Genomic DNA, 55,729 nt, shown 5'->3' on the forward strand with positions numbered 1-55,729 from the left:
GCGACCGTATTAGCCCGCGCCTTGAACGCAAGGGGCATCAAGACTGTTCTTGTTGGTACGGGTCAGACGGGTTTGATGCAGGGCGCAAAATATGGTGTGGCAATGGATGCCGTGCCGCCGCAGTTTTGTTGCGGCGAGCTTGAAGGCGCGATCGTTGACGCTTCCGAGGCGGAACAACCCGATGTCATATTGATCGAAGGCCAAGGGGCGTTGAGTCATCCGGCCTTCTGCACATCCGCCTTTATCCTTCGGGGCAGCCAGCCGGACGCCGTCATCCTTCAGCACGCTCCAAAGCGTGCACATCGCTGTGATTTTCACAATATGCCAATGCCCAAGCCTGCAAGTGAAATTGCCCTTATCGAAGCGTTTGCTGACACAAAAGTCATCGGCGTCACACTCAATCACGAGAGGATGTCTGAGGCCGAGATTACCGACACTATCGCCGCACAGTCACAAATACTCGGGTTACCCGTAACGGATGTACTCAGCCGGCCGGCATCGCATTTGCTTGCAATGGTTGTCGCCGCCTATCCTGTTTTACATCAATCCGCACCTGTGGCTGCGATATGAACACCCCTCGCATTGAGGTGCATATGAGCAAGATACGCCACAATGCGAAGACTATGGTCGGGCGCCTCAAGACACGCGGCATCAGCGTCACCGGTGTGACCAAAGCAGTGTGCGGGCATCCAACCATCGCTCAGGCCATGCTGGACGGTGGCGCTGTGGGACTTGCAGAAGCTCGTCTTAGTAACGTGCGGAAGCTACGCAATGCGGGCATGACATGCCCGATCACCTTGATCCGTACACCAACGCTGAGCCAGGTCGATCAGGTCGTCCAGTACTGTGAGGCAAGCTACAACACAGAGATCCTCGTGATTACCGCTCTGGCCGCCGCCGCGATCCGGAAAGACTGCATTCACGGCATTATCCTGATGGTTGAGATGGGCGATCTGCGCGAAGGGATCATGCCAGAAGACCTCGCCTCAATTGCACAGCAAGTGGTGGAAATGCCCGGTGTCGCATTGAAGGGCATCGGAGCAAACTTCGCATGTCTGAGCGGAATTGCCCCAAATGCTGCAGACATGGACGCCTTGTCCGTCCTGGCGAATGACACTGAGGGGCAGTGTGGTCCCTTCCTTCGGACGGTGTCTGGCGGTAACTCGGCCAACCTTCCTTGGGCCTTCGGTGGACATCCAGCTGGTCGCATCAACGATCTAAGGCTGGGGGAAGCAGTACTTCTGGGCGTTGATCCGGTTTCCGGAGATCAGATAGGTGGGATGTATACGGATGCCTTTACGCTTGTCGCCGAAGTCATTGAAACGGGGTCCAAACCTGCAACTCACCCTCAGAGCATCTGCGACCCGGTATTCAAAAGACTTCACCTTGTCCCAAAAAGTGGACAGAGCACACAATTAGTTCTCGCCATTGGCCAGCAAGATACGGATGTTTTCGGGCTTTCTATGCCGCCTCGAAACAGGCTCATCGGTGCAACAAGCGATCATCTTGTTATCGGCACGTCCCATTCGACACAGAGCGTGGGATCGGAAATGAGGTTCCAAATGAACTATAGCGCGTTGATGAAAGCTATGTCTGCTCCTGACGTTCAGACAAAGCTGCTCCATCGCAATCCTTCACAAAACGCGCGTGTCTCTCAAGGACCAGGCAATCACCTGGCATCGATTTGAAATACTCAATTGATAAATGCTCCATTGAAAACGGTAAGGAGAATGACCATTGGCTAAGCGGACAAAAACAGCCCTTTTCAAAGCACAAATCCCCAACGCGGAAACACCGATGGACAAAACATCTCGGGTCGTTAGGGAGATGGTCAACGAAGAAGCAGAGCAAAGACAGATCAAAAATGCCCGGCTCCGCAAAACTCGGCTCGAAAGGGATGCGCCGACACCATCTGAAGCCTGTCCGCCGAAGCCCGTCAAAAAGCGGTGACTGGATCGTTGGCCCTCCTCTCCGCGCGACTTGATTGAGCGAAACACAAACAAAGTGGCTAGCGAGCACTGTTTATCTCATGCATCAATAGCGCCCGTACTCGTTTCAAGGATATTGCCATGACACTCTCAGATGAGAGCTCAGAAAAAGTTCACTACATCTGCCAAACATATGTGGAACGGAAGCCAGGACGCGGAGGGCAAGGAAGCTTGAAAATTGGCAAGCAATTTGAATACTCCACGGCAGCGGAAGCACAAAACAGAGCAGAAAGAGAAGCGCAATCCGACGATTGCGCTGGCGCCGATGCCTACATGGTCAGTGAGGATCCGAACAGTGGCGAAGTCGGATCACCAAGTTTCCTCATTCGGCTTGGCAGTGTCCCGGAATTTGATGAGTTTTAGATATCTAACTGGCTTCAGTTTAACTCTCTAATTGCACCGCGGTTGCGGTACTAGCTCGACCAAGAACTTATTTTTTTGCCAGCAGAATAGACTGTATTGGGCGTGGATTTTGTCACGAAACAGGGCCATTACACCAAGAAAGCGGTCGTTGGAACAAACGCAGAGAATGCTCACTTCGTCCTGCGTACTGTGAGTTCGACCTACTTGCGGTATTGCGCTCGCAGCGAATGTCCGGAAAGCGGGCTGCGGCCGCAGCATCCAAGCTGTGGGCTAGATGTCTCCTTTGGGCCGCACGTGACTAAAACTCGCAGGTCTTTGTCACTCCACTTCGGATGATAGTAAATGCTCTTTGATCCGCTGGTAGCCATAGCCGATATGGGTGCGCTGGATAAACCCAATCGCGGCCACATCGCCAAGTTTCAGTGCTGTGTTGATTTCCTCAAGCTCCACAACCAATGCCAATGCCACGTCAGGGCCCACCAGGTTGCCAACCCTGTACCAGGTGCTGGCGGCCTGATGGTAGGTTTGCCGCCAGAACGATTGCAATGTGCTGTTTCCGATAAGGTTGGCGATCAGTTCGTGTAGACGGTGGTTGATTTCAACATATCGTTTGGATTCGAAGGACACGCATAATGCTCGGGCTTCCTCCAACAAACCTTTTCCAGTTTCGCGGTCGGCGAGTGTGATTGCGCGCGGTGACTTAGTGCCGATCAACGAGGCCAATTCCAGGCGCATGTCGTAGACATACCTTATCTGGGCCGCGGTCAGCGCGACAACCACGGTGCCCACACCATTACGTGTTTCAACCAGTCCCAGATAGCTGATCCGGCCGATCGCATCGCGAACCGGTGTGCGGCTGACCCCGAATTCGGCGGCCAGTTCAGATTCTTTCAGCTGATCGCCAGGCTGATAGTCCAGAAAACAGATACGCTTCAAAAGCTCAGTCTGAATGGACTCGACTGTGTTTTTTGGGCTCGTCTCGACGATTTGCGCAATGCGGCTCATGACTGTCTCCTCAACTCTATCTGCATACACCATTGGTGAAATGTGTACAATATGTGTGGATTTTGTTTAAATGACTCCTATGCTGCATATAGCTAATGCGTTTGCTAAGCACACCGACTCACCATCGCAGGAAGTTTTCCATGCTTGACGAAGCCCGAACCCGCACCCTTTCACTTCAAGCCCGCATGCGGGACATGGGCATTCAGCGCGCCGTCTTTACCGACGAAAGCTCAATCGCCTATCTCGCCGGGTTTTGGGGCTATCTGGGCATCGAATTCGGCCGCCCGACCATGCTGGTGGTAGGCGCCGAAGAGGCCCCCGTCGTGATCACGCCGCTGATGGAAAGCGAAATGGTGGCGGCCATGACCTGGGTCGAGGATGTGCGTACCTGGGAGGACATAGGCCAACGCAACTGGGGTCGCGCCCTGGTCGGTGCTTTGGGTGACGAGCCAGATGAGATCTGGGTCGAACGCGGCAGCATTCCTGCCATCGCGCGCAACCATCTGGACGAAACCTATCCGGATGTGCCGATCAAGGACATCTCGCCGGTTTTGGGCGCAATGCGGGTGATCAAATCCCCGTTTGAAATTCAGGTGATGAAAGAGGCCGGCCAGATTGCCAACGCGATGATGACCGCCGCTCATGGCAGCCTGCGCGAAGGTGCAAGGGAATACGAAAGCGCGCTGGCGGTGATTGATGCGGGCTCCCGCCGTGCTGCGACTTTTTTGACCGACAAGGGGTGGGAACGGTTTGTCTCGCCGATGATTCACAACCTACAAATTCTGCAAAGTGGGAAAGACACTTCTATGGTGCATCGCCGCGCCTCGGTGAGAGAGTATCAGCGCAGCGATCCTGTCTATTTCTGCTTTTGCAACATGGCGCAGTTCAAGCAATACAAGCTGGGGTTCGACCGGATGTTCCACATTGGTGAGGTGACCGATGAGGCCGCCCGCGTTCAGCAGGCCGCCATTGATGCCCAACAAGCAGCCATCGCCGCCATCCGCCCGGGCATTGAGGCACAGGAGGTGGCGGCGGCGGCCAATGAGATCTACGCGGCACGCGGATACGAAACCGGCTATCGCACTGGACGGTCCATTGGCGTTGCCTATCTGGAGGCGCCAGAGCTGAAAACCGGCGACACCACGATCCTGCAACCGGGCATGACCTTTGCGGTGGACGGTGGCATCTCTATCGACGGCGTCACGGCAGGGCGCATTGGCAACTCGGTCGTGGTGACGGAAACGGGATTTGATTACATCACCGACTATCCCCGCACCTTGCTGGTCACGGAAAACTAGCGATGGGCCGCACGTTCCGCCTTGCCGTGGGGCAATCTCCGGCCGAATTGCCAACGACGCGGGACCGGCTGGACTGGCTGGCCGAAACGCTGCCCACAGTTGCAACGCATCGTGCTGACCTCTTGGTGCTGCCGGAGCTTTTTGCCACTGGCTACAACATCGGTGATCAGATCGCGGAACGGGCCGAACCCGCAGATGGCCCCATCGCACAGGCAATCTTGGGATTGGCCAGTGCCCATGGCCTCGCTATTCATTATGGCTTTCCCGAGGTCGACGGGAACGCAATCTTTAACACCGCGCAGTGTTTTGGGCCGGATGGCACGCGATTGGGCATTCATCGCAAACTGTCCATCCCGCCGGGTTTCGAGCGCAAGTATTTCACACCGGGCGACGGATATACGCTCTTCACCTACCGCGATGTACGGATCGCCACGCTGATCTGCTATGACGCCGAATTTCCCGAGACAGCGCGGCATGTGTCGTCGATCGGGGCAGAGTTGATCCTGGTCCCCACGGCGCTCGGGGAGCAATGGGATTGGGTCGCGCAGCGGATGATACCTACGCGCGCCTACGAGAACGGTGTTTACCTCGCCTATGCCAACAGTGCAGGGGCCGAAAACGGCTTGTCGTTTCTGGGGCAAAGTTTCATCGCAACCCCGGATGGACAAGAACTTGAACGGGCCGGAGCAGAGACCGAGATTCTATATGGAACATTGGAGTTAGACAAAGTGTCGGCCGCTCAATCTCGGCTCCCGTACCTCAGGGACCGGGAGGTGCTCAAACTCGATAATCTTTAACTTGTATCAAACTGCGGATATTCCTACGCCGCAGCCGTTAGATTCCTTTAAATGCTGAGCGTGTCATCCAAGGTCTGCTTTGGCGAAGCTGCGACGCGGCACCCATAGCCACGATGAACGTCTCCTTTGGGCAGCAGATTAACGTCATTCGATTTATGACCGTGTATTTACGCAGAGTTTGCCTGTTCGAAATTTTGCGGATTATGGTCGTCGAAGGGTGATTTTTCTTTTGAATTGCCAAGTGTCCGGTACTCAATAGGCGATTGTCCGTAGACCCGTTGGAATGCACGATAGAAGTTGGAACGTGCCAAGAACCCTGATTGAGCAGCAATGTTGGCAACGCTTTCATCAGTTTCTGTAAGCAACCGGGCTGCATGAGCCAAACGAAACTCGTTCACGTACTGCGACATGTTGGTTCCCTGAGTTTTGTTGACAGCAGACGACACAGAGCGGGCCGGAAGGCTCAGGCGCTTGGCAAGTCGTTGGACGGTTATGTTGGGGTCCAGAAAAAGCTGTTGCTCATCCATCAATGTTCGCAGTCGCTCTACGACTTCCGCATCTTCAGTATTGGCTACAGGCGCTGCGTTTGTCACCGCGTTGGCTTTGGAGAACATCAATGGGAGCGTGATTGACGTCGCAAGAAGAAGAAAGATCAACGGAACAGTTCCGTAAGAAATCAACATTGAGGCATTGGCGCCCTTGTTGACTGCAAAGTCGATTGCGATCGCGCTATCCAAAACCAGTACAAAGACGAGAAATCCAATGCCGCGTAAAAGCCAGTTGGAAAGGGTCTGTGTGACATCGACCCGCGCTTGACTCAGTGCGTCGGGCCCCTTCCGCCAAAGTAAGAAAAGAGAGACGCAATAATACGAATAGCTGGCACTGATTACCCAATCCAGACTTCTCAAGTCACTGGCAAAGAGCAGATACAACCCGATCAAAATGAAAGGCGCACTTAGGTGCATCATGACGATCTTGGCGACGTCGTGTCTTTCGACAGCCAACGATGCAAAGCTCAGATACAGGAGCGGCCCGAGGAACAAGGGCAACGTGCGTTGCAGCGGGATCAACTCTTCAACTCCGTAGCCAAATCGCAGACCGACCAACAGGGATGAGAAGGCGCCCAACCCAAAGAAGGCCGAGAACAACATGTTGGCCAGACGAAAGCCCAGATCCAACCGCCAGGCCAGCATGGTCAGCACACCGCAAAGCAATGCTGTAGCCAGCGGCAAGGGAAAACTGATCAACCCGGGGCTGTCCATTTGTCCTCTTTCTATCGAGACATGTCCTCAATCAGGATCAAGGACAGGTATAGGCAGTGCAAAGCATTGTTTCAAATAAACCTACGGCTCAGCTTTGACGCATCTTGAACGATGATTGGAGCTTTCGATGAGACAAACTTCTTACCTTCTTGCTGGAGTCTTAGCTATGTGCGCAGCCACGGCATTTGCCCAGCCGTACCGGTCTGCAATGACAGAACTCAGTATCGCCGACGTCGAGGGAAAGCGCGATCTGTCCGGATTCATTTGGTATCCAACAGATGCCACTGGGCCAGAAACATACGACTTCGAAAGCGAAGTGTGGGTGGGGACGAAAGTTGTGAAGGATGCTGCGCCAGCGACGAGCCGGTTCCCACTTGTTGTCGTATCTCATGGTATGTTTGGTAACGCTTATAATCAGGCGTGGCTTGCCGGGGCCCTAGCGCAACGTGGTTACATTGTGGCCGCCATCAGCCATCCTGGTACGTCAACTTGGTCTCGCGACCCCGATCTGACCCGGCAACTATGGGAGCGGCCAAGGGACATTTCCCGTGTTATAGACCATGTGACTGGTGCATCTGATTTTTCGCAATATGTCGATTCAGACAGGATCTATATGGCTGGACACTCACTGGGTGGGTTCACGGCCGTTGCCTTGGCCGGCGCAAGGTACGACGCAACCGGGTTAAGTCAGTTTTGCGACACTCAGCCAGACGAACTGGCTTGTGGCATCCTTTCGGGTTGGAAAATCGCGCAAACACCTGAAGATCGCGTTCAGATGGAGGCCGATCTGTCCGACCGCCGGATTAAGGCATTTGCTGTTTTTGACCTTGGCGGAACTCAGAGCTTTTCCGGCACCAGCCTTCGTCAAATTGATCGACCCATGCTTGTCTTTGGGGCACCAATTATGAATTCGGGTCTGACGCTCGACATTGAATCCCGCGCGCTGATTGCCGCCCTACCAGAGAGCAATTCGCGCTATATCGAGCCGAAGACGTTATCGCATTTCGATTTCCTGGGTCGCTGCAAGCCCGGAGGCTATGAGCTTCTGGCAAAAGAAGAACCGGGAGACGAGATCATCTGCGCGGATGGAGGCACAGCGCGTGCTGACAAGCATGAGATGATCATCGACGCTGTTACGGATTTCTTCTCGAATTCCTGACGCGACCGGAGGCGGAGTGGTATGGCAACACAGGCCTTCCGCTTTCGCCATCACCTGCTGTCATGATCGCACTAACCAGTTTATGCGACACCACCTTCGACGACTTGTTCGGGATATCGTTCCGCCCAATCTGACAAAAACTCGGATACCGCGTCCTGGCTAGCCAGTTCTATGGCACGGTGCGGGAGAGCGACGCCTTCCCGCAGTGCCAGACTCAGACACCGAGTATAGTCGCGGTCTAATCGTTGCGGGCAGTTCTCCGATCCATGAATAATTGTCGATAGAAGTGTTCCCCCATAGCCGTTCACATGTGTCAGGTCTGGCTTTAACGACAGAAGGTACTCCATGACGTCTGGCAAGCCCTCCCATCCGGCAACCTGTACCGGCGTCAATCCTTCGGTATCTGGACGGTCATATTCAACTCCTAAGGCGACCAGCCGTCGAACGTGATCCAGTTTGCCCGGGATATGCAAGATCATTCGGATGATATTGCGGTAGGCATCAGGTATGCTGTCTGGATCCAACTTGCCCCGCGGCTGAACGCCATCCGCAACAGCGGCTAATAGTGTTTCGATCTCACTCAAAGCAGTATCTGCGCCGCGCTCTTCGAGCATCCTCGCCAAACTGGCATTTCCGAACACTCGCGCATGAGCATAGGGCGTTGTGTTCTCGAATGGGCGGTTCAGCTCGGCGCCGTTTTCAAGCAGCAGCTCCACCATTTCTGACGAGGACATCCTGCGCGCGGCTTGGTGCAGGGCAGGGACGACCCATGGTGCTTCGCCGCCAACATGCGTCCCGTCAAATTCATCTACTTTAGCCCCATGGTCGAGAAGCATCTGAACAGCTGCTGTGTCATGGAAGTCCATCGCGCGCAGCAATGCGTTTGTCCCCTTCGGGTCGGCACCATGATCCAGTAGCAGTTGCAATCCCTTATGATGGCCGAGCTCGGTTGAATGATAAAGGCTCTCACCGTCGTTCGGATTTGCACCGTTCTCCAGCAGCCATTGCCCAAGAACCATATTGTCCGAATGGCCTATGGCGAAGTAGAGCGGTGATAGCTTGTAGTCATTGCCATAATAAACCGGTGCACCGAGATCAATGTAAGCACCAGCTTCCAAAAGCGAGTTTGCGATATCAAGCATGTCTTGGGACAGCTCAGGTGCGTGATGAATCCACTTGGATCGGGCAAGGATCGTCAATGGAGGCGCCAGATCGCCAATGAGCTGCGTCGCCAGTTCTGGCGCTTTGTCCAGAAACTCCATCACGTCCAACTTGCGATAAAGGGCCAGACAAAGTCCGAAATCTCCGTCTGCCAGATCTGAGGCGTCAGCCAGCAGTTGACTTACTGCGGTGAAGTGACCCTGAGCGAGGGCCAGTTTCAGGCGCTGCCGCTTCGCGGCTTTGTCCATGCCAAGCAAATCGACCGCGAACTTTAGTGCAGGCCAAGACGGAAAACTGTTTTCGCGCGCAATTACGTGCAAATAGTCCGAGTGCCTTAGAGCTTTTGCCTCCGGTCGAGGTGGATAGTTTGCGATGCGTTGACGGGCACGCAATTCGCCTGCTTCATAGGCTTTGCGAAGTGCTTTGGCATCGCGGCGCAATTGGTCCAGGGATTTTGTCATCGGTGTCCTCACTTTTGGCTCGATGGTCCGCTTGATCCGAGCATGAGACATACCGAAATAAGGCTGTCGAATTGTTGATAGAGATGCCGGTGACGGCTTTCCGCGAACCTGGAGGCTTTCCCTAAAAGCAGTCTCAACATAACCATTTGCAGCAACACCCGCAAGATCGGCTTGAGTGGATGACACTGGAGCGAATGACTGCAAAACGAAAGCGGCGGAGTACCGAATGACTAGACCGGCGATACCGGCTCTGGGCCGTTCCCAAATTGCCAAGCGTTAGGTTGCTTGGCGCGGGGTTGCACCGCCTCTGATGGCCGCGAAGACCCCAGTTTTTCCGATGCCTCACCAAGAACGAATGACTCCGAAGTGCAAAAAACCGAACTTGATCGACATGAGTTCGGCAATCATTATCTGTTGCACAGGTTCAAAGGCACTCAATCGCCAACGCATCAATTCTCTTGATGCGCGAAAATGGTGGGTTGTTCGCGATACAGTTGGGAAAGGATACAAGGTGTCGATGGCGACTGTCGATGATTTGCGCAACGAACTCACTGGCTATGACGGACGAGACCCATCAGTCCTTTCAGAGATCGCCGCTCGACATGAGGACCAGCCATGGTTTCTTTCGAGTTTGGCTGATCTTGTGCCGGATGAGGAAGCAGTCGTGTCTGAAGGGGCGACTTGGATCATCAAGGCCATGGTGGAGAAAGGTCACGACTTCCTGCCACAGGACGTAGAGCGACTGGTTGTTGGGCTTGACGAGGTGACAGCCTGGCAAGCGCAGCTGCACATTTGTCAATCCTTGGTCCACATGTCAGTACCGCAAAAGGTCGAGCCTATTTTGAAGCAATGGTTGAACTCCTTGCTAGACGCGCCGCGCCCCTTCGTCCGCGCTTGGGCCGTCGATGCCATGTGTCGACTGTGCGACAAGCACTCGGACAGGTGGACTCTGCTTGAACTGATGTCGGAGGATAAAGCTGCGTCAGTCCGGTCGCGTGTTCGGAACCTGATGACAGAGTTCGGCGAACGGTAACCCTGCGCTGCCTTTTTCTGATCCGATGAAGATTTTCGCTGTTTATGTGTCTGGAGAGTCTGGAGCCCGTGGCGAGTCCGCCCGCGCGCGAAACACTCGGATAACGGTAGCGCAGACCGCCATTGTAGACATTGCCGCCAACCATAGGGTGAGATCCGGCGTCTGGACCACGATGCTTCGAAGCGATAGACCGATAGCCCAAGGCAAAGCAAAAACGATTGCGAACACCATCGCAATGTCGGCGGCAGCACTTCGAAGTGGATGGCGCGCTGGGTCCCGTCCAATCGCAATGCGCACAAAGGTGGCTGTCTGGTGGATTAACACAAGGCCCAGCCCGCTCCAGAACAATATCAGCCAGGTCCGATAGCCAGACTTCGGTAATCCGAGAGGCCCGCCGGCCAAGTGAAGGGCAATATCGTTGGCAAGCCTATGGCTGGTTGGTTGGATCGGCAATGGTAACGCCGAGGACGCATTTGTCAGCACCACCACAGCCGCGTCATGCTCGGGAAGAAGGATCATCTTTCCCCGAAAGCCGGGTAGGACGCCACCATGCTGGACCGACCGGATGCCTGCCAAATCTACATTTCGCCATCCCAACCCGTAAGTAAAACCATCGCCCTGGGCGGTCCCGTTATGCATCTCCGCAAGACCTGCAGCGCTGAGGATTGTCTCCTGTTCCCACACTCTTTCGCCCAGCTGAAACTGAAGAAACCTCGCCATTTCCGCGACGCTTACTGTTATACCCGCCGTGGCCAAACGCCCGGGTTCGGAAGGACGATCATCAGGCCTGGGCCAGACGAACCAGTATTGGTGGCCCGCGGATCGGCATTCGTCGTTTCGCGCTCGACTTTGTTCGATGCCGAGCGGGGCGAATACCTGATCCGCCAGAAGTATGTCGAATGGTGTGCCAGTGACCGTCTCCAACATGCGTGCTGCGAGAAGGTAATTGGCGCTCGAGTACGCATGGCGCTCTGTGGATGGGCCATTCAGTTCCACATCCGCAAGACTCTCGACATACCGTGCGAGCGATGCATCCGGCTGCAAGACGGGCGTTCGGGTCGGCACACCACTCGTGTGTGTCAGTAACTGGCGCAGAGTGATGTCGTGCCAGACGCCACCACTCATGTCTGACAGTTCCGACAGTGTTGCGCCGACAGAACTATCGAGCGATAAGCGTCCCGTCTCGATCAGACGCATCGCAACCAACGCAGTGAATGCCTTGCTCATCGAACCGATCACAAAGCACGTGTCTTCGTAAACGGGCCGACCACGGCCATCTTCACCAAAACCCTGCAAGAACAGAACTTGCGACCGCCGGACAATGGCGATGGCAGCGCCCGGTACGCGATCACGTTCAAGCGTTCGAAGGACATGTTCTTCGATGGCATCTAGGTCGGGATCAAGAGCCTGAGCAAATGCGGACACGCTAGAGAGCACGAAAAGCAGAATTGTTGTCAGGCGTGCGATGTTTGCTTTGAGAAATACACCCGTAAAGACATTGAGGAAACGCGAGAACAATCGAACACCCTGCCTGGAAGTACGCAGACAAGTTAGCAACAAAGGCGGTTCATCGGCCAGTGGCAATCCTTTCGCCGAATAGACATCAGGACATTTTCGATCCATGCGCACGTTGTCCGCACAGGTGGGTTCGAGCGACTGTAAGTTTTGCACGCGCGGCGAATGCCGGCAATGCGGGGCTGCGACCGCAGCATCTGCGACATGGGTCGAGTGACCGGTCTGGGCCGTCCTCGTAATCAGCTATTGGCAGGGCAGGGGGCTTTGCTGCAACGGCACCGAGGTCAGCAGCGAGCCCAAAGTCACCAATGCTGCGTGGCGCACTAACGTCCGTTGTTGGAGAAGTGAACCTGGGGTTTTGACTTACAACCCTGTTTTTGGATTCCTCACCTTCTCCTGTCCGGGTAGTTCGCAACGATCGAACATGCTCAAACAGTCATCAGTGTAAAGTTCAAGCTATAAGGACCTGTGCGCGTGCCCATGGTCCAAGCACGCAACTTACCGTTTCTGGCAACTTGGAAGGGCGGCTGTAGTCGACAATGGCGCATCCTTTACCATCTTCACTGATAACGGTTAGGAGTGAATGCGAACGTGGGATATCATTGTGTCTTGGGAGGGTACTTTTTTGTTGCCAGCTAGTCCCAAATCGCAACACTATTTCGGAGTTCTCGCCTCACTATTTCGCGCCTTTTTTGTGACTGATTGGGAGAGACTGGATTTTGAATAGCTTCGGATGCATTAACCACTTGGTAAATATCAGAAATTTGCCAGTCGCCTCTTCCGTATTGACCGATGTAGCGAGTTGGAGTGATGTAACAAGACTAGCAAGTCTAACGGATTTGGACTTTCTAGGACTGCCCGTCATTGCTGCCATTCGTCCAATGTCGCAATCATTAAGCGTAGCATCCGGAAAAGGTGCGACTCTGGCCGAAGCGTTAACGTCTGCGATTATGGAAGCCTATGAGCATGCAGCCGCGGAAAACGTTCAACCGCCGGTTCGTATGGCAGATGCACAAGAAGCAATGAGAAACGCGGGATTTGCCGATCCAACCATTTTACCGGCAGATCGAAGAACACCTCTTCGGGCTGTCGATTCGCCAATAAGATGGGTTGAGTTCGAACAGCTAATCAGCGGCGGACCCATTTGGGTTCCCTATGACTTGGTTCACTTGCGCCTGACTTGTGAAGAGATGTCTCGAAATGATGGATTTCTAGTTTCCACAAACGGGTTGGCTGCAGGTGAAAACTATCAAGACGCTGTTCTTCATGGGCTATGCGAAGTAATTGAGCGCGATGCGATTGCCTTTGCTATGGATGACAAAGGCGCCCTGCGGCTAGACCGAATTGCACCGCTAGACTCTACAGAATGCTCAAGAGTTGATCCAAGCATTGAAAACCTGATTGCCAAGGTTTCTTCACGAGGGTGCTCAGTTCTGTTGAATGACCTGACACACGAGATTGGCGTTCCAGTAATACATTGCCGACTTTGCGAAAATTCGGATACGAGCGCTTTTGTCCGACCGTGCGATGGGGTCGGGTGCGCGCCGACCCCAATTGTCGCGCTTCGTCGGGCGATTTTTGAAGCAGCCCAAGCCCGTGCAACCCTGATATCTGGCGCACGAGATGATGTTCTGAAACGAAACTACCATATCACCTATGGACGTGCTTTGGAGCGCACAAAAGCTCGTAGTTGGTCGGACCTATCTCAAGGTCCGAGAAACAAAGCAGTCGCGTTGGAGTGGGTGTTGGATCGGTTGTACAGCTCTGGTTTCCCTGATGCAGCGGCGTTTAGACTCGATCAACGAGAAGGCGCTGTTGCCGTAAGAGTAGTAGTTCCCGGCCTTGAAGGTCTCCCAATGTCCTCTGGGTATGTTCGTGGTAAGCGTGTGCGCAGCGAACGAGACACAAGCGTGACACCTTTATCTCTGCCCAGAGGGGCGCGGATGGATCGAAGGAACACTTCCAGCTCAAAAAGACCCGTAGTTTTCTTTGGTCCGACATTGCCACAAGATAGAGCTCGCCGCATTATTGACGCAGACTTTCATCCGCCCGCGGCAATTGGGAATCTGTATCGCGCAGCAAGAAAAAACCATCCGCTATCCTATTGATAGATGGAACATTTCTCAATAACCCGACTGTTTGGCACAAAGAAATTCTTTGGACTTTTTCGGAGGGAGTTCCCGTTTTTGGCGCTGCGAGTCTCGGCGCACTCAGAGCCGCGGAGTTGTCGGCTCATGGAATGATCGGTGTGGGCAAAGTCTTTCAGGATTGTAACAGTTCCGTTCTGCGTGCTGATGATCTAGTTGCCGTACAGTTCTCACCTAAAGAGTTAGGATTTTTGCCTTTGAGCGAAGCTGCCGTTGATATTGCGGCGACTTTGGAGCGAGCGCTGTCGGAAGGGATCATCGGTCACAGCGTATTGAACTCGATTTGGAAGCTTGTTGAAGCGACGCATTTCCCTCAGAGAAAATGGGCGTCGTTGTTGCAGAACATGGAGCAACCCTGTCAGGGGGACGAAGCGTCACAAGAGGAAATGATCGTTCATTTGGAACGTTTGAAGGCGTGGTTGCCCGATGGAAGAGTGTCGATCAAAGCTAAAGACGCAAAAATCGCGCTGAGGCTACTAAATGCGCTCGATGGAGAAATGATTGTGTTGGATGGCGTTGCCTATCGCCTCGACGGGGATGGCAATGCTTCGGTCGCAAGCAACAAGGCTCTGACACCTTATGCTGCCGTCATCAATTTCGAACCAGCGGTTATTCGATCTTTGGACACAGAAACACAAAAGGATGCTCTTGAGGCCCAGCTTGATGCTTTGGCGGAGGCAAGAAATTTGTTCTATGCCGTTCGTTTTACCGGCAACATTAAACACATAAAGTACAGAAACGTTCTACGGCAGGAGAAGCCATACAAACCTCTGCTGGAGGTCGTAAAAACGCAGGCTGAGTTTGAGCTGAACACCGCCGAGGGGACAATTCTGGGTTTTCGGTGCCCAGATTATGCCGTCGGGATTGTCGTCCCGGGCTACCACCTACACTTTTTTTCCGCCGACCTGAGCAAAGGAGGGCACGTCCTGAACTATACTCTGAACAGCGGCCGAATTGAAATTGATCATACGTCTTCTCTGCATATTGAACTTCCAGAAACCCGATCATTTTCAGACGCCAATCTGTCTGCGGGCGCTTCGGCAGACAGCATCCTAAAAGCAGAGAGTAATGATACTTAGACACTTCCATGCAAGATGGTTAAATGCACTCGTCTCCTAAGTCCGTTGCAATTGCCGTCTTATAATGCTGACTTTATCGGACAGACGCGTGCAACCAGTGCGTGCCGATCCGAAAGGGCAGCCTATGGTCGATTCCGGTCCTGAAAATTTACAGTACGTGACAAACCCACTCCTGAACAAAGGTACTGCCTTTTCTCTACACGAACGAGAAAAGCTTGGATTGCTGGGTCTTCTTTCGCCACACATCGAAACGCTCGAAACCCAGATAGACCGTGTCTATGCCGCCTTTGCGCGTGAAGAGACACCGCTGGATAAGCATGTCTATCTGCGTGGCCTGCAGGATGATAACGAAGTTTTATTTTACGCCCTTTTGGTTCGACATCTAACCGAGATGATGCCGATAATTTACACACCGGTTGTGGGTGACGCCTGCAAAAGGTTCAGTGAGATATACGATCACCCGCGCGGTTTGATCATTTCTTATCCCGAGCGAGACCAGATCGATGACATTCTTGAGAATACCATCCTGCCCTCTGTCGAGGCCATAGTTGTCACCGATGGAGAGCGGATTTTGGGTTTGGGCGATCAAGGCGCGGGCGGAATGGGAATTCCGATCGGAAAGCTCTCGCTTTATACCGCTGCGGGCGGAATAAGCCCGTCTGTAACGCTCCCGGTGGTACTGGATGTTGGCACCAACAATCAGGAACGGCTGGAAGATCCCCTCTATATCGGCTGGCGGAATGAACGCGTCAGCGGGGATGAATACTTTGAATTTGTCGATCTTTTTGTACAGGCGGTTAAGCGCAAGTGGCCGGATGTATTGCTCCAATTCGAGGATTTTGCTCAGCAACATGCGGCACCCTTGCTTGCGCAGTATCGCGATCAGCTCTGTACATTCAATGACGACATTCAAGGCACGGCGGCAGTAACAGCGGGCACCTTGCTGGCCGCCTCTAATGTCACGGGCATTCCGTTAAAAGACGCATCCATCGCCTTTCTTGGAGCGGGATCTGCCGGGGTGGGTATCGCCGAACAATTGGTGCAACTCATGGTTCGCCAAGGGTTGTCCGAGACCGATGCGCGCGAGCGCATCTACATGGTGGACCGGAACGGATTGCTAACCGATGCGATGACGGACCTTCTGCCGTTCCAAATGCAAATTGTCCAACCCTTCACTAAAGTGAGGAGCTGGTCCGATGGTGAAATTTCACTGCTGGATGTGATTAATCGCGCCAAACCCAACATTTTGGTTGGTGTCAGTGGTCAGGCGGGCTTGTTCTCGGAAGAGATCATTCGTGCGATGGCGGCTCACACAGATCATCCAGTTGTGTTGCCGCTTTCGAACCCTACATCGCGAATTGAGGCCGTGCCCGCAGATATTATCCATTGGTCAGATGGTCACGCAATGGTTGCCACCGGAAGCCCGTTTGATCCTGTTGTCTACAACGGTCAGACCCACCATGTCGCGCAATGCAACAACTCTTACATATTCCCCGGTATGGGGCTGGGCGTGCTGGCGGCGCGCGCGCGCCGCGTCACTGACGGAATGTTCATGGCCGCCGCCGAGGCGCTGGCCACATTGTCACCGGCGAAGTCCGATCGCACAGCCAGCTTGCTGCCTGATGTGGCGAACATTCGCGAAGTCAGCAAAGCTATCGCATTTGCCGTTGGTCAACAGGCACAGCTGGACGGGGTTGCGCCGAAATCCACAGGCGATGATTTGAAAGCGGCGATAAATGCGAAGTTTTGGACCCCGCACTATGAGGAGATCGCCTGAAACTGACCCGGGTTAGAGTGACCAGGAGGCTTCTCCTTTTGCATTCAGAACCCATGGAGCCTGTTGTGAGGAATGAGAGACGGGATCCGAGCGTGGTTCTGATTAAGACGGTTTCGCCGCCTCACGTATGAGCGGTTTTTGCATCGCAGCACATAGGGCACCTACCAGCAGAACCGCAGAAGCCACGACGAGGCTATCTCCGATTTCTCCGGTTATGTCCCCGATGACACCGGCACCGATCGGCCCTAATGCCTGTGAGATGGCGAATATCACGGTAAAAAAGCTTATGGTTGCACCCCAGTCCGGTTGTTCCACATTCTGGCGGACAAAGCTGGTTACAGCAGTAGGCGGCATAAACACCGAAAGTCCGAACACGAGTGCCGATAAAATCAATCCATATCCGGATGGAACCAAGATCGGCAGGGCTGAACCTAGTGCAACTCCGCTTAAAATCAGCGCTAATGGCATTCCGGATGAAAAGCGAGCCAGCACCCCGCGCCAAACAAAAGGAGACGCCATAATACTGAACCCAAGAACCATCCACGTTGCGGTGGTCAACAGGACACTGGAATGCTGCTCCTTCATCCAGACAGAGATAAATGTGACGTAGACAATGTAACCCAACCCGAACAGCGCATACCCACCGAGTTGGCCAAGCATTCTGCGCACCGGTGGGATGGAAGGAAGCGCGGCGTCGTGCTCGGTTTCGTTCAATTCTGTGGAAGCCCAAACCGAAAATGGGCAAATGACCAGGGCTGCCAATCCGACCCCGATCCAGGCCCAGTCCCAATATTGTGGTCCGAATGCGTCAAGCATAGTCGGAAGGGTTGCGCCGCATAACGCGATACCAAACCCACCGCCACCGCCAAAGTATAAGGCGATGGCCAGCGCATTCTTTCGGGCGTGGCTTTGGAACAGCGATGCTGCCAGTACGCCGCCGGACACAAAGGAAAGAGCGCCAAACAATCCCACCAAAGTACGACAGGCAGTTTGAAACACGAGGCTCTCATCAAACCCGGTCGCCAATAGGCACAGCGCGGTCGCCACAGTTCCGCTTGCAAACAACCGCGACGGAGAAAAATGCCGGATCAGTAAAAGCGTTAGAATCGAACCCACTATGTAGCCAATCGAATTGGCCGTATTGAGCCATCCGGATTGAGTGAGACTCCAGCCAAGGCTACTTTTCATTGATGGCAGAATTAGGCCGTATGCAAAGCGACCAAAAGCGTTGGATATGCTGACGCCAAGCGCGAGGCCAAGCAATATGAGCCACGGGTTGGTAGGTCTTGCGGCTGCCATGAACATCCTTCCAGGTTGAACCACACCGTGCCTCAAGGCACCTGACCGTGCAATCCCAACTGTTCGGGCGCGGATACTTTCCGTAGGGCTTGCGCAGCTTAAGACTGCCTATTTACAATAAGTTGCGGTTCGGCTTCCAATGTCTCTTTCTGCGCTGAAGGGTTGATTTGAGCGCCTCAACGACCGCGCGAGCCGGGATCAATCCGATGTGACATAACATACGGCGACAGCTTTGAGATCGTAGCAGACGTACACAGTTGGGCTGAAGGAATGAGATCCTCAGTTCCATTGCTCGTCGTCGCCGCTTCTAACCTCAGGGCAGCATTTCGTATCTGCGACCTGATCGTCAGCGGTATCACAGTACATGCGCGGCACCGCTTTCTTTCGCTGCCATCCGCTTCAACGCCATCCGGTCCAGTTTGCCTCCCATGGTCAACGGCAACGCATTAACTACCCGAACCACATCCGGCGCCTTGTATCCGATCTGTTTCCGCGCGAAGTCGATGACATCTCCTGGTCGCACCGGCTTCGCCCCTTCGACCAAGCTCACAAATCCCCATACATCCTCCCCATGCATCTCATCTCGCACCCCAACCACGACTGCCGCCGCAATGGCGGGGTGCGCTGTCAGTACATCTTCCACCTCCGCCGGGCTGATGTTCGAGCCGTCATGCACGATGATCTGTTTTTGCCGCCCCCGGAACCAGAAATAGCCATCCTCATCCCGTCGCATCAAATCGCCTGTATCGAGCCAGCCATCCCGAAACGCTGCAGCTGTAGCACCTGGGTCGTCCCAATACCCCGTCATCATAGTCGGGCTCTTGACCCAGTGCCGGCCGTCCACTCCCACGGGCACCTCTACCCCGGCCTCATCACGAAGCGCCGAGACATAGCCTGGATTGTTCAATCCAATCGAACCGGCTTTCTCAACTCCTCCATGGGTGTTCGAATGTGACGTCCCCATTTCCGTCATCCCATAAAACGCCCCGATCGGCACACCTGCCAGCGCACCAAACGCCTCGACCAGTGTCTGCGAGGGTTTGTCGCCACCTGCCATCATCGTTCTTAGTGACCCAAAGTCTTCGCGCACTGCCCCATGCCCCGTTACCAATGCCGCCAATGGCGCGGGCAATATCTGCGCCACTGTCGGCTTTGATTGTCGCAGGAGCCCCAGGAGCTCGTCGGGCGAAAACTGCCGCACTACGTTCGTTCTGGCACCGGCCCAAAGCCCTGCAAACGTCAGCCGCAACCCGGCAGTATGGGAAATCCACGACGCAGGAAGCACCACATCTCCGGGTCGCAACCCCAACCCCTGAGCGTTGCTTGCCACCATAGCTCCCATACTGGCATGGCTATGCGTCACGCCCTTCGGCTTGCCCGTGGTCCCGGAAGTAAAAAATATAAACGCCGGGGCGTCCGGCCCAATCGTCGGCAGTGTCCCCTCAGCCTCACCGTCCATCAGGTCCTTTAAGGTGAGCGCCCCGTCCACTTCGCCTGCATAGGATATCAACCCCAAAGGCAGTCGCCCTATTCCTGGCACTGCGGCCACATCCTTGGCGCGTTCGCCATGCACCAACAGCGCCGCCGGTGTTGCCAACCGCAGCGCATGGTCGATATCCACGGCCGTGTAGCGATAGTTGAGCGGCATCGCCACCAGACCGGCCCGCATGCAGGCCAGATAATGGATCACCAGCGCCGCCCGGTTCGGCATAATCGAAGCTATTCGGTCCCCCGGATTCAACCCCAGGCTAAGATATTGAAGCGCCAGCCGCGTACAGGCGGTATCCAGCTCCTGCCAGGTCAAAGCCCCGTCCAACGCGTAAAGCGCAATCGCCTTGGGATCCGCCGCCAGACCTCGGCGAAACAGGTTGGTCAAATCCGCGGATGCCGCCAGTGGCGGTCCGATTACCGGCATGCTCTGCTCCTCAATAAAACTATTTCTGAGTCTACATCACGCCGCCCAGACCCTAAATCCTTTCTTCGTACCAGCTGTCTCGCAGGGATAGAATCTAGGTAAACGAAAACGCGTGCCCAAGAGCTTTTCGTCTTCAAAAATGTGTTACACAATTTCCAATTGCGGGCTCGATCAGTTCTTGGCCAAGCGGCTTTTTTAATCGATGTCGCCACATTGAATAGATGGGTTGCAAGAAATTCGCGGATTAGCGGAGCAAAATCGCTAACGAGGATCATCCGACGCCAGAATCTTTGCGTAAGGCGAGCCCCTCAGAAATCAAGCGACAGCTCTTCAAAGCGGTTAATGATAATACCGAAGCAGTGTTGGGCGAGCGGAGCGAAGAACAAATTTTTGGGCTCTGCGTTTTCAAATCATGGCATCGCTTAATGTGCGCAAACTGAACGGCAGCACCGCATTTTCAGTCAATTAATGCGCGTTCGATTGGTGCGTTGTGCATTTGACCGCGTGATGCGCCAGATGCCGCGCGGTTGCCAAGTTGGTTTCATTGCATGAAGCACCGTGGATTTTTATCTGAAAGAGAGATCCCTGCGGGACCATCTTTGATGGTTCTCTGTTATACCAGAAGCAGTCGACCGAAAAATTGGGAGAATGCGATGAAGAGACGGAAGTTTCTTGGCTCAGCGTCTGCTGTTGGCCTCTCTTTGGCATTACCTGTAAAAGCGGCAGGTATGGTGGACTATTCGACTACGGGTGCACAGGTCATCAGAGGCTCTGCTGCCGAGGATGGCTATACGTTTCCTGCGGAATGGGTTCCGCACGAAAGAACCCTGATGAAGTTTCCAAGGGCTGAAAGCTGGTCCCGACGCAAGCTACTTCCGGCGCGACAGGAATGGGCCAACGTGGCAAATACAGTGGCGGAATTTGAACCTGTCACAATGGCTGTTCAACCGCAGGACCGAGCTGTCGCAAAGTCCATGCTCAGCAGTCAAATCGAGTTGATTGAGATGCCATTGAACGATGCATGGTCTCGCGATAGCGGTCCGATGATTGTGCAAAACAAGAACGGCGATCGTCGAATCGCCGGTTTTACCTTCAATGGATGGGGCGAGAAATTTCCTCCGTACAAGGACGATCAAATGGCAAAGGGGCGCTTTGCGGCCCACTTGGGTATGCCAATGTATCAAAGCGATCTGGTTCTTGAAGGCGGAGCGGTTGCATTCGATGGCCAAGGCACCATCCTGACTACAGAGGAATGCCTGCTCCACCCCAACAGGAACCCCAACTGGTCCAAAGCCCGGGTCGAAGCAGAACTGAAGGCACAATTGGGCGCAACCAAAGTGATCTGGTTGCCGAAAGGGTTAACGCCGGATCCGATCACCGACGGGCATGTAGATGGCATCGCGGCTTTCGCCAGGCCTGGCGTTGTACTCTTGCACACTACCGATAATGTTTTTGATCCGAACAAGGCTATTACGGCGGCCGCTAAGAGCATTCTGGAGAACACGACGGATGCACAGGGTCGCCGGTTGGAGATCATTGAAATACCACTGACCAGTGCCAAAGTCGTTCATATGAATTTTTACATCTGCAACGGTGCTGTCGTGGTCCCCGTATCTGGCAAAGCATCTGAAGATGAAGGCCCGCTGAGTGTCATTCAGGACGCATTCCCAAGGCACAAGGTACTTGGCGCGTCAGGCCGAATAATAGCCAGCGGAGGTGGTGGCGTACATTGCATCACCCAACAGGTGCCCGCCATCTGACCGGCGGCAAGAACTGGCAATCAGGAGTCTTTTTGCGCCGATAGAAGCGGGACAGCGGTGCAGCATCAATAGGCACTTCTGGGCTGTGGCCCTGAGCCAGCACAGGTAATGTCGTCGACACCTGCCGCGTGCACGATGCTCCGCCTCCGAAGTCGATAATATCCGATTTTCCGGATGCTATGTTGACCTTGTATGATCCCACGCCGGGATTTTATGTCAAACGGACAATACCAAGCCGCGGGTTTTGTTCAGGTTCCTGGTTAAACCCCACGCGCGTGAGATAAGCTCCCGTCTCGCACAGCGCAGTTCAACATTTGCGACAGAATCCGTTCCACTATCATCCGTTCATGTTTCACCCTAACCTCGCATCCAAAACTCTACAAAAAGTCCAAACATTTACTGAGAGTAACCATGAACGCACTTATTGCACTTGACTACATCAACGACATGGTAACCGAGACCGGAAAGGCCGCAAGCGCCTATCCCGAAGTTGCGCGCCGAGGCGTCATCAAAAAACTCAACGCAAGTACGGCAATTGCTCGGAATAAGGGTTGGCAAGTCCATTTCATCAATATTGCGATTGATTAACACTGCTTCCCGCAGAGAGCCAACTAAGCACAATGCTGGGTGAAGCCGGGGCTTGCCAGTTTGGATTGCCGGGTGTTGAGCTTGCGTCCGAGGTTGCCCGTCTGAAAGACGACATTCTGCTTCGTCGCTATCGTCTCTCGGCTTTTTAGTCAGCACTTCCGAATTACCTGACGCCTGGTGAAACGCTGTAGGTTTGTGGCGTTTCGACGAGCTTATGTGTGTCGTCGACGGTCAGAGAAGCGTTTGAAAGCAACTATCCTGTCAAGATCATTGAGGATGCTTGTGCCGCCGAGTTGCAGTCTGTCCATGAGGCAGAGGTTGGGGTTCTGGGTATGTTGGCCGAGCTCGTCACCTCGGATAGTTTGTGAGCATCTACTGCCTGCACGTTTGTTACTTCTGCACCAACAGTTACAGGCTGAATCCATTGCGCAATCAAAGGTAGCATAAAACAATTTCGATACCGGTGAATTGCTTGCTTTGCCGGCAAGCGTGAGTTCGTTTTGGCTCCGGCTTTGCATACTTGCCGAATGGCGGGTTTGGTTAAACTGCACCGCAGCACGCAGGGTTGCAGCCAATGTCCAGATTGGGCCGTCCATGCGGGGAGGGGCGTAGCCCACAAATCGGCGGCCGCAATGCCTCCGAGATCTGCAATGAGCCCAAATCGACACCGGCAATGCAGTACCAGACATTTGCAAAATGGCCGTTCTAACAGTTCACTCTTATTGGATAACTGCTTCTGGCCGAGAAGGCTTCTTTGGTTCGGTTGAGGCCTGCTTTCCCTATTGGAGTTTCACCAAAACCGTAATTTTAACCTGTGCCTTGAAGTTGGCTGAAAGCGAGAATCTCGACTTGGGCGCGCAACAAGCTACTTGATGTGGCGCTTGCAAAAGGAATGTGGTTTGAGCCAGCGCAAGGTTGGTCTTATTCCAACATAGGCTACATGTTTGTAGTCGAGCTAATCGAAGCGACGCTGGAGAAGCCGCTTCGTGAGGTTATTGCCGATATGGTGTGCAAGCCGTTGGGCCTGAACAGTATTGAGCTTGCAGAAACATGCGGGCAATTTCGGAGGGTACATTGAGAGGCCGCGACTGACTACGACCCAAAGTGGGTCTACCATGGGTGTTTGATCGGAAACGCGCCAGATGCCGCGCGGTTGCTGCACGCGCTTATGACTGGTCATCTGTTGCAGCCAGCGACCATGCGCCAAATATTAGATGCAAAAATCCTTGGCGGCGCTATTTCCAACCGTCCATGGACAGAATGTGGATATGCTCTTGGCCTGATGTCTGGTGCTGTGAAAAGTGTGGGTAAGGCGGTAGGGCATGCTGGTGGTGGACCGTTTAGCGTAAACGCAATCTATCATTTTCCAGACGTTAGTGATCCAATCACTGTGGCCTCGTTTGCAGATGGGACCACTGAGGGTGTTGCAGAGTTTGCAGCGGAGAGGCTAGCCGAAGTTCGATGACTGCTTCGGTCCGCAGAATGTTAGTCGACCACTTCCAGATTTTGCGCTCGCGGCGAAAGTCCGGTTTGACGGGCGCGCGACGGCATTTGCGCTGTCCGTTTAACGGCAGCAACGGGCCGCCTTATGTCAGTTTTTGCGGGGAAGGGGGCTTTGCTGCAACGGCACCGAGGTCAGCATCGAGACCAATGTTCTTGACGCTGCGACATACGCCAATGTCCGACGGCTTACCAACTGAAGAGCGGGGCGGCGCCTCGTCGTACACCACAACCAATCCGACCCCTCCCATTTTCGGAGAGGTAGATTTAGGAGTTGCACAGATGGACATAGCGCGATTTTCCGAACGTCTCATGGGCATGAAGGACGAGGTTTGGCTGCGACATGCAAACCCTTGGTCCGTTTGGGCCCGCGTGTTGACACCTCTGCCGCTTCTGGCGTTGGCAATCTGGAGCAGAGCATGGATTGGATATGCGAACCTTATGATTCAAGACCGGGTTCATTAACCGTCCGCTTCGGTGGGCCTTGCAGCCGTTGCCCCGAGCGTGTGATGCGGTTAGGCTCGCCTTCATGAAACATGTCCCCAAAGAAACTACGGATGACGCCCTTATTCAGGAGTTCCTGGATAAAGGTGGCAAAGTCAGCGTCGGCAAGACCAAACCCGCACCTGCGGAGCTGGGTCTGAGCAAGAATGTCTGGAACGCTAAACTGACCAAGGAAGAGAAAGCCGCGCGCGACAAGAAGTGATCGTGCGAGGCCAGTCGGGCAAGCGGGAAGACACCAAGAAAGCAGATGTGACCCTGAGAGTGGGGAGCACACATCGACGTGTCCGGCGGTCTCAGGTTGACCCGTTTTGGGAGCGACAAAGGCCCCAGCGCTAGCAGGGGCCTTACTTTGTGAGGATTGGTACCAAGCTGTTTTTGGCACGCTGATCGTGTTTAGTAGAGGTCGCCGTCCGAAGCCTGCAGGATGTTGACCACGCCTTCGTCGATCATCTCATGAAGAACGCTGAGCCGGTCAAAGTCTTCAGGGCTGTTGTAGTTCTGCACATGAACCATGACGATTCCTTTGACGCCGCTGTCATCTTGTAACTTCTTCATGTCGCTTGGGAACATGTGGTAGGCGCCGATGACCTTCACTTTCTCTTCCTCGGAGTCACCGCCCCAAGGTGCGTACTTGATATTCTTGCGGGTAATGCCCTCGATAAATAGCAAGTCAGCATCTTTGGCTGCATTCACCAGGCCTTCCGAGTAGTGCCCGTCGCCGCCAAAGACGAGAACACGGCCGTCGGGTTTGGTCGTAAACCTGTAGGCATGGGTGTTCTCTAAAAACCCATGCGCTGTCGGGAAGGCCTCGACCAGAACATTGTCATCTTCGAAAATCTTACGTCCGTTGACGTCAACATGTGGCCAGACCGGCACCCCAACTGCGGTTGCGCCGTCGAATTTCTGCACTGTCGACCCTTGTGCCATTTCGTTGCGGTCAATGCGCCATGCGTCGTTGATGCTGGCCATCATCTCGTCGACACCGGCGGGGCCGTAAACTTTCTTGTCGACGACGACCAGGTTCGACCCGAATTTGAACGGATTCAAAATGAAAGACGGCAATCCAACGGTATGATCCTCGTGCAGGTGGGTCAGGAACATGTACTTGATGTTCGGGACGTTCATGATCGTTGCCAGATCCATTGCGTCCTGAGACTGAACCGATTTACCCAGTGCGCGCCACCAACCTTCTCCAGCGTCAATGAAATAGGGATAGTCGTTTACGATTACCGCCAGAGCCGGGCCATAACGATAGGGGTTGGGATTCGGGTCGCCGCTTCCCATGACCAGAACTTTGGATGGCTTGTCGGTAGGCGAACGATCTAGTGGCCCTCGGTTCTCAAATATTGGCCAGTTTCCGGGCGAACTGAAGGCTGTCTTCATATTCTTCATTTGCGTGAAGGGCACGTTGAGATGGTTCTGCTCTGTTGTTGCAGCACCGGCCGCAAGATTTTCTTCCCAGGTTTGCGCAGTTGCAGTTGCGGCAATGACGCAAGCTGTCGCGAGCGTTGCTGATAAAAGCTTCTTAGGCATCGTACATCCCCCTTGAGGTCAAAAAATCCTATCCATTCGAATATGTATATTAGATACCTTTTGGTATGCTCCATACTTAATGGTCTGTAAAGTACTTTTTGGTATGTACGCCTTGACGGAACGCAATTTTGGCTTAAAAACAGGGCATGCGCGACGCTGAAAAATCCCTGCCTCTTCCTAGATATGACCGTGAAAGATGGTTAGAAACAGCCCTTAATGTCCTTGCGACAGAGGGGGGTGCACGGCTGCGAATCGACTCTCTCGTCAAAAACCTGGGAGTTACGAAGGGCAGCTTTTACCACCACTTCAAAAACCGTGATGAGTTTGTTCGGGCGCTGATCGACTACTGGTCCAAGGAGTTTACGGAGTCGGTCATCAACGATGTCAATACGTCCGAGGCTTCAGCGTCAGAGCGCCTGTTGTCGTTAACGCAATATGTAGAGTCAGAAGGACTTGATCAATTTGATATTGCTTTCCGATCTTGGGCGGCTCAGGACGCCGTCGTGGCCGAAGCCCTGAAAGAAGTCGATCGCAGGCGATATGAGTTTGTGAAGGGGGTTTTTGAGGCTATTGGATTTGAGGGTGCCGAACTAGAAATGCGGGTCAGGTTGTTTCTAGTATTTGTCAGCGCGCGCCGGTCTGTGTACACGCCACAAAGCGCGTACGATTCAGCAAGCGAAACACTCCTGAGGCATGAGTTTCTCACTCAAAAACGCTAATTGTTATGCGAACCAACAATAGGTTCTAAAAGCGCTCCTTCGATCAGGGAAAAAAGGGTAGTGAGGCACATATATAATGTTCTTGATTTCTATAGACACCCACCCCCAACACTGCTAAATGCACCCAATCTTGCGGCCTCGGATTCGTTCCGGGGCCTATGATATTTGAAACCGGGGACCTTCGGGGCCCTATACCTTTGGCACCTACGGGGGCCTATCACATAGCGGGGAACACCCCGCACTTGCTAAACGGAAGACAGAAAGCATGGCACTCAAGTCGTACAAGCCGACGACGCCGGGCCAGCGCGGGCTGGTGCTGATCGACCGTTCGGAGCTTTGGAAAGGACGTCCGGTCAAGTCTCTCACTGAGGGTTTGACCAAATCGGGCGGCCGGAACAACACCGGACGGATCACTTCACGCCGCCGCGGCGGTGGCGCAAAGCGTCTCTACCGGATCGTTGACTTCAAACGGAATAAATTTGATGTCGCGGCAACCGTTGAACGGATCGAATATGACCCGAACCGGACCGCATTCATCGCACTGGTAAAATACGAAGACGGCGAGCAGGCATACATCCTGGCTCCGCAGCGTCTGGCTGTTGGTGACAAAGTCGTGGCATCCGCCAAGGCTGACATCAAGCCGGGCAACGCAATGCCGTTCTCGGGCATGCCAATTGGTACCATCGTCCACAACATCGAGATGAAGCCTGGTAAAGGTGGTCAAATCGCACGTGCGGCCGGTACTTACGCTCAGTTCGTTGGCCGCGATGGCGGCTACGCTCAGATCCGTCTGAGCTCGGGCGAGCTGCGCATGGTCCGTCAGGAATGCATGGCCACCGTTGGTGCCGTGTCGAACCCCGACAACTCCAACCAGAACCTCGGTAAAGCCGGTCGTATGCGCCACAAGGGCGTGCGTCCGTCGGTTCGTGGTGTCGCTATGAACCCGATCGATCACCCGCACGGTGGTGGTGAAGGTCGTACTTCGGGTGGCCGTACACCGGTTACGCCTTGGGGTAAGGACACCAAGGGTAAGCGTACCCGCAACAAAAACAAAGCGTCCCAGAAGCTGATCATCCGCTCGCGGCACGCCAAGAAGAAGGGACGTTAATCTATGTCTCGCTCTGTTTGGAAGGGTCCTTTCGTCGATGCTTATGTGCTTAAAAAAGCCGAAGCAGCGCGCGAGTCGGGCCGCAACGAAGTTATCAAGATCTGGTCGCGTCGTTCCACCATTCTGCCCCAGTTTGTGGGGCTGACCTTTGGTGTGTACAACGGCCAGAAGCATATCCCCGTCAACGTCTCGGAAGACATGATCGGTCAGAAGTTCGGTGAGTATTCGCCAACTCGGACCTATTACGGTCATGCCGCAGACAAAAAAGCGAAGCGGAAGTAAGTCATGGGCAAGGAAAAGAACCCCCGCCGCGTGGCCGAAAACGAAGCAATGGCGAAAACCCGCATGCTCCGTACCAGCCCGCAGAAACTGAACCTGGTTGCGCAGATGATCCGCGGCAAGAAAGTTGAGAAGGCTCTGACCGACTTGACGTTCTCGAACAAGCGTATCGCGCAGGACGTCAAGAAGTGCCTGCAATCCGCAATCGCCAACGCCGAGAACAACCACAACCTGGACGTTGACGAGCTGATCGTCGCCGAAGCCTGGGTTGGTAAGAACCTGATCATGAAACGCGGTCGCCCGCGGGCCCGTGGTCGGTTCGGCAAGATTCTGAAGCCGTTCTCGGAGATCACCATCAAGGTGCGTCAAGTTGAGGAGCAAGCCTAATGGGACATAAAGTCAATCCGATCGGCATGCGCCTGCAGGTGAACCGCACCTGGGACAGCCGCTGGTACGCAGATACCAAGGACTACGGTGATCTTCTGTTGGAAGATCTGAAGATCCGTGAGTTCATCAACAAAGAGTGCAAGCAAGCCGGCATCGCCCGTGTGATCATCGAACGTCCGCACAAAAAGTGCCGCGTTACGATCCACACTGCACGTCCGGGCGTTATCATCGGCAAGAAAGGCGCGGACATCGAAGTTCTGCGCAAGAAAATCGCCCTGATGACAGACAGCGAACTGCACCTGAACATCGTCGAAGTGCGCAAGCCCGAGCTTGACGCGCAGCTGGTTGCCGAGTCCATCGCTCAGCAGCTGGAGCGCCGGGTTTCGTTCCGTCGCGCGATGAAGCGTTCGGTTCAGAACGCCATGCGTATGGGCTCTCTGGGTATCCGGGTGAACGTCGCTGGCCGTCTGGGCGGCGCTGAAATCGCACGGACCGAGTGGTACCGCGAAGGCCGTGTGCCTTTGCACACGCTGCGCGCCGACATCGATTACGCACAAGCCGAAGCGATGACCCCCTATGGGATCATCGGGATCAAGGTCTGGATCTTCAAAGGTGAGATCATGGAGCACGATCCGCAGGCACGTGACCGTAAAGCACAGGAACTCCAGGACGGCCCTGCACCTCGTGGTGCTGGTGGCGGTCGTCGCTAAGGAGGGAAAGATATGCTTCAACCAAAGCGTACTAAATTCCGCAAGATGCACAAAGGCCGGATCAAGGGTGAAGCCAAAGGCGGCTCTGATCTGAACTTTGGCACCTATGGTCTGAAAGCTCTTGAGCCTGAGCGTGTAACTGCACGCCAGATCGAGGCTGCACGTCGTGCCATGACGCGTCACATGAAGCGTCAGGGCCGTGTCTGGATCCGCATCTTCCCCGACACTCCGGTCACTGCAAAGCCGATCGAAGTTCGTATGGGTAAAGGTAAAGGTTCGGTCGACCGCTGGGCATGCAAGGTCAAGCCTGGCCGCGTGATGTTCGAGATCGACGGCGTCAATGACGACATCGCACGTGAGGCCCTGCGCCTGGCTGCGATGAAGCTGCCGATCAAGACCCGCGTCGTGGTTCGCGAAGACTGGTAAGCGATTGGGGGCGACCCCGACCGTGACAAGATTGACCCCCGTCGGGAAACCGGCGGGGGTTTTTTCTTTTGATTATGAGAACCAGCCTTTTACCTTGCCCCAGACGGATTTTTCTTCCGGGACTTCGACGGCATTTCCGGCCACGACGTCGCTACCACTTATTTCTGGAAGCGGTTCACTTTCAAAATGCGCCTCATCTGGTTGCACAGCGGCTTTTTGAACTGTCTCTGCGGTTATCTCGGTAAAGCCAGACATTTTCGCCAGCGTTTCCGGGCCGGCCATGCCATCTGCATCCAGGCTGTTTTCCTGTTGAAATTCCGCTACGGCCGCGGCTGTGCCAGGGCCGAAGACCCCGTCGGCACCGATGCCAAGACCTTCCTGCAGTTTCTTGACCGCTGCCCCGCGCGACCCCTGTCGTAACAAAACCAATTCATGTAGCCCCAACGCTGAAAACGTGTCGGGGCCTGCAATACCGTCCACACCCAACCCTGCGGATTGTTGGAAATCCCGAACCGCTTGTTCAGTCCCGGGGCCGAATATGCCATCCGCACCAATTCCCAGCTTTTCCTGCAAGCGTTTTACCGGTGCGCCTGTTAGGCCCTTTTTCAAAATCGACAAAGCTTCCCTCCTACCAGTCCTGCAGGCACTCTCGCCTGCAAAACAAAGCTAGCAGTTTGCAGTTGGCTCAACGAAGGGGAATAATCACGGGATATTGACCTGCTCTCGCATCTGACAATGGGCTGCTGTATGACAGCCACATGCCACAGATTGAATCACTCTTCGTGACCCGCCTCTATCGCGCCGCCTTGTCCGAATTCGATCCCAAGATCGACCCGGAAGAGTTGGAAAGCTCCTGTCTTGTTATCGCCGAGGATGATGAGGCCGGGCAAGATTGGTGTGAGGAGAACGGCTATCCCGGATACACCAGCTATGCCTCTTTGACTGATCTGCCCTGGCGGTTCCCGATCTTTGCTGATCTGGTGAAAGTGCTGGACAGCCACGTCGCGGCTTTTGCCAAAGACCTGGAGTTTGATCTGGGTGAGGGCGAGCTGAAGCTGGAAGACATCTGGATCAACATCCTGCCAGAGGGTGGGATGCACTCCAGCCACCTGCACCCGCACAGCGTGATCTCGGGCACGACCTATGTGGCAATGCCCCAAGGAGCCAGTGCGCTAAAGCTGGAAGACCCGCGATCCGGTCGGATGATGGCCGCACCGACGCGCCTCAAGACCGGGCGGCGGGAGTTGCAGCCGTTCATCTATTTGAAACCTGACGTTGCGGACGTGTTGCTTTGGGAAAGTTGGTTGCGCCATGAAGTGCCCATGAACATGTCTGAGGACGAACGGATTAGTGTCAGCTTCAACTACAGCTGGGGCTAAATCGCGGTCCTTCCAGCGCTGAATGCGCTACAACATTACATGACCTGAACGGAGGGTTTCATGACCAAAACGGCACTCGTCACCGGCGCATCGTCAGGGATCGGACGCGAATTTGCACGCTATCACGCTGCACAAGGCGGTGACGTCATCATCACTGCCCGTCGTGCCGAGGCTCTTGAAGAGCTAAAATCTGAATTGGAATCCAAACATGGCGTTACCGTGACGGTCATCGCTCTGGATTTGGGGGCCGAAGGCGGGGCGGCAAAACTGTATGACGCCGTCAAGGCCGCCGGAGTTAAGGTCGATTACCTGATCAACAACGCTGGGTTCGGCGGTCGCGGCGCGTTTCTGGATCGGGACCTGTCTGAAGATCTCGATATGATCCGGTTGAACGTCGAAGCGTTGGTTTCGCTCTGCCATATGTTCGGCAAGGACATGGTTGCAGCAGGGGGCGGCAAAATCCTCAATGTCAGTTCGACTGCCTCATATATGCCCGGTCCGTTGCAGGCGACCTATTTTGCCACCAAGGCCTATGTCTCGAACTTCAGCCAGGCGCTGGCCGAAGAACTGCGTGGCACAGGCGTGACCGTTACGGCGCTTGAGCCCGGATATGTTCCGACAGAGTTTGCCGCGCGGGCCGATCTGGACGGCACGAAACTGGCCTCGCAGAAAGGCATGACGCCAGCGGGCGTCGCCAAGATCGGTTATGACGCGATGATGGCGGGCAAGCTGAACGTCATCAATGAAAAATCTCTGGCCTTTACCTTGAACTGGGTCCTGCCTTTCCTGCCGCATCGCATGCGCCTGAACATGGTTCGGAAAATGCAAGAAAAGGACGCTTGATCCGCCGCCCACGCGGACGACAATCGAGGGACTCGAATCAGTGCACCTTAGTCGAGACCAAGACGAGGTGTCGCTTGCCCTTGGAAAACCATCTGGGCGAAAAAACGCCGACGAAGAGGGTAGCCGAAGGCGGCATCCTCTTTGTTTTCAGGCAATAAGGGTTGGATCAGGCATCGCTGTATGCAACCCTTTTTCACATCGTTTGCCAAAAGGTCTTGATATTTAGTCCATCTTAGACGATGTCAGGGGCGCTAACGTTTTTCTTTTTCGACCACTGTCTCCCGATTCTCGGCGTTCAGTCTTTCGATCCAGACGACTACGCCGCGCTGCCGCAATTCCGCGGGCAGCATTTTAAAGGAGATTACGGATATGGCTAATGGCACCGTAAAATGGTTCAACGCAACTAAAGGTTTTGGCTTCATCGCACCTGAGACCGGTGGCAAAGATGTGTTTGTACACATTTCTGCTGTTGAGCGCTCGGGTCTGACCGGCCTGGCCGACGACCAGAAAGTGACATTCGACATCGAGCCCGGCCGTGACGGTCGTGAGTCCGCTGTGAACATCGCGCTGGCGTAAGTCTTTCAGACTTTGACAGTTTAAGACGCGGTCCTGTGCAAACAGGGCCGCGTTTTTTTGCGCCCTACTTTGCAGACACGCGTGCGCGGAATTTTGGAAAACCGATGCAATTTCCATTGACCGACCCCGATTTGTACGCTCCGTTTTTGAACTTGAGATCAAACTTCATCACGCTGCCCGAAGAACAGCTTCCCTGTTTGGAAATTGTTGCGTCGAACTGAATTCGATCATCTGTCACTTTTCGAATGGCGATGCCTTCCGGTGTAATCCCATGACCGGGAAGAACCTGCGGAGTATCGTTGGCAATGGCGACATCCATTTTCCAGGGCCGGCTGGAATTAATGGTCAGCGTCCACTTCCCATCAGGTGCGGCCGAAGCAAGCGTTGCGGTTACCAGTGTGGCGAACGTGAAAACAGATAGCTTAGATAACTTCATGAAATCCCTCGTTACTCAAGTTGCAAACAATAATAGCCCTCGACACTAAGGGGCCGATGGTTGCGAGATCAAAAGGAATGCGGATTGGGCGTGCATCTTAGTAGTGGGCAAGGTATCTGGATGCCGACAAAACGACGTTGAATGGTCGTCTGGGTTAAGGCAGTTGTTCGAATACTGAATAAGCCTCTAACTTTCCCTTGCCACCCACCAGCTAACCCCCTATAGAGCGGCATCTTGCGTGTCCCCCGGCCGAGTCGGGGGATTCGTATGTCTATCATTCATCCACCAGGTCAAAGGTGACCCTGACACGGGGCCTTCTGGTGTTTTGAGCAAAGGAAAAAGGCGATGAACGCCCAAGAACTGCGTGACAAGACCCCGGACCAGCTCCGCGAGGAACTGGCCAACCTGAAGAAAGAAAGCTTTAACCTGCGCTTTCAACAGGCAACCGGTCAGCTGGAAAGCACCGCCGGCATCAAAGCGGCCCGCCGCAACGCTGCCCGCGTCAAAACCATTCTGAACGAAAAGGCCGCTTCCGCGGCATCCGAGGAGTAATCAGATGCCCAAGCGTATCCTGTCCGGCACCGTAACCAGCGACGCAAACGAGCAGACCGTAACCGTTTCGGTTGAACGCCGCTTCAAGCACCCGCTGCTGCACAAAACCGTTCGTAAGTCCAAAAAATACCGGGCTCATGACGAAAAGAACGCCTTCAAGGTCGGCGACACAGTCCGCATCATCGAATGCGCGCCGAAATCGAAGACGAAACGTTGGGAAGTTCTGGAAGCGTAAGCCTCCGGGATTTTCCATTAGTCGAAACCCTGGGGGATCTAACCAGACCAGCCCCCACAGGTCGGGAGAAACCACATGATCCAGATGCAGACCAATCTGGATGTCGCTGACAACTCCGGCGCACGCCGAGTTCAGTGCATCAAGGTCCTGGGTGGTTCCAAGCGTAAATACGCCTCCGTTGGCGACATCATTGTCGTCTCGGTGAAGGAAGCCATCCCACGCGGCCGCGTAAAGAAAGGTGACGTCCGTAAGGCCGTCGTCGTACGCACCGCAAAAGAAGTCCGTCGCGAAGATGGCACCGCGATCCGTTTTGATCGCAACGCCGCCGTCATCCTTGGCAACAACAACGAACCCGTAGGTACACGTATCTTTGGCCCCGTTGTTCGTGAACTGCGTGGCAAGAACTTCATGAAAATCATCTCGCTTGCTCCGGAGGTGCTGTAACCATGGCTGCTAAACTCCGCAAAGGCGACAAGGTCGTCGTGCTGGCCGGCAAGGACAAGGGCAAAGAGGGGACTATTACCTCGGTCAACCCATCTGCCGGTAAAGCAGTTGTTGATGGCGTGAACATCGCGATCCGTGCCACTCGCCAGACTCAGAACTCGCAAGGTGGTCGCCTGCCTCAGGCAAACCCGATCGAGTTGTCAAACCTGGCTCTGCTGGACAAGAATGGCAAAGCAACCCGCGTTGGCTTCCGCATGGAAGGTGACAAGAAGGTGCGTTTCGCCAAGACCACGGGGGACGTGATCGATGCTTGATACCGCAAACTATACCCCGCGTCTGAAAGCTCAGTACGCTGAAACCATCCGTGCCGCTCTGAAAGAAGAGTTTGGCTATAAGAACGACATGCAGCTGCCCAAGCTGGAAAAAATCGTTCTGAACATCGGTTGTGGTGCAGAAGCTGTTCGTGATTCCAAAAAGGCCAAAGCGGCTGTTGCGGATCTGACAGCGATTGCTGGCCAACAGGCCGTTGCGACGCTGGCGAAAAAGTCGATCGCGGGCTTCCGCGTCCGGGAAGAGATGCCGCTGGGTTCGAAAGTGACCCTGCGCGGTGACCGGATGTACGAATTCCTGGATCGCCTGATCACCATCGCGATGCCGCGTATTCGTGACTTCCGCGGTGTAAAGCCGTCTTTCGATGGTCGTGGCAACTTTGCCATGGGCATGAAAGAGCACATCGTGTTCCCGGAAATCGACTTCGACAAAGTCGACGAGGTCTGGGGCATGGATATCGTAATCACCACCACAGCGAAAACCGACGCTGAAGGCAAGGCACTGTTGAAAGCGTTCAACATGCCGTTCAACGCCTGAGCGCCGGGAGGATAGAGACATGGCTAAAAAAGCAATGATCGAACGCGAGAAGAAGCGTGAACGCCTGGTGGCCAAATATGCCGCAAAGCGTGCCGAGCTTAAAGAAATCGCGAATGACGAAAGCAAGCCGATGGAAGAGCGTTTCAAAGCGCGTCTGAAACTGGCCAAACTGCCGCGCAACAGCTCGGCAACTCGTCTGCACAACCGTTGTCAGCTGACCGGTCGTCCCCACGCTTACTACCGTAAGCTGAAGGTCAGCCGTATCGCGCTGCGCGAGCTGGGTTCTGCTGGTCAGATCCCCGGCATGGTGAAATCGAGCTGGTAAGGGAGAGAATGATATGAACGATCCTATCGGCGATATGCTCACCCGTATCCGCAACGCGCAAATGCGTGGCAAGTCCACCGTTTCCACTCCGGCTTCCAAGCTGCGTGGTTGGGTTCTGGACGTGCTGGCGGACGAAGGTTACATCCGTGGCTACGAAAGCATGACTGGTGAAAACGGTCATCCGGCCATCGAAATCAGCCTGAAATACTACGAAGGCACTCCTGTTATTCGCGAGATCAAGCGGGTTTCCAAACCCGGTCGTCGCGTTTACATGGGCGTCAATGACATCCCGCAGGTCCGTCAGGGTCTGGGTGTGTCGATTGTCAGCACTCCGAAAGGTGTGATGTCGGACCAGAACGCACGCTCCAACAATGTTGGCGGCGAAGTGCTCTGCACCGTCTTCTAAGGAGGTCTGTCAATGTCTCGTATTGGTAAACGTCCGGTCGAACTGCCCAGTGGCGTAACTGCCTCGGTTTCCGGCCAGACCATCGAAGTCAAAGGCCCGAAAGGCGCCCGCAGCTTCACCGCAACTGACGATGTAACTTTGTCGGTTGAAGACAACGTGGTTCAGATCAACCCTCGCGGCATGTCCAAGCGCGCGCGACAGCAGTGGGGCATGAGCCGCACTATGGTCGCAAACTTGGTTGAAGGCGTGACCAACGGCTTCAAAAAAGAGCTGGAGATCCAGGGTGTTGGTTACCGGGCTCAGATGCAGGGCAACACCCTGAAGCTGAACCTGGGCTACAGCCACGACGTTGATTTCGTTGCTCCGGAAGGTGTCACCATCACCGCGCCGAAGCAGACCGTGATCATTGTGGAAGGTAACGACCAGCAGCAGGTGGGCGAAGTGGCGGCGAAAATCCGCGACTGGCGCCGTCCCGAGCCCTACAAGGGCAAAGGCATCCGCTACAAGGGCGAGTTCATCTTCCGCAAAGAAGGCAAGAAGAAGTAAGGACGCAAACAATGGCAAACAGCAAAAGAACCCTGTTTCTGAAGCGCCGCCTGCGCGTTCGGAACAAACTTCGCAAGGTCAACGCGGGGCGCGTGCGCCTGTCGGTACACCGTTCGAACAAGAACATCTCTGTTCAGCTGATCGACGACGTGCGCGGCGTGACCCTGGCCTCGGCCTCGAGCCTGGAAAAAGACCTGGGTATCGTTGGCAAGAACAACGTCGAAGCGGCCACGAAAGTGGGCGCGGCCATCGCCGAGCGTGCCAAGAAGGCAGGCGTCGAAGAGGCCTATTTCGATCGTGGTGGCTTCCTGTTCCACGGCAAGGTGAAGGCAGTTGCCGACGCTGCGCGTGAAGGTGGTCTGAAGATCTAAGACTTGCGGGCGGGTTTCGATCCGCCCCGATGATCCGGGGGCCTCGGCAGCAGTCGGGGCTCACTTGGATTGAACAAACGGCGTCAATAGCGCCACAGTAAAAGGGATGCCAAAATGGCAGAACGTGATAACCGTCGTGGCAATCGTCGCGACCGTGACGAAGCACCGGAATTTGCAGATCGCCTGGTTGCGATCAACCGCGTGTCGAAAACCGTAAAAGGTGGTAAGCGCTTTGGCTTCGCCGCTCTGGTGGTTGTTGGCGATCAGAAAGGCCGTGTCGGCTTTGGCAAGGGTAAAGCGAAAGAAGTACCCGAGGCCATCCGCAAGGCGACCGAACAAGCCAAGCGTCAGATGATCCGCGTGCAGCTGCGCGAAGGTCGGACCCTGCACCACGATATCGAAGGCCGTCACGGCGCCGGTAAAGTGGTTATGCGTACCGCACCTGAAGGTACCGGTATCATCGCCGGTGGTCCGATGCGTGCCGTGTTCGAAATGCTGGGCGTGAAGGACGTTGTGTCCAAGTCGCTGGGCTCGCAGAACCCGTACAACATGATCCGCGCAACCATCAACGGCCTGACCAAAGAGCAGAGCCCGCGTTCGGTTGCACAGCGTCGTGGCAAAAAGGTTGCTGACATCCTGCCCAAGCGGGACGAAGCACCGGCTGCTGCTGAAGCAGAAGCATAAGGAGAGCGAGCCATGGCAAAAACCATCGTCATCAAGCAGATCGGTTCTCCGATCCGCCGCCCCGCCGAACAGCGCGCAACCTTGATCGGTCTGGGCCTGAACAAGATGCACAAAACCCGTGAGCTGGAAGATACTCCTTCGGTCCGCGGCATGGTCAACAAGATCCCGCATCTGGTAGAGATCATCGAAGAGCGCGGTTAAGCGCTTTTGCGAAGAAAAAAGAAAACGCCTCCGACCTGTTCAGGGGCGTTTTTTTATCCGATTGTCTGTTTTGGGCCTTTTGCTGCCGTTACTACAGCAATCGCTTACGCAGAAAACCGCACAGTTTTTGCGGATAGCCGGCTTTTCAGCCTGAGTTTCATTGGTTACACGACAGCTTACCTTTGGTTCACCATTTTTCTCCATATGGGCGCAGTTCTACGTCAAACGACCAGGTAGACCGATCTTGATGGGCGATATGGAACACCTCAGCAGCGATGGCGTCGGGCTTGCTGAAAAACTCTTCCGGCATATCCGGATTGAAGGGCACGCGGGTCCATGGCGTGTCGATCGCAGCATCAATCACGACATAAGCCACATGGATGCCCTTTGGCCCCAATTCGCGGGCCAGTGACTGTGCAAAGATCCGCTGCGCCGCTTTTGTCGGCGCGAAGAGAGCGTAATTCGGGACACCGCGAAGGGCTGCCGTGTTGCCGGTGATGATGATGGCACCACTGCCGCGCTCGACCATTGCCGGGGTCAGTTCGCGTGCCATGTATAGCAGGCTCGTGGTGTTGACGCGGAAGTTACGCTCCAATTCTTCAGGATCTGCCTCTGTAAAGGGTTTGAAGGTGGCGCGTACAGCGTTATGAACAATCACCTCAGGCACCCCCATCTTTTCCTTCACCTGACGGCAAACACTGACAAGTTGGTCAAGATCCTCCAAATCGAACGCAAAAGCCTTCGAGCCCGGAAGCTCGTTTTCAAGGTCCGCCAAACGCTCAGGGTTGCGCGCCAACATGGCGACGCGATACCCGTCCCGCGCAAACCGGCGGGCGACAGAAGCGCCGGTTCCGTCACCGACGCCTGTGATTAAACAAACTTTGTGGTCCATGGGAATTCTCCTTCTTCCAAGCGTTGCTTTGACGGCCGTGCGGATCGATCGAGGCCCTGATGTCCCCGCGATGGTTGGAAACTCCTGAAGCGAGAGCCTTAGCCATCGTCACACCAGATCACCCGGCAGGGCCAAAGCTTTCGGTATGAATGTGCTCTGGGGATACGCCACGGCTTTCCAGGTCGGTCTGCAACTCACCCATGAATTTCACAGGCCCACAGATGAAGTAATGGGCATCGACATTGTTGATCAGCCGCGCCAGTAATGCCCCATCGATGCGCCCATGACTGTCATAATCGGTTCCAATTCGGTCACCGGGTGCGGGTTGGCTATAGGCGACATGCACGGTGAAAACCGACCGCGTGGACGCCAGATCGCGAACTTCCTCAGCCAGAGGATGGTGTTCGCCGTCTCTCGCTCCGTGAACAAACCAGACCGGGCAGTCACTACGTTCCTTCGCAACCGCGTGCAGTATACTCATCATCGGCGTGACACCGACGCCGGCGCTGACCAGCACCAATGGGCACTTATTGCAAGTCATCACGAAATCTCCGGATGGCCGACGGCTGTTTATGATTGCACCAATTTCGAGGTGATCATGAAGGAACTGCGAAGCGATGCCTTTCCGCTCACGTTTTACGGAGATACGATAGCGATATTGATCGGGGCCGTTGGACAGCGAGTATGTCCGACTGACTGGCTCGTTGATCCCCGGAATTTCAAGTTCGATCGGAAGATGCTGGCCGGGTTCAAATCCTGTCAAGATCCCTCCATCCCGCGCTTCAAAGATGAAAGAGGTGACATCGGCGCTTTCTGGCGTCTTTTCGACAAGCCGGAGCGACCGAACCGAACCCGCATCTGAGCTCCATCTGAGGCTGACCGCGGAGCGGGTCTCGACAATCTCGTCGATCTCTAACGTCAACAGCCGGCGCGCACCGGGAAATCTCGATAGTTCTTCGCTGTCCCAGTCGATGGATGCCCTGCCGGTTAATTGAAGAAAGCTGCCGCTGGTGAAATCGACAAAGAGAAAGCCGGCCTTCGGATCAAGGAGAATATTGCCAATTGTGTTGAAGTGGTTGTTGCCAGCGTAGTCGGGGAACCTCAGCCTCCCGTCATCCAGAACCTGGACGAAGCCGCGGTCGCCGCCGCGATGAGAGGCATCCATCCCATAAGTCGGGCTTTCGCCTTCTCCGCGATAGCCGCTTGCGATGAAAAATGTGTCGGCAGACGAAACCCATTGTTTCTGCTCGTTCGTGAGGCGTTGGCCTCTGATTGACTGGCCTGGAACAAAGTTATCCAGCCGGTGCCACTTTCTTTCTCGAATGTATTGCGGACAATTGCCGAAACTCTGGTCGACACAAAAATCGAAACCTGCAGAGGTAACTTCTGCGGCACGCCCGTTGACGCGGTTTCGTCTACGGGTCGCCAATTCGATTCCGAGAATACCAACATCGCTTCCGGGCAGAATGGCACCGTGCAACGCATCTCCGCGGGTGGGCAACCCGTCGATGGACAGCGTTTTGTTGTCCGGCGCAGTGATAAATCCATCTGGCCCTTCCAACAGCGTGACCCAGGGCCTGTCTTGTTCATCCCGGGCCGCGACCACCAGGAACGGAAGAGCAGTATGAAAGTTGCGGTGTTGTTCGGGCAGGTAGTCGCGAATAACTTGCCGTGCCCAGTCTTCGATATCTCGGACACCCAGCCGCGCTTGAGCCAACTGTTCGCCGTTGTGAAACGGGGAGGCACTGTAGTCACGCGGGTCAATGTCGGACATGGGATTTCTCCTGGGGTCGTGATGTCATTGTGGAAAACAAGGGAAGATAAATGTGCGCCCGGTTATCAGCCCGGGCGCTTTGGTTCTCTAGGCAGCCAGACCTACTTTGGTGCTTTGCATGGGCACGAAACCCGGCAAAGCCTCGACACGCGACAACAGCCCCCGGATATTGGGGTAATCGTCAAGCGAAACGTTCCCCTCAGGCGCATGTGCCGTGTAGCTGTATATCGCGACATCCGCGACTGTCGGAGTGGTGCCAACCAGCCAGTCACGCCCGTCCAGATGCGTTTCGAGACGATCAAATGCGGATTTGGCCACTGCCTTGGGACGCTCTGCGTCCAATTGAGCGCCAAAGACAGTGACCAGCCTTGCAGTTGCTGCACCGTGGGCAATATCCCCGGCGGCCAGCGACAGGAACTTCTGCACCTCGGCCTCGAGGACGGGGTCGGTGGGTAACCAGTCGGGGGCATATTTGCGGGCGAGGTAGACCAGAATGGCATTGGAGTCGGAGATGGCGGTGTCGCCGTCTTCGATGACCGGCACTTGTCCGGCCGGGTTCAGGGACAAGAATGGTTCTTTCTTGTGCTCGCCAGATAGCAGATCGACATCAACCAGTTCGTGATTGATGCCGCCAAATTTGGCGAAAAGCTCGACCCGGTGAGAGTGACCGGAAAGTGGATGGCGGTGAATACGGATAGCGCTTGGCATGGTTTTTTCCTTTCGGAGGGTTTTTCTGGGTGAGCACTGTTGCGGTACATCTGCTCACTGGAACAAACATGCCAAAGGACCGTTTCATTTATAATGACCTAATTTATTCAATGGCTGTGAACAAAATGGGTATAATGAACCAAGCGTCAATGAGGCGAAGGAGCAGGGCAATGGACACAATTGATACGATGAGAGCCTTTATGGCCGTCGCCCAAGAAGGTTCGTTCACAGCGGCAGGGAAACGTCTTGGTCTCTCGACCAAGTTGGTCAGTAAATACGTAGCGCAGTTGGAAAGCAGACTTTCAACCCAGCTGTTCAACCGAACAACGAGAAGTGTCTCTCTGACGGATGTAGGGGTGGCTTATCTTGAACGGTGCCGCCCTATTGTCGAACAAGTCGACGAGCTGGACGAGCTGGTGCAGGAAAGACAATCCGCGCTGGCGGGTCCGATCCGGATCACCGCACCAACCGGGTTCGGCAGCACCAACCTGACACAAGCCCTGGCTCCGTTCATGCTGGCACATCCGACCGTTGATATCGAACTCAAACTTTCGGATTCCAGAGTGGCTTTAGTTGAAGAAGGGTTCGATCTCGCCGTCAGAGTGGGAGTGCTAAGGGATTCGACGCTCATCGCGAAAAAACTTGCGGATATGCCGCTTATTGTCTGTGCGTCACCAGATTATTTGACCGCGCGGGGGAGGCCGGGTGATCCGATGGCGCTTGCCACCCACAACTGCCTTGTCGACGAAAACCCGGTTAACGCAACTGCATGGAGGTTCCGGACTGGAAAACGGGACTTTGTGGTCAAAGTCGCCGGCGCCTTCCATGCCAACGCACCGGCAGCAATTGCCAACATGGCGATTGCAGGCCTCGGAATTGCGCGCTGCCCGCATTACGTGGTGGCGCAGAACCTCGAGGACAGAACACTTGAACAACTCTTTCATGAATACGAGACAGAGAACTTTGGCCTCTATGCGCTCTACCCGCCCAATCGTCATCTGACTGCCCGGGTTCGAGCTTTGATAGATCATCTGGCAAACCACTTTGGATCTGTTGCGAAGTACTAACTGGTCGAAGTGATCTCTCCGGTCCAGCGTCTTAAACGACCAATTGCGCGAATTGACGAAACGGACAGAGTTTGGGCATGTGTTGACCTTTGCGGATCATGTGTGCCAGTTCGACCCGATCAAGAGGGCATACGGGCACGTTCTAAACTGGCCTGAGAGAAAACCCTCGTTCTTTCCAAATCAACCCCGCGGCCGTCTATTCTGAGTGGACGTGTTTGGCGATCAGTTGCGCAACGGATGGACCGGGGCCGACAAGCTCCAGCCCTTTGCGGTCAGGGTCGCGGATGCAAACGGTTTTTGTGCCGCGGAATTCCCTGCGCCCGGTGATAGCAATTTCGTTTTGGGTGACGAATGCTTCGGGTGCTTCCGCGTCGTACCCGTCCCCACAAACCCGGACAACAGCATCATGGTGACGAGAGGTTTTTATCAACTATCGGAATGTCAGATCCACGGATCAGTTCAACTTGGACAGCGCTGGATTTGCATAAGGCCGGTGGGGGCTCTGATGTGTAGAAAAGCGGGGTAGCAGCGAACGACCGCTTTCCGAAAATCAATGGACTGAGGCCTGCGGGCTGAGCCTACATTTTGATGTCTGAAACGACGATATCGAGAAGGAGCCGAGCGAGCTTGGGCAACGATGCGTTACCCGCATGGACGGCAAAAAGCTTGATTTCAGGAAAGCGCCAGTCTGGCATGACCTCGACCAGTTTGCCCGCTTGAAGCATATCTTGGCACAACGGTTCCGGCAACTCAGCGATGCCTTGGCCTGCAAGTACGGCAGCCTTTATTGCCGCGTAGTCGTTGATAGCAAGTTCGGGTTCGAAGCTGATGTTCGCAGTTTTCGTGCCCTTTGACAAAGACCACGTGACTTCCCGTTTTGAACCGAACCCAAACCCTATGCGCCTATGATCCGCTAAGCAACTTGGCTTGACCGGGAGGGCATTTACTGCTGCGTAACTTGGTGTCGCAACCAGCCGATGTCGATGCCGCATGATTGTCCGAGAGATCAAGTCCGGTTGGGTTGGTGCCGCCACCCGAAATGAGAGATCGATTTTATCGTCAACAAGATCCAACATGCGCTCAGATACCAGCACTCGCAGCTGCGCCTTTGGGTAACGCAGTTGGAAGGTCTCGATCGCATTGAGAAATACTGGCTCACACAGATTTGGCGGCATTGTGATTGTGACGGTTCCGGCTGTGTCAGTATGGCGATCATTCATTACCCTGTTGGCATGGGCAAGCGTCTCCAGTCCTTTGCGACAGAGGTCATAATAAGTTTCTCCGGCGTCTGTCAGCCTGATCTGTCGTTTGCTGCGATCAATCAGGCGCGTGTTCAGGTTGGCTTCAAGCTCGGACACTTTGCGACTGACTGTAGACAGCGGAGCATTTAGGGCGCGCCCGGCCTCGGTAAAGCTATTCAAACGGGCGACTTCTGCGAATACTGCGATGGCATCCAGCTGCATAGTATAACTTCAAAATATGGGATTTGGCTTTCAATTTTTCCTATTTCTTTGAAAAATGGAAGCATTAGTGTGACCTGCACATTAACGAGGATCGCCTGATGCCCCACATAAACAAAACGATCAACTACGTCGAGTTTCCGCTAACTGAGCCTGCTGAAACAAGGCGGTTTTATGAAACCGTCTTTGGATGGGAGTTTCAGGAATGGGGGCAAAACTAATTTAGTTTTAGTGGCGCGGGTCTTGAAGGTGGCTTCAATCGCGAAGACGGAAATCCAGCGCAAGCTCCCGGCGCATTGATTATTCTATTCGCAGATGATCTGGAAAAAACTCTTGCCGAGGTCAAGGCAGCAGGAGCAAAGATCATCCGCGATATCTACAGCTTTCCAGGGGGAAGACGATTCCACTTCGCTGATCCTAACGGAAACGAACTTGCCATTTGGGCCGAGGTGGCCGGATGACATTTCTTGTAACAGGTGCCACTGGCACAATCGGCTCTGAAGTTCTTCGGCTTTTTGCCGAACGTGGCGTGTCCGAAGCCCGTGCATTGGTGCACGACCCGAACAAAGTCGGACAGGTTGAAGCCCAGGGCGCAACGCCCTTGGTCGGTTCATTTGAAGATGAGGCGGCTTTGGCTACTGCAATGGCGGATGTTGAAACTGTCATCCTGATTACATCTGCCAACGCCTCGGCAGAAATCCAGGCCTTAAATTCAATCTGTGCGGCTCGCGCTGCGAACGTGAATAGGATTGTCAGAATATCCACGATCAAGGCCGACCCGGACGGGCCGACTAACAACACTCGAACGCATGGAAAAACCGAGACGGACCTTATCAAAAGCGGCATTGGATATGTCATACTGCGACCCAATCTGTTCATGCAAAGCCTCTTCATGGCTGCAGATCAAATTAGTCAACAGGGGCAGTTTTCATTTGCAATGGGCAGAGGTCGCATGGGGATGATTGACACCCGCGACGTCGCGGCTTGCGCTGTGGATTGTACTCTTTCAGATCAATGGGACGGTGAAGTGTTTGAACTGACAGGGCCCGAAACACTCAGCTATTTTGATGTGGCAATTGTTTTGAGCGATTTGCGTGGCAAACCAACCGCATATCAACCGATATCGCCTGAAGACATCTATTCTAAGACCGAGGGCATGGGATGGGGCGACTGGCCGGCCGCGTTGGCCAGAGATTACGGACAAGCCTACGCATCGGATTGGGGTAACTTCACAACCGGCAATGTCGAGAAAACCACCGGCACGTCGCCACGCTCGTTTAACGCCTTTGCAGCAGAGGTGTTTCTACCTGCGTTAGGCGAATTGCGAACTCAGACAAAGAAGGCCGCACGCTGAATGGCTGGTTCGTACCACTTTGCATGCGCTCTCGCCGGTGAACCTGCACCGTACCGCGAAACAATTGCAGGGTTGAGCCCATGGTGCGTAATGCCGCAATTTACACGAGTGTCGGCTTTGACTAGTGACAGTTGCTATAAGTACGTCAGCGACCCTTTGTAGAGCGAAGAGCCTTATTGCGGCAGTGATCGCGTTCATGCTGACCGGTCCTCAACTGTCACAGTTGTGCCAGAACTATGGTGAACGTTCGACACTGTAAGGACTCACAATTCACACGTTTCCTTCAAAACCAAAGTTGAGTGCCGTTCCGAAGAACTGGTGCTGAATTTAGAGTGTGATGGTACTATTTGGGTCAGAATCCGATCATTATCAGTGGCTGTAAGCCTACATCAAGCAACTGATCAATGCTGCGCTCGCCGCCCGCCTTCGTCGTGAAAGCAAAGCTGGACACTAGCCAAGTTCGCAGAACGCGTTTGGTGTCGACATTGAAAACTCAAAGGGGGTCCTGGAAACTGTACAATTGCAATAAGGCCCTTCTGGAAGTTTAATGCGGAATTGACGACGATCTGGAATTGAGCGATGGGCCAACCTCTTGACAGTTGATGCGACCGCCAACTTCAAATTGCTCCTTGACGTGCCAGAGGTTGAAAATCTGGCGCTCGATTTTGGTCGATTGGCCGACACTTTTGCTCAGATCGTAACGGTGTCCGAACCACGCTTTGCTATCGCGGTTTATGGAAGTTGGGGATCAGGAAAAACCACTCTGATGCGGGCTATCGACGCGAGGCTTGATCCCAATTTGAACGCCTCAGTCTGGTTCTCTGCGTGGCGTTACGAAAAAGAAGAGCATCTGCTGGTACCAATGCTCGATGTGATACGGGAAGGCGTTCTGAAATGGTCTGACAGGACAAGCAAGGGCCAAGCCAAGAACGCGGCGATCAAATTGGCCCGGGTGATTGGTGGCGTGACTTCTAGCCTGGTGGCAGGATTGTCGGCAAAAGCAAAAATCCCAGGCTTTGCGGAGTTTTCTTTTGATGCGAACAAAGCTCTGACTGCAGCGGAAAAACTGGACGAGAAAGACATTGAGGCACGAACGCCGCGATCTTTTTATCACGCAAGTTTCAATGCGTTGCAGGCTGCGTTTGCAGCATTCTCCAAGATGGGTGCGTCAAAAATCGTGGTCTTCGTAGATGACCTTGATCGTTGCTTGCCAGAGAAGACCCTTGAAGTCCTTGAATCAATGAAGCTGTTTTTCGATTTGTCTGGCTTCGTATTTGTTGCCGGCTTGGACCGGGACGTAGTCGAATTGGCCATCGAACACCGTTACTCAAAGTTCTCCGGCGAAAAGTCCGCCACCGCGACCAGACTGACGGGTGAACGATATCTACAAAAGATCTTTCAGGTGCAATTCAGTTTCCCGCCTGTCAACGTATCCGAAACAAACGATCTTTTGACAAACATTATCAATGGGGCTGGTCTGAAGGCACCACAGAAGAGGGAGCTCGAGAAAACGGTGCGGCCGTTCGTTGCGGAACTGACGACTGAAAGTGGGTTTAACCCGCGGGAATTCAAACGATTTATCAATAACTACACTCTTCAACGCAAGATCAACCCGCATCTGAACAAGGAAATCGTCCTCGCTATTCAGGTGATTGGCTTTCGCCCTGACTGGACATCAGTTGCTACTACACTGCAGGCATATCGCGATGTATTTGTACGAGCCCTTGGCACTTACCGAGACACTGGCTCACTTTCTGAACTTGAAGGGCTAATGATCGACGGTGGAAGGCCCCCGGCAACATTTTTGAAGTTCATATCTGACGACAAATTAGGGGGCAAACTCGCCAAGTTTAAACAAACAGGGGAGAACTACTCAATCGACGATTATTTGTTTTCAGGGGAAGCGACACAGGGCACGGACACCAGCGTGATCGACGCAATTCAAGCGGTTGCCGCGCTCAGGGGATCTATTTCGGAAATACCCAATAAATCCGAGACGAGGCTTAGTGACGTATTGAGCGAGGTCGGGTCTCAAGCAAGTCAAGCAGCGGAGCGCATGTTGTCTAACCCCGCCATGGCACCGATCCAGAAGCGCTTGGGCGACCTTTCGTCTCGCTGTCGGGTTCTTCCTCTGCGGCAACATCTGAAAGATCCAGAATTCAACGAGACTACATATAGTGATTTGAATGAGGAGGGCCAGAGTAGCATTATGAGTTTGGAAACAGAGCGTGCTCAGATCATGCAAGAGTTACAACAATACTACCGAACGTTCTGAAGCGGGACGTTGGTCCGGCCGATCAGGCGGCAACGCGCCTCTCTTAAAACACCCAGATTGAAAGCTTTGCGATGCGCTTTGAAGTAAGTTGCGTCGATTATGGTAGGTCGCAGCTAAAACCGGACATGTGGCTTTTACACGCAGGTCGGACACCGGGTTTTCGCCGCAGTCGCGGAAATTCTGTTCCGTAGCAAAAAAAGTGGGCATTTCTACTTAGAGGGACGAAGATTATTTTGTTTGCCGCGCTTTCATTCAAGAAAGAGTTAATGCCCGGTTAGGGCGGAATACAGTCCAAATACACCTACAATGACAAGGCTTAGCGCCCAGGCGATATCTAGGTTGAACCACGTTTTTGACAGGAATTTCAACCCCAGCCACCGGTAGATCAACACTGCGATCACCCCGCCGGCAAACGTCATTGACAGCGTATGGACGGCCGCAACAACAAATGCAGTTACGACGTTGCTTCCCATAAGTGAACGAGCTGCTGAATGACCCACATCATCGGCACCGATTGCACATATTCCCAAAAAAATAGGAACCAACATCAACCCCGCCCCGTGTGCCATGGCAGCCAGAAAGGACCATAGCGCAAGGCGTGCAGGATGTACGCGCGCCAGAAGCTTTGGGTGTCGCCGGTTGATCAGCAGATACAGGCCCATGGCGATGACCAATAGCCCTGCAACAATGCGCAGCTCGACCTCCCACTGCACAAGGACCATCATCAGCGAAAACGGGAGCAATATACCGACCATGGCCAGAAAATGCCCAGCAGCGAGCATGGCAAGCGCTTTGGGCATAGCGCTGTGTTTGCGCTCCATCAGGGCTGCTGAGACAGCAAGAGGCCAGCCCATTCCGGGGTTGATGCCATGATAGAGACCAGAAAAAATGACAGCCCACCATAGGGCTGTCATCGAAGTCACATCGACCATCACTTACACGGACGGGTAACAGAAGCTGTCAGTTGAACAATCCCCGCCTTCCAGCCTGATCTGATGAGACCGCAGGCCGTCAGGGAAATTGACGTAGAAATCCTTGTTCAAAGTCAGCCCGCCGTTTTCGCCAACATCGGCCATGACCATCTGCCCGCCTTCGTCATCAGGATAAAACTGGTCATCCCACGTGGAATAAAGCGAATTTGTCCAAAAAACGCGTTTCCCGTCGCGGCTGATCTCGACCATTTGCGGACCAAAAGCAAAGTTTTCCCCGTTGGGATGCTTAGCGCCCCGCGCGATCCCGCCGAGTTCAACTTTGCCAGCCAGAACCGGGTTCATTGGATCAGATACATCGTATTGATGCATTTCCCCCAACCCCCAGCAGGCGACGTAGAGGTATTTGTCATCAAGGCTCAAATCAATGTCTGTTACCAACGGCGGGACTGCCTCAAACCCTTGTAACAATGGTGGCAGATTTTCCGGTTTCTCGGGCCGGGGATCAATAGTGATTGTCTTCTTGGACTGCCAAACACCATCGTCATCGCGCCACCATGTGAAGATGGCCCCTTGCAGGTTAGTAGTATCTACGACAACGCCGCAGAACCCATAAGACTTGGTTGGGTCATGCGCCGGGCGAATTTCCAGTGCCATCTGATAGTTCTCGCCGAAATCCATCGTCTGGATGTTTTTACGCGCCCGTAAATCCCAAAAGTGGATTGAGTGACCATATTTGTTCGACAACAGATCCTCTGGCACAATTCCGTTCTCAAACTGAGGGGGCAATCCCCATTCGGAACTGACCATGTAGTCTTGCGGTAAATTCCACCAGAAATCATAGTGCTTGTCTTGCTTTCCCCGGTCCATTTCATACTGGCCGATGATCTCGAACGTCTCGCAATCCATGATGAAGATACCAGGAGGGCCGTCCGTTCCATCCTTGCCGCCACCGCCTAGGCAGGACACATAAATCCCTTCTGGGCCACAATGGATCGTATGGGGCCGAGAGTAGCCCGTTTTTTCAAACAGCTCTTCGGGCTCAATTGTTTTGTGGATCTTTGCCTTCAAAGGATCTTTCACATCGATCACATAAATGCGCGATGAACGAATGCCGGGGACAATCAGATAGCGTCGTTCAAGGAAGGCGTGACCCGTTAGCGGCGAAAGCGAAGACGAACAGGCGTTCCAGCCGAAGTGGTGGAATTCATCGCCCTTGTTGGGAACAATAACTTGGTGCACGATTTGAGCATATGTGTCTGACCCAGACTTAAGGTCGACGACAGCGATGCCGTCAGATTGCGAACCATCTGGACTGAGCATTACCGTAAATGCGTAGTTTTCCACCGGCGCTTGCATCGCCAGTTTTGGCGAGGCATGAAATGTCGGATCTGGTCTCAAGTTCATTGTTGTTCCTCCTTGTTGCGGTGATCGCCCCTTTCCGAGGTCATTTATTTGGGCCCGAAAGACCGAAATTGGCTGTGTGTCGTCACACCTCTGCTACGTTACATAACTGGATAGCCCCGCTGACTTTTTCTGACAGGACCTTTAGTTTCTCACCGATTTCCATGCGGTATTCGGTTCCAAAACGACGAATGGGACCCACTGCACCAATGCTGAACGTGGCGCCAATGTTTCCAATGGATACTGGGGCAGCGACGCTGGAAATGCCAATGTCGATTTCCTGATCACAATCAGCAAACCCGCGTTTTACGATGCCTTCGAACTCACGCCGCAATTCCGCTTCAGAGGTTTTGGTAAGTTCCGTGTATTCTTTAAGACTACCTGACAGTATTGTTTCTTGGAACGCGGGCTCTGCAAAAGCTGCGATGGCTTTGGAACAAGAGCAAGCGTGCATCGGCCGTACCCCAAGCCCGGGATGAATAAAGGCCCGCGACGGATCGTCCGGCGTTTCGACATGGATAATTTCAACCTTGCTGTCGCGAAAGCGGGCAAGAAACACTGTTTCGTTAAAATTCGTGGCAGCAGCACGCATTAGAGGAGCCGCGCAACGTCGGACATCCACGTCTGACTTGCCAAGTAACGCGATACGGATCAGCCGCTCACCAATGACATATTTCCCGTCGTTGGAGGGTTCATTGATCAGCCTTTGTTCGACAAGGGACTGAATGAGCCTGTAGCAGGTTGGCTTTGGCAAACGTGTTGCTCGTTGCACCTCTGCGACTGTCACGGGCCGCCCTGCAACCGCAATGGTTTCCAATAGGTTGATCATCCTGTCGAGGTGCATATCGGCTATTGTATCTCATATAATGAGGCCATGCCTCAATTAACGAGAATACATCCCGTTTTGGCAAGCCTTTTGTGAGCCAGTAAAAAGTGCGCACCCCATCGCAGTTATCATCGCTCGGTTTGCCATGGCTCTTCGGAAAGTAGGGCTGAAGACGCGCAAGCTGTTCGTCCGCCAGTCATAATAGATGGTCTATGATGCACCCCTGAAACTCTGGGACTTGAATCCTATTGGGGTTCCACGCAATTGTGAAAGAAGTGCTGCCCAGATCGGCAGCCAGGGGTCTGACAGTTTTTTGGCGCTCGGAGACGGAATTCGGTTAACCAAAGGATGAGGCTTGAATGCAGCTTTGATCTGTGTTGGCTTGCTTCCAAGCCCCCTGAGGAAATTCTAGTTTCCGGAGTTTTTAAGGTGGATGTAGTCAGCTTTTCCGAACGTCTCATGGCCATGAAAGACGAAGTTTGGCTGCGGCATGCAAACCCCTGGTCCGTCTGGACCCGCGTGCTTACGCCGTTACCCCTGCTGGCTCTGGCGATCTGGAGCCGCGTGTGGATTGGTGGTTGGGCATGGTGCGCTGTTGGGGTGGTTGTGGTCTGGATATGGGCCAACCCACGTGCATTTCCTCAACCCAGCTCATTTGACACTTGGTCAGCGCAAGGCGTGCTGGGCGAGCGTGTCTGGCTGCGACACCGAGACAGGGTTGCGACCCTTCACAAACGCGTCGCACTTGCGCTTGCCCTCGTCAGCGGTCTGGGTCTTCTGCCGTTTGCTTATGGCCTTTGGACGTATGATTTGGGGTTCACGTGCCTCGGCTTAGTGGTGATCTCTGGCGGCAAGATGTGGTTTGTGGATCGCATGGCCTGGATCTGGCAGGATTTTCAGCGCGAGGGAGGGTCCTTGGATGACCTGACAATTGGGCAGTAGTTCATGAAACTCGCGCTGCCCAAATATCCCTGACCAAGACGTTAGGCTCAGGACCCATAAACGGCATTGAGCTTGACTGATCTGTGTGATTCACGAACCCAAACGATTGGGGGCATGATGAGTAATCTGTTTTGGTTGAGCGACGATCAGATGCTGCGGCTTACGCCGTATTTCCCGAAGAGCCGGGGCAAACCTCGCGTTGATGACAAGCGTGTATTGAGTGGTATTATATTTATAAACCGCAATGGGTTACGCTGGTGTGATGCACCTTCGGAGTATGGCTCGCCGAAGACACTCTACAACCGCTGGAAACGGTGGAGCGACATGGGCATATTTGCTCGGATCATGGTCGGACTGGCGGCTGAAGCGCCCGACAACAAAACAATCTCCATTGACGCGACCTATCTCAAGGCGCACCGCACAGCCTCCAGTCTGGGGCTGAAAAAAGGGGGCGTGGACGTCTGATTGGACGGACAAAGGGCGGTATGAACACGAAGTTGCATGCCGTGACCGACACGACTGGGCGACCAATCCGGTTCTTTCTTACCGCCGGTCAGGTCAGCGACTACACTGGAGCCAGAGCATTGGTGAGTAGTTTCCCAGCAGCTGATTGGTTATTGGGAGACCGAGGGTATGATGCGGGTTGGTTCCGCGAAGCCCTTGTAGATATGGGAATAACGCCCTGCATCCCTGGGCGAAAGTCCCGCGGCAAAGCAGTCAAATATGACAAGCGTCGATACAAAAGGCGCAACCGCATAGAGATCATGTTTGGCCGACTGAAAGAGTGGCGGCGTGTCGCAACCCGCTATGACCGGTGCCCAAAGGTCTTCCTATCTGCAATAGCTCTCGCCGCAACAGTCATATTCTGGTTATGAGTCCTGAGCCTAGGTTTCCGGCGCAACCAAACCCAACGCCAGGCGCTTCTTTCTGTAGGTTGACGCGGGCATGCCGACATATCTCCGAAACGCATTCCGAAAACTTGAAGGTTCTGTGTATCCAACCTCGGCCGCAATGTCGTCGATTGGCATGTCGCTTGTTTCCAGCATCTGTTTGGCCTCTTCGACCCTGAGTGTCTGTATATACTCAACCGGTGTTTGCCCGGTAACTTTCCGAAATCTGCGCAATAGGCTGCGTTCGGTCAGGCCACTGCGCGCGGCCATTGTCGCCACCGGTGTTGGAAGGGCATAATTGTCCGCCGCCCAGACCTGCGCATCAGCGACCACAGCGTCTTCGTGCTGGGCCCCTGCGGTCAGCGAGGCATAGTGCAATTGCCCTTCGGTGTGGGGTTGCAACAAATAGATCTTTGCGAGGCGTCGCGCCTCGTCCTGGCCCGCAATGCGCCCTACCAGATACAACACCAGATCACCCCAGGCAGACGCGCCACCTGCCGTGACGATCCGGTGCCCGTCGCCCGCGGGTATCAGGATACGTTCCCGGCGCATGCGGACCTCTGGATACTTTCGGGCGATCACGTCGCAAAAGCTCCAATGGCTGGTCGCATCAAGGCCGTTCAGCAACCCAGCCGCCGCCAGCAAGAGAGCGCCGGAACAAACTGATGTGACGATGGCACCCTCGGCGCGCGTTTTGACGAGCCAATTGGTCAATGCGGAAAACTCGTCTGGCAAAGGGCAATCAGGTGCAAGATGCAGATCCGGTACGATGACCAGATCGGGTTGGCCAAAGTCTTCCAGAGCCCCGTCCGGTGTGATCCGGCGCCCGTTGATATCAGTGTAGGCCTTGCCATCCGCCGACAGCATCTTGGCGTCAAAAACCCGCGCTTTGGGCGGCGTCCCATGCAACATCTCCCAGTCCCTACCAACCGAGGCGAGGGCATCCAGGATGCAGTAAACGGTCGACGTGCCAACGCAGGGCAGGGTCACAACAGCGGTTCTGCAGGTGGATTTAGATTCTGACATATGATGTCCGATATTCACCGATCTTGTCACATACCGGCATATCACGACTCGCAGCCTTGCGGCAATACCGATGCAGATACGGAGAACACCTAAACCCAAGCGCATCGGAGAAACCCCATGACACTTTCCCAATCAACATCCGCCATCGTCATCGGTGCCGGGCTTTCCGGTTTGGCCGCGGCAAGTGAATTGCTGTCCCGCGATATCCCCGTCACCATATTGGAAGCTTCAGACCGGGTGGCTGATCCGTGGCGGGCACGGCACCCCAGGTTGAGGTTGAATATCCATCGCCACTTTGCCCGGTTGCCAGGCCATCAAAAACCAAACAATTCCGATACGTACCTGCCCCGGGACGCGGTCGTTGATTATCTAAGCGACTATGCGCGTGCGATTGATGCAGACATCCATTTCGAGACCCGCGTGCTTTCAGTGCACCGCGACGGTGACAGTTGGCAGATTGAAACCACCAAGGGCAGCTACTCCAGTCCTCATCTGATCGTAGCAACGGGGCGGGAAAAAGTGCCGGAAATGCCCGTTTGGCCCGGTATGGAGAATTTCGGGCGTCAAATCATTCATGCCGCTGATTTTGCGGATCCCAGCGAATATGACGGCAAGAACATACTTGTCATCGGGGCTGGAAACTCAGGCACTGATGTGTTGAACCATCTGTCGCGAAGCAACCCGGCACAGGTCTGGGTGTCTGTCAGGCATGGCCCGTCGATCCTGCCCTCGCGGGTATTCGGGTTCCCGTTGCAACGCATGGCCAATCTTTTCACGCGGTTCCCGAAATGGTCGCTCGATCCGATCTTTGCCGCCATGCAACGGCTGTTTCTGGGAAACCTGCAACGCTTTGGGTTGCGCCGTCATAAGTTGGGCGGCGGGTCGCGCATGCTCAAGGACGGCGTGACCTTCGCACTGGATGACGGGTTTGTCGCAGCGCTGAAGGCCCGGCGGTTTGACGCGGTCGGAGAAACGGTTGGCTTTTCACCCAACACCGTCGAAATGGCCAGTGGCCGAATGGTCCACCCTGACGTTGTGATCTGTGCGACCGGGTATAGGGCCGATCTAGATGGGCTTTTCGGACATCTGGGTGCGCTGGACCACAAAGGATATCCGCGGCATCCGATGGGGCAGGAAGATCTTCAAAATCCCGGTCTGTGGTTCACCGGGTATGGGCTGCTGTTTCAGGGCTTTTTTCACGCCGCCGGTGTCAGTGCAAACCGCATCGCAACGTGTATCGAGGCCAGCGACAGCGCCTCGTTCCCAGCTCAATCATCCCCTCATTTGCCGCCAGGCGCGCACCAATACGCCCAGTCAATAGAAGGAACAAGTCAGTGACGTATCTGAACTCCGCGCATATCCGGGCGCAACATTCCAGACGATGTTTGAACATTTCAGAGTTCATCCGACGCTGCGCATTACACCTGCTTCTGAAACGACGAAGCCGTGGTTTTGACGAACTGCCCGACCGCCTGTTGCGGGACGTGGGTCTGGAACACCTCATCGACCACAAGCGCGAAGTCTGCCTCCGTCACCGACTGCTTTAAGCGCGGAGACTTTCGACCACGCTACGACCGAAGGATTGCAAAATGTCTATTTTCAAGAGCTATAAGTCGTCTATCTGCGCTGGAACCGCACTTTCATTGACCCTTCTATCCGTTACAGCACCAGTGCGCGCGGACAGCTCTGCCTCTCTTTCTGTGCCCGAAGGTCTGCATGACAGTGACTATTTGTATGACGGCAAGCCACCACAGGCGCTTTTTGAACTTGGTAGAAATCTGTTCTTCGACCCGATCCTGTCAGGCAACCGCAACATTTCCTGCGGCACTTGCCATGATCCCGCGCGTGGCACCAGTGACGGCGTCGCCCTGTCGATCGGCGAAGGGGGCATCGGGATCGGCCCCTCTCGTCGCACAGCCGATGGTGTGATCGACCGCATTCCGCGCAATGCGCAGGCCTTGTGGAACATCGGCGCGCGTGAATACCGCTCGATGTTTCATGACGGACGGGTTGAGGCTGATCCACTCTCTACCTTTCAAAGCGGCTACTGGACCCCAGCGCGCGAGCATCTGCCCCCCGGGCTGGATACCATTCTGGCCGCACAAGCGATGTTTCCGGTGTTGTCGGACTTGGAAATGGCTGGACAAAAGGGAGAAAACCCGGTCGCGACGGCAGTGGCCGAAGATCGAGTGTCGGACGCCTGGGATCATTTGGCCAAGCGTTTGGGGGAAACTCCAAGCTACCAGGAAATGTTCGCCGCAGCATTCCCCGATACAGATGGGATCACCATGGTGCAGGCCGCAAACGCATTGGCCGCGTTCCAATCTCAGGCGTTTCGGTCCGATGATAGCCCTTTCGATGGATTTCTATCGGGTGAACCGATGGCCCTGTCCGACGCCGCCCGCGCAGGGGCATATCTGTTCTATGGCAAGGCAGGCTGTGTCAATTGCCACTCTGGCGCGCTGCAAACGGATCACGAATTCCACGCCATTGCAGTGCCTCAGATCGGGCCGGGCAAAGGGCATGGCAGCGACACCAGCTACT

60 protein-coding genes and 2 pseudogenes (2 of these 62 only partly in view) are annotated in these 55,729 nt (G+C 54.5%); 45 read left to right on the forward strand and 17 right to left on the reverse strand.

Features of this window, described 5'->3' with window-relative positions; all coding sequences use genetic code 11:
* The 4 genes from SJY13_RS18175 to SJY13_RS18190 all read left to right on the forward strand — a co-directional run.
* Window positions 1-570, forward strand: the 3' portion of a protein-coding gene (locus SJY13_RS18175; protein WP_377192914.1) for a DUF1611 domain-containing protein. Its footprint begins 630 nt before the window's first position; the window shows 570 of its 1,200 coding nt (coding positions 631-1,200); its start codon lies beyond the left edge, outside the window; its stop codon occupies window positions 568-570.
* Window positions 571-593: 23 nt separating this feature from the next.
* Complete coding sequence (locus tag SJY13_RS18180; RefSeq protein WP_377193704.1) at window positions 594-1,688, forward strand: alanine/ornithine racemase family PLP-dependent enzyme; 1,095 nt, start codon at window positions 594-596, stop codon at window positions 1,686-1,688.
* A 49-nt stretch (window positions 1,689-1,737) separates the two neighbouring features.
* Window positions 1,738-1,950, forward strand: a complete 213-nt coding sequence (locus tag SJY13_RS18185) for a hypothetical protein (RefSeq protein ID WP_377192916.1) — start codon at window positions 1,738-1,740, stop codon at window positions 1,948-1,950.
* Between the two features lie 119 nt (window positions 1,951-2,069).
* On the forward strand, window positions 2,070-2,351 hold the full coding sequence (locus SJY13_RS18190) for a hypothetical protein (protein ID WP_377192918.1): 282 nt from the start codon (window positions 2,070-2,072) through the stop codon (window positions 2,349-2,351).
* A 318-nt stretch (window positions 2,352-2,669) separates the two neighbouring features.
* On the opposite strand, the gene SJY13_RS18195 is transcribed toward SJY13_RS18190, so the two are convergent.
* Window positions 2,670-3,356 carry a GntR family transcriptional regulator gene (locus SJY13_RS18195; protein WP_377192920.1) on the reverse strand — a complete coding sequence of 229 codons (687 nt, stop codon included), beginning with the start codon at window positions 3,354-3,356 and terminating at the stop codon, window positions 2,670-2,672.
* 140 nt (window positions 3,357-3,496) lie between these two features.
* Between SJY13_RS18195 and SJY13_RS18200 the strand changes: the two genes are divergently transcribed.
* Window positions 3,497-4,654, forward strand: coding sequence for a M24 family metallopeptidase (locus tag SJY13_RS18200; RefSeq protein ID WP_377192922.1), 1,158 nt, complete (start codon window positions 3,497-3,499; stop codon window positions 4,652-4,654).
* A gap of 2 nt (window positions 4,655-4,656) precedes the next feature.
* A complete protein-coding gene (locus tag SJY13_RS18205) occupies window positions 4,657-5,451 on the forward strand; it encodes a carbon-nitrogen hydrolase family protein (RefSeq protein ID WP_377192924.1) in 795 nt (264 codons plus the stop codon).
* A gap of 167 nt (window positions 5,452-5,618) precedes the next feature.
* Here the strand turns inward: SJY13_RS18205 and SJY13_RS18210 are convergent, their stop codons facing one another.
* On the reverse strand, window positions 5,619-6,713 hold the full coding sequence (locus tag SJY13_RS18210; RefSeq protein WP_377192926.1) for a helix-turn-helix domain-containing protein: 1,095 nt from the start codon (window positions 6,711-6,713) through the stop codon (window positions 5,619-5,621).
* A gap of 115 nt (window positions 6,714-6,828) precedes the next feature.
* On the opposite strand from SJY13_RS18210, the gene SJY13_RS18215 reads away from it, so the two are divergent.
* Window positions 6,829-7,872 (forward strand): alpha/beta hydrolase family protein, encoded by a 1,044-nt coding sequence (locus SJY13_RS18215; protein WP_377192928.1) that lies wholly within the window; start codon window positions 6,829-6,831, stop codon window positions 7,870-7,872.
* 80 nt (window positions 7,873-7,952) lie between these two features.
* Here the strand turns inward: SJY13_RS18215 and SJY13_RS18220 are convergent, their stop codons facing one another.
* Window positions 7,953-9,680: an ankyrin repeat domain-containing protein gene (locus SJY13_RS18220; RefSeq protein ID WP_377192930.1), complete on the reverse strand. Its 1,728-nt coding sequence runs from the start codon at window positions 9,678-9,680 to the stop codon at window positions 7,953-7,955.
* 196 nt (window positions 9,681-9,876) lie between these two features.
* On the opposite strand from SJY13_RS18220, the gene SJY13_RS18225 reads away from it, so the two are divergent.
* Window positions 9,877-10,527: a hypothetical protein gene (locus SJY13_RS18225; RefSeq protein WP_377192932.1), complete on the forward strand. Its 651-nt coding sequence runs from the start codon at window positions 9,877-9,879 to the stop codon at window positions 10,525-10,527.
* 42 nt (window positions 10,528-10,569) lie between these two features.
* On the opposite strand, the gene SJY13_RS18230 is transcribed toward SJY13_RS18225, so the two are convergent.
* Window positions 10,570-12,150 (reverse strand): serine hydrolase domain-containing protein, encoded by a 1,581-nt coding sequence (locus SJY13_RS18230; protein WP_377193706.1) that lies wholly within the window; start codon window positions 12,148-12,150, stop codon window positions 10,570-10,572.
* 677 nt (window positions 12,151-12,827) lie between these two features.
* Here SJY13_RS18230 and SJY13_RS18235 point away from each other — a divergent pair.
* From SJY13_RS18235 to SJY13_RS18245, 3 genes are all read left to right on the forward strand, one after another.
* On the forward strand, window positions 12,828-14,150 hold the full coding sequence (locus SJY13_RS18235; RefSeq protein ID WP_377192934.1) for a YcaO-like family protein: 1,323 nt from the start codon (window positions 12,828-12,830) through the stop codon (window positions 14,148-14,150).
* A complete protein-coding gene (gene budA, locus SJY13_RS18240; RefSeq protein WP_377192936.1) occupies window positions 14,147-15,268 on the forward strand; it encodes an acetolactate decarboxylase in 1,122 nt (373 codons plus the stop codon). Before SJY13_RS18235 ends, budA begins: the two co-directional genes overlap by 4 nt.
* Window positions 15,269-15,392: 124 nt before the next feature.
* Window positions 15,393-17,045: an NAD-dependent malic enzyme gene (locus SJY13_RS18245; protein WP_377193708.1), complete on the forward strand. Its 1,653-nt coding sequence runs from the start codon at window positions 15,393-15,395 to the stop codon at window positions 17,043-17,045.
* Window positions 17,046-17,147: 102 nt separating this feature from the next.
* Here the strand turns inward: SJY13_RS18245 and SJY13_RS18250 are convergent, their stop codons facing one another.
* A complete protein-coding gene (locus SJY13_RS18250; protein WP_234995222.1) occupies window positions 17,148-18,344 on the reverse strand; it encodes a YbfB/YjiJ family MFS transporter in 1,197 nt (398 codons plus the stop codon).
* Window positions 18,345-18,699: 355 nt separating this feature from the next.
* On the reverse strand, window positions 18,700-20,259 hold the full coding sequence (locus SJY13_RS18255; RefSeq protein WP_377192938.1) for a class I adenylate-forming enzyme family protein: 1,560 nt from the start codon (window positions 20,257-20,259) through the stop codon (window positions 18,700-18,702).
* A gap of 548 nt (window positions 20,260-20,807) precedes the next feature.
* Here SJY13_RS18255 and SJY13_RS18260 point away from each other — a divergent pair.
* The 6 genes and pseudogenes from SJY13_RS18260 to SJY13_RS18285 all read left to right on the forward strand — a co-directional run bounded on the left by SJY13_RS18260 (window position 20,808) and on the right by SJY13_RS18285 (window position 24,813).
* Window positions 20,808-22,019, forward strand: a complete 1,212-nt coding sequence (locus tag SJY13_RS18260) for an agmatine deiminase family protein (RefSeq protein WP_377192940.1) — start codon at window positions 20,808-20,810, stop codon at window positions 22,017-22,019.
* Window positions 22,020-22,430: 411 nt separating this feature from the next.
* Window positions 22,431-22,607, forward strand: coding sequence for a hypothetical protein (locus SJY13_RS18265; RefSeq protein WP_377192942.1), 177 nt, complete (start codon window positions 22,431-22,433; stop codon window positions 22,605-22,607).
* A 203-nt stretch (window positions 22,608-22,810) separates the two neighbouring features.
* Window positions 22,811-22,975 (forward strand): annotated as a pseudogene (locus tag SJY13_RS18270) (isochorismatase family protein); the annotation flags it as partial.
* 524 nt (window positions 22,976-23,499) lie between these two features.
* Window positions 23,500-23,685 carry a serine hydrolase gene (locus SJY13_RS18275; protein ID WP_377192944.1) on the forward strand — a complete coding sequence of 62 codons (186 nt, stop codon included), beginning with the start codon at window positions 23,500-23,502 and terminating at the stop codon, window positions 23,683-23,685.
* 740 nt (window positions 23,686-24,425) lie between these two features.
* Window positions 24,426-24,572, forward strand: coding sequence for a DUF6653 family protein (locus tag SJY13_RS18280; RefSeq protein WP_377193710.1), 147 nt, complete (start codon window positions 24,426-24,428; stop codon window positions 24,570-24,572).
* A 64-nt stretch (window positions 24,573-24,636) separates the two neighbouring features.
* Complete coding sequence (locus tag SJY13_RS18285; RefSeq protein ID WP_200818576.1) at window positions 24,637-24,813, forward strand: hypothetical protein; 177 nt, start codon at window positions 24,637-24,639, stop codon at window positions 24,811-24,813.
* Between the two features lie 191 nt (window positions 24,814-25,004).
* Here SJY13_RS18285 and SJY13_RS18290 read toward each other — a convergent pair whose 3' ends face one another.
* On the reverse strand, window positions 25,005-25,994 hold the full coding sequence (locus SJY13_RS18290; protein ID WP_377192946.1) for an MBL fold metallo-hydrolase: 990 nt from the start codon (window positions 25,992-25,994) through the stop codon (window positions 25,005-25,007).
* Window positions 25,995-26,290: 296 nt separating this feature from the next.
* Here SJY13_RS18290 and SJY13_RS18295 point away from each other — a divergent pair, with 296 nt between their 5' ends.
* The 6 genes from SJY13_RS18295 (at window position 26,291) to rplP (ending at window position 29,773) form a co-directional block, all read left to right on the forward strand.
* Window positions 26,291-26,863, forward strand: coding sequence for a TetR/AcrR family transcriptional regulator (locus SJY13_RS18295; protein ID WP_085823147.1), 573 nt, complete (start codon window positions 26,291-26,293; stop codon window positions 26,861-26,863).
* Between the two features lie 265 nt (window positions 26,864-27,128).
* Window positions 27,129-27,971 (forward strand): 50S ribosomal protein L2, encoded by an 843-nt coding sequence (rplB, locus tag SJY13_RS18300; protein ID WP_008757664.1) that lies wholly within the window; start codon window positions 27,129-27,131, stop codon window positions 27,969-27,971.
* A 3-nt stretch (window positions 27,972-27,974) separates the two neighbouring features.
* Entirely contained in the window at window positions 27,975-28,253 is a 279-nt protein-coding gene (rpsS, locus tag SJY13_RS18305; RefSeq protein WP_005980699.1) for a 30S ribosomal protein S19, read from the forward strand.
* 3 nt (window positions 28,254-28,256) lie between these two features.
* The gene (rplV, locus tag SJY13_RS18310) at window positions 28,257-28,637 is read left to right on the forward strand and encodes a 50S ribosomal protein L22 (protein ID WP_085823146.1); all 381 of its coding nucleotides are present in this window, start codon (window positions 28,257-28,259) and stop codon (window positions 28,635-28,637) included.
* On the forward strand, window positions 28,637-29,347 hold the full coding sequence (rpsC, locus tag SJY13_RS18315) for a 30S ribosomal protein S3 (RefSeq protein ID WP_037311761.1): 711 nt from the start codon (window positions 28,637-28,639) through the stop codon (window positions 29,345-29,347). Before rplV ends, rpsC begins: the two co-directional genes overlap by 1 nt.
* A 12-nt stretch (window positions 29,348-29,359) precedes the next feature.
* On the forward strand, window positions 29,360-29,773 hold the full coding sequence (rplP, locus tag SJY13_RS18320; protein ID WP_085823145.1) for a 50S ribosomal protein L16: 414 nt from the start codon (window positions 29,360-29,362) through the stop codon (window positions 29,771-29,773).
* Window positions 29,774-29,845: 72 nt separating this feature from the next.
* Here rplP and SJY13_RS18325 read toward each other — a convergent pair whose 3' ends face one another.
* Complete coding sequence (locus SJY13_RS18325; protein ID WP_377192949.1) at window positions 29,846-30,391, reverse strand: peptidoglycan-binding domain-containing protein; 546 nt, start codon at window positions 30,389-30,391, stop codon at window positions 29,846-29,848.
* 140 nt (window positions 30,392-30,531) lie between these two features.
* On the opposite strand from SJY13_RS18325, the gene SJY13_RS18330 reads away from it, so the two are divergent.
* The 3 genes from SJY13_RS18330 to SJY13_RS18340 all read left to right on the forward strand — a co-directional run bounded on the left by SJY13_RS18330 (window position 30,532) and on the right by SJY13_RS18340 (window position 32,571).
* On the forward strand, window positions 30,532-31,152 hold the full coding sequence (locus SJY13_RS18330; protein ID WP_377192951.1) for a 2OG-Fe(II) oxygenase family protein: 621 nt from the start codon (window positions 30,532-30,534) through the stop codon (window positions 31,150-31,152).
* 60 nt (window positions 31,153-31,212) lie between these two features.
* Window positions 31,213-31,995, forward strand: a complete 783-nt coding sequence (locus tag SJY13_RS18335; protein WP_377192953.1) for an SDR family NAD(P)-dependent oxidoreductase — start codon at window positions 31,213-31,215, stop codon at window positions 31,993-31,995.
* 369 nt (window positions 31,996-32,364) lie between these two features.
* On the forward strand, window positions 32,365-32,571 hold the full coding sequence (locus SJY13_RS18340) for a cold-shock protein (RefSeq protein WP_058283510.1): 207 nt from the start codon (window positions 32,365-32,367) through the stop codon (window positions 32,569-32,571).
* A 64-nt stretch (window positions 32,572-32,635) separates the two neighbouring features.
* Here SJY13_RS18340 and SJY13_RS18345 read toward each other — a convergent pair whose 3' ends face one another.
* Entirely contained in the window at window positions 32,636-33,007 is a 372-nt protein-coding gene (locus SJY13_RS18345; protein WP_377192955.1) for a hypothetical protein, read from the reverse strand.
* A 345-nt stretch (window positions 33,008-33,352) separates the two neighbouring features.
* Here SJY13_RS18345 and rpmC point away from each other — a divergent pair, with 345 nt between their 5' ends.
* The 11 genes from rpmC (at window position 33,353) to rpmD (ending at window position 37,638) form a co-directional block, all read left to right on the forward strand.
* A complete protein-coding gene (gene rpmC / locus SJY13_RS18350; protein ID WP_085823140.1) occupies window positions 33,353-33,559 on the forward strand; it encodes a 50S ribosomal protein L29 in 207 nt (68 codons plus the stop codon).
* 4 nt (window positions 33,560-33,563) lie between these two features.
* A complete protein-coding gene (gene rpsQ, locus SJY13_RS18355; RefSeq protein WP_085823139.1) occupies window positions 33,564-33,794 on the forward strand; it encodes a 30S ribosomal protein S17 in 231 nt (76 codons plus the stop codon).
* A gap of 75 nt (window positions 33,795-33,869) precedes the next feature.
* Window positions 33,870-34,238 carry a 50S ribosomal protein L14 gene (gene rplN, locus SJY13_RS18360; RefSeq protein ID WP_085823138.1) on the forward strand — a complete coding sequence of 123 codons (369 nt, stop codon included), beginning with the start codon at window positions 33,870-33,872 and terminating at the stop codon, window positions 34,236-34,238.
* Window positions 34,239-34,240: 2 nt separating this feature from the next.
* Window positions 34,241-34,552, forward strand: coding sequence for a 50S ribosomal protein L24 (gene rplX / locus SJY13_RS18365; protein WP_377192957.1), 312 nt, complete (start codon window positions 34,241-34,243; stop codon window positions 34,550-34,552).
* Window positions 34,545-35,105, forward strand: coding sequence for a 50S ribosomal protein L5 (rplE, locus tag SJY13_RS18370; protein ID WP_085823136.1), 561 nt, complete (start codon window positions 34,545-34,547; stop codon window positions 35,103-35,105). Before rplX ends, rplE begins: the two co-directional genes overlap by 8 nt.
* 19 nt (window positions 35,106-35,124) lie before the next feature.
* Window positions 35,125-35,430 (forward strand): 30S ribosomal protein S14, encoded by a 306-nt coding sequence (rpsN, locus tag SJY13_RS18375; protein WP_010437098.1) that lies wholly within the window; start codon window positions 35,125-35,127, stop codon window positions 35,428-35,430.
* Between the two features lie 13 nt (window positions 35,431-35,443).
* Entirely contained in the window at window positions 35,444-35,836 is a 393-nt protein-coding gene (rpsH, locus tag SJY13_RS18380) for a 30S ribosomal protein S8 (protein WP_085823135.1), read from the forward strand.
* 12 nt (window positions 35,837-35,848) lie between these two features.
* Entirely contained in the window at window positions 35,849-36,382 is a 534-nt protein-coding gene (rplF, locus tag SJY13_RS18385; protein ID WP_085823134.1) for a 50S ribosomal protein L6, read from the forward strand.
* An 11-nt stretch (window positions 36,383-36,393) separates the two neighbouring features.
* The gene (gene rplR, locus SJY13_RS18390) at window positions 36,394-36,753 is read left to right on the forward strand and encodes a 50S ribosomal protein L18 (RefSeq protein ID WP_085823133.1); all 360 of its coding nucleotides are present in this window, start codon (window positions 36,394-36,396) and stop codon (window positions 36,751-36,753) included.
* 114 nt (window positions 36,754-36,867) lie between these two features.
* Window positions 36,868-37,437, forward strand: coding sequence for a 30S ribosomal protein S5 (rpsE, locus tag SJY13_RS18395; RefSeq protein ID WP_085823132.1), 570 nt, complete (start codon window positions 36,868-36,870; stop codon window positions 37,435-37,437).
* Between the two features lie 12 nt (window positions 37,438-37,449).
* Window positions 37,450-37,638 carry a 50S ribosomal protein L30 gene (gene rpmD / locus SJY13_RS18400; RefSeq protein ID WP_377192960.1) on the forward strand — a complete coding sequence of 63 codons (189 nt, stop codon included), beginning with the start codon at window positions 37,450-37,452 and terminating at the stop codon, window positions 37,636-37,638.
* Between the two features lie 187 nt (window positions 37,639-37,825).
* Here the strand turns inward: rpmD and SJY13_RS18405 are convergent, their stop codons facing one another.
* From SJY13_RS18405 to SJY13_RS18415, 3 genes are all read right to left on the reverse strand, one after another.
* A complete protein-coding gene (locus SJY13_RS18405) occupies window positions 37,826-38,530 on the reverse strand; it encodes an SDR family NAD(P)-dependent oxidoreductase (protein WP_377192962.1) in 705 nt (234 codons plus the stop codon).
* A gap of 118 nt (window positions 38,531-38,648) precedes the next feature.
* Complete coding sequence (locus SJY13_RS18410; RefSeq protein ID WP_377192964.1) at window positions 38,649-40,304, reverse strand: FAD-binding oxidoreductase; 1,656 nt, start codon at window positions 40,302-40,304, stop codon at window positions 38,649-38,651.
* 87 nt (window positions 40,305-40,391) lie between these two features.
* A complete protein-coding gene (locus tag SJY13_RS18415) occupies window positions 40,392-41,012 on the reverse strand; it encodes a glutathione S-transferase family protein (protein ID WP_085823127.1) in 621 nt (206 codons plus the stop codon).
* Between SJY13_RS18415 and SJY13_RS18420 the strand changes: the two genes are divergently transcribed.
* A complete protein-coding gene (locus SJY13_RS18420; protein WP_377192966.1) occupies window positions 41,006-42,079 on the forward strand; it encodes a LysR family transcriptional regulator in 1,074 nt (357 codons plus the stop codon). The genes SJY13_RS18415 and SJY13_RS18420 overlap by 7 nt on opposite strands.
* A 578-nt stretch (window positions 42,080-42,657) precedes the next feature.
* Here SJY13_RS18420 and SJY13_RS18425 read toward each other — a convergent pair.
* Complete coding sequence (locus tag SJY13_RS18425; RefSeq protein ID WP_377192968.1) at window positions 42,658-43,542, reverse strand: LysR family transcriptional regulator; 885 nt, start codon at window positions 43,540-43,542, stop codon at window positions 42,658-42,660.
* A gap of 281 nt (window positions 43,543-43,823) precedes the next feature.
* On the opposite strand from SJY13_RS18425, the pseudogene SJY13_RS18430 reads away from it, so the two are divergent.
* The 3 genes and pseudogenes from SJY13_RS18430 to SJY13_RS18440 form a co-directional block, all read left to right on the forward strand.
* A pseudogene (locus tag SJY13_RS18430) lies at window positions 43,824-44,000 on the forward strand (VOC family protein); the annotation flags it as partial.
* On the forward strand, window positions 43,997-44,893 hold the full coding sequence (locus SJY13_RS18435) for an NAD(P)H-binding protein (protein WP_377192970.1): 897 nt from the start codon (window positions 43,997-43,999) through the stop codon (window positions 44,891-44,893). The pseudogene SJY13_RS18430 and the gene SJY13_RS18435, both read left to right, overlap by 4 nt.
* A 592-nt stretch (window positions 44,894-45,485) precedes the next feature.
* Entirely contained in the window at window positions 45,486-47,168 is a 1,683-nt protein-coding gene (locus SJY13_RS18440) for a KAP family P-loop NTPase fold protein (RefSeq protein WP_377192972.1), read from the forward strand.
* A gap of 263 nt (window positions 47,169-47,431) precedes the next feature.
* On the opposite strand, the gene SJY13_RS18445 is transcribed toward SJY13_RS18440, so the two are convergent.
* From SJY13_RS18445 to SJY13_RS18455, 3 genes are all read right to left on the reverse strand, one after another.
* A complete protein-coding gene (locus SJY13_RS18445) occupies window positions 47,432-48,082 on the reverse strand; it encodes a hypothetical protein (RefSeq protein ID WP_377192974.1) in 651 nt (216 codons plus the stop codon).
* A 21-nt stretch (window positions 48,083-48,103) separates the two neighbouring features.
* Entirely contained in the window at window positions 48,104-49,504 is a 1,401-nt protein-coding gene (locus tag SJY13_RS18450; RefSeq protein ID WP_377192976.1) for a selenium-binding protein SBP56-related protein, read from the reverse strand.
* Window positions 49,505-49,586: 82 nt separating this feature from the next.
* The gene (locus SJY13_RS18455; protein ID WP_377192978.1) at window positions 49,587-50,345 is read right to left on the reverse strand and encodes an IclR family transcriptional regulator; all 759 of its coding nucleotides are present in this window, start codon (window positions 50,343-50,345) and stop codon (window positions 49,587-49,589) included.
* 447 nt (window positions 50,346-50,792) lie between these two features.
* Here SJY13_RS18455 and SJY13_RS18460 point away from each other — a divergent pair, with 447 nt between their 5' ends.
* Both SJY13_RS18460 and SJY13_RS18465 read left to right on the forward strand, forming a co-directional pair.
* Window positions 50,793-51,269 (forward strand): DUF6653 family protein, encoded by a 477-nt coding sequence (locus tag SJY13_RS18460; protein WP_377192980.1) that lies wholly within the window; start codon window positions 50,793-50,795, stop codon window positions 51,267-51,269.
* 117 nt (window positions 51,270-51,386) lie between these two features.
* Window positions 51,387-52,144 (forward strand): IS5 family transposase gene (locus SJY13_RS18465; RefSeq protein ID WP_377192982.1). Its coding sequence is split into 2 segments (ribosomal slippage): window positions 51,387-51,723 and window positions 51,723-52,144, totalling 759 coding nucleotides; the frame shifts between segments, so codons are not numbered across the junction.
* Window positions 52,145-52,153: 9 nt separating this feature from the next.
* Here the strand turns inward: SJY13_RS18465 and SJY13_RS18470 are convergent.
* A complete protein-coding gene (locus tag SJY13_RS18470) occupies window positions 52,154-53,185 on the reverse strand; it encodes a GlxA family transcriptional regulator (RefSeq protein ID WP_377192984.1) in 1,032 nt (343 codons plus the stop codon).
* Window positions 53,186-53,302: 117 nt separating this feature from the next.
* Here SJY13_RS18470 and SJY13_RS18475 point away from each other — a divergent pair, with 117 nt between their 5' ends.
* Window positions 53,303-54,523: a flavin-containing monooxygenase gene (locus SJY13_RS18475; protein WP_377192986.1), complete on the forward strand. Its 1,221-nt coding sequence runs from the start codon at window positions 53,303-53,305 to the stop codon at window positions 54,521-54,523.
* 251 nt (window positions 54,524-54,774) lie between these two features.
* A protein-coding gene (locus SJY13_RS18480; RefSeq protein WP_377192988.1) for a cytochrome-c peroxidase crosses the window boundary here: on the forward strand, window positions 54,775-55,729 show its 5' portion. 536 nt of this gene lie beyond the right edge of the window; the window shows 955 of its 1,491 coding nt (coding positions 1-955); the start codon lies at window positions 54,775-54,777; its stop codon lies off the right edge, out of view.

Source organism: Ruegeria meonggei (assembly GCF_042768335.1).
Lineage (GTDB): Bacteria > Pseudomonadota > Alphaproteobacteria > Rhodobacterales > Rhodobacteraceae > Ruegeria > Ruegeria meonggei.

Excerpts from the sequence above, each read along its gene's own strand:
- SJY13_RS18180 (WP_377193704.1), top strand. The coding sequence starts at position 594 with ATGAGCAAGATACGCCACAATGCGAAGACTATGGTCGGGCGCCTCAAG.
- SJY13_RS18190 (WP_377192918.1), top strand. The coding sequence starts at position 2,070 with ATGACACTCTCAGATGAGAGCTCAGAAAAAGTTCACTACATCTGCCAA.
- SJY13_RS18195 (WP_377192920.1), bottom strand. The coding sequence starts at position 3,356 with ATGAGCCGCATTGCGCAAATCGTCGAGACGAGCCCAAAAAACACAGTC.
- SJY13_RS18200 (WP_377192922.1), top strand. The coding sequence starts at position 3,497 with ATGCTTGACGAAGCCCGAACCCGCACCCTTTCACTTCAAGCCCGCATG.
- SJY13_RS18205 (WP_377192924.1), top strand. The coding sequence starts at position 4,657 with ATGGGCCGCACGTTCCGCCTTGCCGTGGGGCAATCTCCGGCCGAATTG.
- SJY13_RS18210 (WP_377192926.1), bottom strand. The coding sequence starts at position 6,713 with ATGGACAGCCCCGGGTTGATCAGTTTTCCCTTGCCGCTGGCTACAGCA.
- SJY13_RS18230 (WP_377193706.1), bottom strand. The coding sequence starts at position 12,150 with ATGGATCGAAAATGTCCTGATGTCTATTCGGCGAAAGGATTGCCACTG.
- SJY13_RS18245 (WP_377193708.1), top strand. The coding sequence starts at position 15,393 with ATGGTCGATTCCGGTCCTGAAAATTTACAGTACGTGACAAACCCACTC.
- SJY13_RS18250 (WP_234995222.1), bottom strand. The coding sequence starts at position 18,344 with ATGGCAGCCGCAAGACCTACCAACCCGTGGCTCATATTGCTTGGCCTC.
- SJY13_RS18255 (WP_377192938.1), bottom strand. The coding sequence starts at position 20,259 with ATGCCGGTAATCGGACCGCCACTGGCGGCATCCGCGGATTTGACCAAC.
- SJY13_RS18260 (WP_377192940.1), top strand. The coding sequence starts at position 20,808 with ATGAAGCACCGTGGATTTTTATCTGAAAGAGAGATCCCTGCGGGACCA.
- SJY13_RS18265 (WP_377192942.1), top strand. The coding sequence starts at position 22,431 with ATGAACGCACTTATTGCACTTGACTACATCAACGACATGGTAACCGAG.
- SJY13_RS18275 (WP_377192944.1), top strand. The coding sequence starts at position 23,500 with ATGTGGTTTGAGCCAGCGCAAGGTTGGTCTTATTCCAACATAGGCTAC.
- SJY13_RS18280 (WP_377193710.1), top strand. The coding sequence starts at position 24,426 with ATGAAGGACGAGGTTTGGCTGCGACATGCAAACCCTTGGTCCGTTTGG.
- SJY13_RS18285 (WP_200818576.1), top strand. The coding sequence starts at position 24,637 with ATGAAACATGTCCCCAAAGAAACTACGGATGACGCCCTTATTCAGGAG.
- SJY13_RS18290 (WP_377192946.1), bottom strand. The coding sequence starts at position 25,994 with ATGAAGACAGCCTTCAGTTCGCCCGGAAACTGGCCAATATTTGAGAAC.
- SJY13_RS18295 (WP_085823147.1), top strand. The coding sequence starts at position 26,291 with ATGCGCGACGCTGAAAAATCCCTGCCTCTTCCTAGATATGACCGTGAA.
- rplB (WP_008757664.1), top strand. The coding sequence starts at position 27,129 with ATGGCACTCAAGTCGTACAAGCCGACGACGCCGGGCCAGCGCGGGCTG.
- rpsS (WP_005980699.1), top strand. The coding sequence starts at position 27,975 with ATGTCTCGCTCTGTTTGGAAGGGTCCTTTCGTCGATGCTTATGTGCTT.
- rplV (WP_085823146.1), top strand. The coding sequence starts at position 28,257 with ATGGGCAAGGAAAAGAACCCCCGCCGCGTGGCCGAAAACGAAGCAATG.
- rpsC (WP_037311761.1), top strand. The coding sequence starts at position 28,637 with ATGGGACATAAAGTCAATCCGATCGGCATGCGCCTGCAGGTGAACCGC.
- rplP (WP_085823145.1), top strand. The coding sequence starts at position 29,360 with ATGCTTCAACCAAAGCGTACTAAATTCCGCAAGATGCACAAAGGCCGG.
- SJY13_RS18330 (WP_377192951.1), top strand. The coding sequence starts at position 30,532 with ATGCCACAGATTGAATCACTCTTCGTGACCCGCCTCTATCGCGCCGCC.
- SJY13_RS18335 (WP_377192953.1), top strand. The coding sequence starts at position 31,213 with ATGACCAAAACGGCACTCGTCACCGGCGCATCGTCAGGGATCGGACGC.
- SJY13_RS18340 (WP_058283510.1), top strand. The coding sequence starts at position 32,365 with ATGGCTAATGGCACCGTAAAATGGTTCAACGCAACTAAAGGTTTTGGC.
- SJY13_RS18345 (WP_377192955.1), bottom strand. The coding sequence starts at position 33,007 with ATGAAGTTATCTAAGCTATCTGTTTTCACGTTCGCCACACTGGTAACC.
- rpmC (WP_085823140.1), top strand. The coding sequence starts at position 33,353 with ATGAACGCCCAAGAACTGCGTGACAAGACCCCGGACCAGCTCCGCGAG.
- rpsQ (WP_085823139.1), top strand. The coding sequence starts at position 33,564 with ATGCCCAAGCGTATCCTGTCCGGCACCGTAACCAGCGACGCAAACGAG.
- rplN (WP_085823138.1), top strand. The coding sequence starts at position 33,870 with ATGATCCAGATGCAGACCAATCTGGATGTCGCTGACAACTCCGGCGCA.
- rplX (WP_377192957.1), top strand. The coding sequence starts at position 34,241 with ATGGCTGCTAAACTCCGCAAAGGCGACAAGGTCGTCGTGCTGGCCGGC.
- rplE (WP_085823136.1), top strand. The coding sequence starts at position 34,545 with ATGCTTGATACCGCAAACTATACCCCGCGTCTGAAAGCTCAGTACGCT.
- rpsN (WP_010437098.1), top strand. The coding sequence starts at position 35,125 with ATGGCTAAAAAAGCAATGATCGAACGCGAGAAGAAGCGTGAACGCCTG.
- rpsH (WP_085823135.1), top strand. The coding sequence starts at position 35,444 with ATGAACGATCCTATCGGCGATATGCTCACCCGTATCCGCAACGCGCAA.
- rplF (WP_085823134.1), top strand. The coding sequence starts at position 35,849 with ATGTCTCGTATTGGTAAACGTCCGGTCGAACTGCCCAGTGGCGTAACT.
- rplR (WP_085823133.1), top strand. The coding sequence starts at position 36,394 with ATGGCAAACAGCAAAAGAACCCTGTTTCTGAAGCGCCGCCTGCGCGTT.
- rpsE (WP_085823132.1), top strand. The coding sequence starts at position 36,868 with ATGGCAGAACGTGATAACCGTCGTGGCAATCGTCGCGACCGTGACGAA.
- rpmD (WP_377192960.1), top strand. The coding sequence starts at position 37,450 with ATGGCAAAAACCATCGTCATCAAGCAGATCGGTTCTCCGATCCGCCGC.
- SJY13_RS18405 (WP_377192962.1), bottom strand. The coding sequence starts at position 38,530 with ATGGACCACAAAGTTTGTTTAATCACAGGCGTCGGTGACGGAACCGGC.
- SJY13_RS18410 (WP_377192964.1), bottom strand. The coding sequence starts at position 40,304 with ATGTCCGACATTGACCCGCGTGACTACAGTGCCTCCCCGTTTCACAAC.
- SJY13_RS18415 (WP_085823127.1), bottom strand. The coding sequence starts at position 41,012 with ATGCCAAGCGCTATCCGTATTCACCGCCATCCACTTTCCGGTCACTCT.
- SJY13_RS18425 (WP_377192968.1), bottom strand. The coding sequence starts at position 43,542 with ATGCAGCTGGATGCCATCGCAGTATTCGCAGAAGTCGCCCGTTTGAAT.
- SJY13_RS18435 (WP_377192970.1), top strand. The coding sequence starts at position 43,997 with ATGACATTTCTTGTAACAGGTGCCACTGGCACAATCGGCTCTGAAGTT.
- SJY13_RS18445 (WP_377192974.1), bottom strand. The coding sequence starts at position 48,082 with ATGACAGCCCTATGGTGGGCTGTCATTTTTTCTGGTCTCTATCATGGC.
- SJY13_RS18450 (WP_377192976.1), bottom strand. The coding sequence starts at position 49,504 with ATGAACTTGAGACCAGATCCGACATTTCATGCCTCGCCAAAACTGGCG.
- SJY13_RS18455 (WP_377192978.1), bottom strand. The coding sequence starts at position 50,345 with ATGCACCTCGACAGGATGATCAACCTATTGGAAACCATTGCGGTTGCA.
- SJY13_RS18460 (WP_377192980.1), top strand. The coding sequence starts at position 50,793 with ATGAAAGACGAAGTTTGGCTGCGGCATGCAAACCCCTGGTCCGTCTGG.
- SJY13_RS18470 (WP_377192984.1), bottom strand. The coding sequence starts at position 53,185 with ATGTCAGAATCTAAATCCACCTGCAGAACCGCTGTTGTGACCCTGCCC.
- SJY13_RS18475 (WP_377192986.1), top strand. The coding sequence starts at position 53,303 with ATGACACTTTCCCAATCAACATCCGCCATCGTCATCGGTGCCGGGCTT.